This is a genomic window from Erwinia endophytica (genome assembly GCF_009295515.1).
Lineage (GTDB): Bacteria > Pseudomonadota > Gammaproteobacteria > Enterobacterales > Enterobacteriaceae > Erwinia > Erwinia endophytica.
In genome coordinates, this window is sequence record NZ_RQVV01000022.1 from 57672 (window position 1) to 115342 (window position 57671).

Here is a 57671-nt window from a genome sequence, read left to right on the forward strand (position 1 = left end):
CGGGTTTCTCCTGCGGCGGTTTCACTGATTTGCGGCTCAAGCATCGGGACCCGCAGCGATAATCAAACCGAGATCGACGCGGTACGTGAGGTCTTTACTCACCATGCCAGGACCATCCCCTTCGTTAACTACAATGCCTGGTTCGGTGCGGTTGAATCCTCGATGGGCATCCTGAACGCCATTGTCGTTTCTGAGATGATGCATCGCGGTGAAATCCTGCCGATTCCGCATACCAAATCATTCTGCGCCACAGACATTAACTTTGTGACTGAACGTCAGCCACTGGAGGTGGAACTCGCGCTGGTTCTGGGATCAACGGAAGGGGGCAACCACTACGCCATCTTGTTGAGGAAATGGGTATGACCATGGGCGGTCAGGCGGTGGCGCTGATCGGCCGCGGCGTGTTTAGCGCCTTTTCCCGTGATGTGCCGTCACTCATCGCGGGCCTCAGCGAAGGGCGCTATATTCCCTCCCGCCACTGGTTTGCCGGAGATCGCGAACGGGAAATGATGAACATGTTGATCAATCCCTTTTATGCCCCGCTGCCCAGTCAGTCATCACACCGTAGCCTGTCCCCCAAACAAGTGCGACAACTCCTGATTCAGGTTATTGATCAAGCACTACACGAAGCAGGCCGAAATGTCAGCTTTCTGTCCGGCGAGCGAGTACGAATGTACATCGGCGCGAACGGGCTGAGGACGGATATCGCGGAAGTCGTCGGCTATGTTGATCGTAACGATCCTGAGGATCTGCTGCTTTACCCTGAAATCAAGAAATTACACGCGCAATATTATGCTCAGGATGCGCTCAGTGAAAAACTGGCCGCTCACTACGGCCTGACCCATCCCCCCGCCACGCTTTACAGCGCCAGCGCTTCATCAATGTCTGTCGTCCATCTTGCCCAGGCCGCCATACGCAGTGGTCTGATCGATGTGGCGCTGGTCGTCAGTTGGGTGGACATTCTTTCCCAGGATATTCTGTTTCTGGCCGCACAAAATATGCTGGGCGAGTCGCCTGCCAGCCCGTTCAATGGCAGAGAGAGCAGCGTGCTGCTCAGTAATGGCGCCGCCGCCCTGTTGCTGTGTGGTGAAGACGTTGCCCGGCAGGAAGGGTTGTCGCCAACCCTGTTTCTCGACAGTTGCGTCAGCTATCAACATAGCGGAGCGCGGGATAATGCCGCGGGCGCTGATTCCCGTACCGTAACACATTCCATTACGCAGGCGCTGCAACAGGCCGGACTCACCACTGCAGACATTGGTTGTATCTTTCCTCATGGCAACGGTATTCCGGCCAGCGACAATACCGAGGCCATGGCCATTCGTAAGCTGTGGGGAGACGACAGCGTACCGGTGACGAGCTATAAAGGGCAGTTGGGTTACCTCTCTACCTGTAGCGCACTTGTTGATCTGATCCTGGCTTGTGACGCCCTGGAAACACAACGCATTCTCCCCTTCCACTCCCCGACCCCTGTCGCCCCTTCACAGCGCCTCAATCTGCCGGTGAATACTGCCGCCCCCTGTCCATTCAGGCAACCGCACGTGCTCAAAATCGCGCTGGGCATGGAAGGGTCGATTATCAGCGGCATACTGTCCCGCCGGGAGGGCGTCTGATGACCACGCCAACCCGCCACATGAACCTGATCTCATTGCAGATCCAGGAACCCGCGGGGCTGCCGTTACGTTTTCAGCCCGGTTGGCACAATGTCTGGGAGGCCTCGCTGCATAAGCAGTCACTGCGCCGGACCCGCGCCAGTGACTGGCTGTTTCGCCGTTTTGGCAGCGACACGCCGCTCGCGCCACGCAAAACCCATCTGCGGGATAACATGCAGGCCTTTAGCGACACCTGTCATCTGGCGCTTCAGCGCCCACTGGCCCGACAGTGTCTGCGCCAAAAAGGGAGCAAAAATGCCCTGATCTATTTCGATTCCTGGGGCGAAAGCAGCCTGTTTGAGGATATTGATAACTGGCGTGACTCTCTGTTCGCTGACATCCTGCCGAAAAAGATCGCTTACACCTATGCGCTACAAACTTTCAGCGGCAAGTTGCGGGGTGAACGGAATGGTTTTTTGCTGGCGCTGCAAATGGCCCAGGACTGCCTGCACAGCGGGGTAGCCGATAATGTGGTTATCTGTGGGCAACATCGCCATTTCCCGGTGCTGACCATGTCTGAAGCGCTCACCTGGTCACCCTCCCCGGCATTCACTCAGCGCAATAATGGCGCGCTGATCGCCGTAGAGCGCAACCTTTGTATGCTGGTCAGCAAACCGACCGATACGCTGCCAACGCTTTTTCTCCATCCAAGGATAACTCTGCCTGCGGGGAATAAAGCCAGCGTCGCCTTTATGGCCGAACGCTGGCGGCACGCCGCGGGGATGCCGATCTACAGCTCATCCCCCCCGATGTCCGCCCTGCAAACACGTCTACAGCGTGCGGCTGAAAGTTCACAGGCCGCACACGTTTCGCTGTTCGCCAGGTACGGCGACAGTGGAAGTCTTAATCCCGCTCTGGGCCTCAGCCATTGGTACAACAACGGCGCACCGCAGAGCGCGGGGCTGGTGAGTTGCCTGCACAGTGAAAAGCACTGGTGGTTACTTGAATGCCAGCCTGCCGGCGTCATGCCGCCACCGCACACTCAGGACGATATCAGCGTTAAGGAGAACATTGCCGCGCTATGAACACACAACCTCTTCAGACACTGCCGCTGGCCTTTATGCAGCGGGCCAGTAAAAGCTATGGCGATCCGGCTAATCCGGTTCACGCCCTACGGGAGATTACCACCGAGATCCATGATGGCGAGTTTATCGCGCTCTGTGGGCCTTCCGGCAGTGGTAAAAGCACCTTGTTGAACCTGTTAGCCGGCATTGATGAACCGGTCAGCGGGCAGGTTTTTTTGATGGGGAACGATCTCGCCAAACTGAACGACCGGCAGATGGCCCGATTGCGGGCTGACGCCATTGGCTTTGTCTTTCAGTTTTTTAACCTGTTGCCGGTACTGAGCGTCTTTGACAATGTTTACTACCCACTGATGCTCAACGGCTTCAGACGTCATGAAGCGCGTGAAAGCGTGATGCACATCATTGAGAAAGTGGGCCTGATCGACCACTACAAGCGACAACCGGGCGAACTTTCCGGTGGCCAGCAACAGCGTGTCGCCATTGCCCGGGCGCTGGTGAAAAATCCCCGTCTGGTGGTGGCGGATGAACCTACCGGCAACCTCGATACCCGTACGGGGGAAGAAATTATCGACCTGCTGCTGGCGATGAATCAGGAACTGAAAACCACCTTTATCATCTCCACGCACTCCCCGATATTACGTGATCGCGCAAAACGTGTGCTGCTCATTGAAGATGGAAGGATCAAGGATGATTTCATTAATGCCTAGGAGATGTTTGCCTGCCGTCGGGCTCCTGCTGGCAGGATCGCTGACATGGCCCGGCGTGGGCTGGGCTGGAGAAGCCGACCTGGAACGGGTACAACCACTGGCAGCGACCAGTGTCACCGCTCAGGCCCTGCTGTTGATGAAGGATACCCAGGACAGCAGCCAGGTGAAAAAAGCGGTGGAACTTTTGCAACAACAGTTGCACCACACGCCGGATGACCGCACGGCAAGGCTGTTTTATGGCTATGGACAACTTTTTCTGGCTGGCGATTTCATGCTGAAAAAGAACTATATGCGCGCCGCAGAACTCTCGAAACAGGGCTTTTATGCGCAGGATCAAGCGGCCGAGCAGGAACCCGCCAACTGGTCTCTGTTCTATCTGCGTGCGCGGATGGATGCCTTCGTCCCGGCAGAAAATGGTCGATGCGTGGTGGCAAACAAAGATCTTGATACGCTGGCAGAGGATCCTGCCGTTCCCGCGTCGCTCCAGCCGATGTTGACGCTGATGCGTGCCCGTGCAGAGCAAAGCTGCGCGCACCCGGCGCTGGCAGAAAAAGCCAGACAGTCACTGCGGCAGATGGGGAACCAGGGAACATCACTGCTCCCGTTGCTGAATGGCGCTGCGCCTTCCTGGCGCGCGGAAGAGATAAACGATGTCCTTCTGCCCCTGATGGAGGCCCGACCATGAGCCACTTCCTGTTTATCGTCTCGAATATTTTAATCGTCTATTCACTCTGCGTGGTGCTCTATACCCTGGTGAGCAAACCCACTGATATTCGTTACACCATCCTGAATTTATTCCGCCACCGCCGCCGTTCGGTGATAACCCTGCTGGCAATCACCCTGGGTGGCGTGGCGGTGTTCATTTTTGGCGGGTTTGTCGACTATTCATTTTACGCACTGCGTGAACAAACGATCCGTACCAACCTTGGCCATATCCAGATTTACCAGCAGGGCTACATGAGCAATGGCAACAGCCGTTCACTGCAATACACCATCAAAGATTATGACAAGGTAAAAGCGGTGTTGCTGGCCGACCCCACCATCGCCGCACAGACGAAAACGATCACCGGACAGCTGGAATTTTCAGGAATCATCTCGCAATACGACAAAGGGGTTTCGACCTTTTTTTCCGGTGTGGGGATCGAACCGGAAACATCGCTGCTGTTGGGTGCGCTGGACACCATTATTTCCGGTAGCGACCTGTCAGCGGTAAAACCCCTGGATATCACCCTGGGCAGCGGCGTCTCCAGCATGCTATCCGCAGGCTATGACAGTTGGACTGATCTGCTGGTGGTGAATCCGGAAGGCGGTCAAAACGCCATGTCCGCCAAAGTGCGCGGCGTCTTTCGCTCCGGGATAAAAGAGTATGACGATACGGCAGTAAAAATTCCGCTGACCACCGCGCAGCATCTGCTACAGACAGAAGATGTCAGCAAAATCATTCTGTTGCTGCAAGATACCAGCCAAACCCAGGCGGTCATGGCGCGTGTAAAAGAAATAGTGGCGCAACATCATCTGCCACTGGAGGTACATGCCTGGGACGAACTGGCGATCTTTTATCATCAGGTCGTCAATCTTTTCGAGGGGATCTTCTTCTTTATCAAAGCGATCGTCAGCATCATCGTGGTGTTCATGATCGGTAATACCCTGATGATGAATGTTATCGAGCGCACGAGAGAAATCGCCACCCTACGCGCGCTCGGCCTGAGTAAAAGTTATATCGGCCGCCTGTTTATTCTTGAGGGGATCATCATCGGGTTAATTGGCGCCTTACTCAGCGTCGGATTTGGGCTGCTCATCGCTGCCCTGATCAATATCAATGGTGTTCCGATGCCGCCCTCGCCTGGCTATACCAAAGGTTATTTGGCGTTTGTGATGTGGGATCAGGATATACATCTGTTCTGGTTCTCCTGCGCCCTGCCGCTGGTGACCGCGCTGATTGCCTCCATCATTCCTTCGCGTCGTGCCGCTAATCTGGTCATCGCCGAAGCTTTCCGTTTTGTTTAAGTCAGGATAAAAGCGTTTTTATTAAGGGAATAAGCAAATGATTAAGAAAGAAAAAACTGTTTTTATTACCGGCGCAGGTCGCGGTGTTGGCATGGCGATGGCGAAGCACTTTGCCTCACTTGGCTACGATTTAATTTTGAATTATCGCAAGGATCAGGGGAAAAGCGCCGCAGGATTGCAGCAGTTTCTCACCTCACCAGAAGCCAGCCAGGTTTCGGTCAGGCTGGCGAAAGCGGATATCAGCGAGCCGCGCGACATTGCCGACATGATGAAAAAGCTGAAACAAGATGGCGTCGATCGTATCGATCACTTGATCCTGAATGCCGCCAGCGCGCCTTTTAAGCCGTTCAGCGAAATGACCCGGAGCGACTGGAAACTCCTGCTGAACTGCAACCTGGTGGGGAATAACTGCTGCGTGAATGAAATCTCGCCGATGATGCCGCCGGGGGGATCGATCTGCATCCTCTCCAGCATGGGCAGTCGCCGTGTTTTACCCAATTATCCGTTAGGCGTTATCAAATCAGCGCTGGAATCGTTGGTCAGTTACCTGGAAGTGGAACTCCACCCGCAGGATATCCGGGTCAACGGGATCTGTGCCGGTATGGTCAATACCGATATGGCATCGTACCTGCAAAAAATGTGGACCGACCTTTACCAACGCTATGAAAACAGCCCACGTCGCTGGCTGATTGAGCCTGAAGAAGTGGCCAACATCGCCGCTTTTTTGATTTCGCCTCAGGCAAGCGCCCTGCGTGGTACCACGCTGGTTGCCGATCTCGGCGTTTCCCTGACCGCCTGAGGATCAACCATGCATCGACACCTCCTGCCGCTGTTGCTGAGCTGCGTCATTTTCCCTGCATGGGCGGCTGATAAGCCGCCCGAAATTACGCTGGATCGCCAACAACTGGAACAAATTACACAGGAAGATAGCCACGCCCGCGAGATTATCCGTCGCGCAGATCGGGTACGCGCGCCAGAACAACCTTTCCGCTATACGCTGACCCTCACCGAGCATAAAAACGGTCAGGACCAGCTAGATAAGCAGCAGGTACTGGATGTCTCGATGCGTTTTTATAAACCGGATGAGCAACGCGATAAAGGAGAAGCCAGAGCGCTGGTACGCTTTGTCTCACCGGTAAGGGACAAAGGCAAAGTGCTGCTCTCCGATCTCGACAAAATGTGGTACTACGCGCCTGAACTCCGTCGCCCTATCCCCATCTCCCGACAACAGCGCCTGCTGGGCCAGGTCTCCAATGGCGATGTCGTTGCCGCCGATTTTGACTACTCCTATGTTTCCACGCTGATAGGAACCGAAGCCTGCGGGGATAAGCAGTGCTATAAACTCTCGCTAACCCGCCGCTGGCCCTCGGTGCCTTATCCCGCGATCCTTTACTGGGTAGAGGTGGGAACCTGGCATCCGCAACGTATTGATTTCCTGTCGACCGAAGGCCGGCTGATCAAGCGTTCAAGATACAGTAATTACACCGAAGTGCTGGGGGTTCTGCGGCCAGCTACCATCGTCGTCGAAGACGCGCTGCGCAAAGATAACTGGACCACCATGACTTACAGCAATGTCGTCCTGGAGTCATTGCCAGAAAGCTATTTTCAGAAGGACTATCTGATCAGGAGAAGCCAGTAATGCAGCACAAACCTCTGCTATTGCTGGTGCTGCTGAGCTTCCCCGTCATCGTACTGGCTGACTCAGGCTGCGAACAGCCTCGCGGGTATCTGGGTGGCGAAGGTATTGGACTGAGCAGTGGCTCCTCCTCCTGGAATAACCACGATAGTGCGTTTCGTCAGAATACACTCCTCAACCTGTACACCTCGCTCTCCCTGAATTGTTGGATTGGCGAAACGCTGAAACTGAAAAGCGAAACGAACGGCGAATATTTACTGCAAAGCCATCAACCGGGCTCGTTACAGGATAGCCGGCACACGGGGAAGATGTTTTTTAATCAGCTCAGTCTGAGCTGGGCCGTCCGGGACAATGTTTTTATTGACGCCGGTAAGCTCCGTCCTCGCTATGGCTACCTGTATTCCGTATCACCACTGGACATGCTGCGCAATCCCCATGGCGCGTTCCGTAGCGTGCACGTTAACGCCACCGGGGATAACTGGGACTCATTTTATGATGAAGGATCCTGGGGCGTTTCCGCCACAACCTATACGTCCGCCGGCAGTTGGGATCTGGTCATACTGCCGCGCTTAGCCCTGAACGGTAGCGACATGAACACGAACCGCCACTGGTCATCGCTGGAGCGGACTAATTCACAGGATCGCTATTTGTTCAGCTATTCCACCACCGGATTGAGTGACGTGACAGCAACCGCATCATTACTGGCGGGCACACAGCAGCGGGTCGCCAGCGGGATAAGCTACACCCTCAACGACAACTGGATAATCAACCTGGAAGGTTCTCTGATGCAGGGAGAGAGCTGGCGTCATCTGCAGGCCGACGCCAGCAGCAAACTACACAACTATAGCATCACCACCAGCGACCATCCGTTTGCCCGGTCGAAGCATGGCATTAACGGCGATATCGGCGGTGGACTGCGCTACACCACCTCCGGACAGGTTGAAACCGGCATTGAATATTATGGCCAAAGCCAGGGCTATTCCCGTAGCGAATGGAAACGGCTGCTGCGCGATGTGGCTTTCACCAACGGCGGCTATGCGAATCCCTACATCCCGGTGACCTCCTCCAGTCAGGTCCGCGATGTCTTTCGCCTCTATGCGCACATTATGGCTGATGAGATAGATAAAACCGGGCGCCAGGGCGCGCTCCAGGGGAAACACTATCTGATGCTTTTTAACAGCCGTAACCGCAGTGAAAACCGGGTTATCAACTGGCGAGCCTCCGCCATTATCAATCTGATTGACGGGAGCACGCTCGCCAATCTTCAACTCAGTAGCCCGGTACGGGAAGATCTTGAAATTTATACGGGTACCAGTTTTACCTTTGGCGGGACTGGCAGCGAATTCAGTTTGTTTGGGGAAAAAGGAACTTACTATGCAGGACTACGATATTACTGGTAATACCCCGCCTCCATGTATGGTGCTTTTTGCCGGACAAGGCAGCGCCAGAGTCGGCATGGGCGCTAACGTTTTAGACCAGTCAGCGGCCACCCGGGAAGTCTGGCAATGTGCCAGCGATATGGCGGGTATTGATGTCCGTAAATTGTGCCTTAAAGGGCCAATGACGCGCCTGACACAAACACGTTTCCAGCAGATTGCGGTGACCACCGTCAATGTTGCCACCCTGACAGCCTTGAGGACGCAAACAGCCCTGACACCGGGAGGCAGCGCGGGCCATAGCGCTGGAGAGTATGCCGCGCTGTGGCTTGCCGGGGTGTTCACTCTGGAAACGCTGTTTCAAGCGGTCGTCACACGGGCTGCTATCATGCAACGCCTGGCGGAAAAGAACCGGGGAGCGATGTTCCATCTTCAGGGACTCACCCATGCGGAACTTGCCGTACGTCTCACCGACAGTGAACACCATCACCACTTGAGCATTGCTTGCGATAACGCTCAGGATCAACTGGTCTTTGCGGGTGAGATTCAGGCGGCAAAATCGTTTGTTCAGACCCTGCTGGCTGCCGGCTATTCTCCTACCAAACTGGCGGTCAACGGTGCCTGGCACTGCGCGCAAATGGCGGAAGGTGTGGCTGAAATGCAGCAATTGCTGAAGACATTGCCGCTACGCTCCCCCACCCTCCCCGTCTATATGAACCGGACTGCCCGCCCTGAAACCAACGTGGAGAAGATAACGGAAAACCTCGCTTTCCACCTGACAGAGCCCGTCCGCTGGCGGGAAAGCATGTTTAACAGCCTGCAAGATGGATTCCGCCACTATGTTGAGATCAGTCCGAAAAAATATTTGCTTTCACTGATTGATGAAAACAGCACGATGGTGACCCGACGCCACTGCCACGAATTGCTGTCAGTCGCAGATAATCAATGAGATCCGATAAATGATACCGTCCTACACCCACTTTTCCCGCCGCCATACCCTAATTTTTGCCGCAGGATGCTTTATTACGACCGCCATTCTGACTTCATCGTTATTGCGAAATACACTGGTTATTACCCCACTGCGGCTGTTTATCGGACTGGCGGCCATTGGCGGATCGATTGCCTGGAATACGGCCAGAGAGGGGCGGGGGTATTGGATATACACGATTGCCACCCTGCGTATGTATGAAAATGAAGTAACACTAAACGAAAAATCCGCTCTTCCGGAAAATAAATTTAATCGCTACCTGAGCATGCCATGGTGCAGTTTGCTGGTTACCCTGGCGCTGGCCCTGTTACTCAGTATCACTGGCGCATGGCTTCCCCCGCTGGCGCTACGCTACTGGGCGTTTCTCTGTGGCGTACTGATTCTTCCGTTCTCCCTGTGCTATATATATAATCACGCCTCTCAAGCGACGATCCGACAAACAATATTACACATTAGCGGCATCAAACGGATCAAAGTAAAACAGCGAAGCCTGGCCCACTATCTGGCAGAAGATCTTTTCATTATGTTACTGGTGAATCTTGCCCTGGTGCTACCGATTGCGAAAAAAGCCGCATTCAGTCTCGCACATGGCAGTCATACACCAACGTTCATTATTGCGATGATCATACTAATGGAGATTGTCATGGGCTTTATTTTGCTGATTGCATTCCGCACCCGACGTTTTATTTTCTGTGGTGAACTCATACTTGATGCCGTGAAAATACCGACCAGATTATCTGAGAGGAGGCTTAAATATCGTCTGTTTTTCCGGATAATCGGTTGGTTGCTGGTCACCCTTTTCTGGACAGTTTTCATCTGCCTGTTTTTTTCCAGTCACGCGCCACATTTCACCCTGGTGTATTTAAGTGCGTTATCCGTCCCTTTACTCATTTTTATTCTGGAACGGTACAATACCCTCACCGTACATTATCATCAGGCTAACCGAATTCTCTCCGAACTAAAAAAACTGGCACCAGAAGATAAAAAAACACCCTGGTAAAAGTAAATAATCTACCATAGCCCAGGAAGGGAAGAAGGGCTGACAAAGAATATAAAACCACATCTTTCGACGTGGTTTTATATTATAAATCAGGCAGAAGCAGTGTTATTGGCTTTTACCTGCTGACCAATTGAAATACCATTATCAACCAGGGCCTCAATTCCCTGACTCATAAAGACCATCGTCATGACCGGGGACAGGCCAATTAATGCGCCAATACCCGCGCCTAAAGACTCACCCGCACCAGCATAGTCAGTATCAAAGCCAAAATTGGCCAGGACTTCATCGACAAGTTGGCCTACAGCCCAGCCAATCGCCGCACCAATTGGCGCAATTAAAATGCCAAAAAGTCCGCCGCTGGTCTGCTGGATTTCATTATTTGTTAGCTCTCTCATTTCTTTCCTTAAAAATGGATGAATTATGATTACACATTGAAAAAGGTGACAAAATTCATCACCCAGCCATTTCTTACCAAAAAGCAAAAAAACCCACCACGTCGCAGAAAATCTGCGTCGCCAGAGTTAACGCTTTTGCACCTAACTTCACACCCAGGGTAATGGTATCAGGTATAATATTCAACAACGTATTGACCGGCCCATCAATGATACCTGAAGCGATATCACCCACAATTTCGACGACATCGCTGACATTCCCACCACTCACTGCATGAATTTCACGTTCGGTCAAATGACGCATACTGGCTCCCTGAACATTTAGAGAATACGTTAATTATAGGTCTACTGAATCACTCATCGATATAAAATGAGGTAACTAACGTATAGCATAGCGATAATTAAATCATCAATCAGATTATTTATTACATCGTAATTTTCAGACCAGGCTTACATGGCTTACATGTAGACATCAAAGATTAATCACTTAACACCTAAAAACTAACGCCCATATCACACAAAAAAAATAAAATTATTACTATATAAATAATTAGTTATAGTTGGCATCCTTCTGACTAAATCAAATTCAACCACAAAAAAAAATAGACAATAGTTTATTAATTAGCAAGCCCCATGAAAGACAAAGATAAAATCATTCCAGATTACAGAACAAAAACGCTAAAAACCGTTTTTTAATAACCGTCGGCATTGGTCCTTACGGGTAAGGTGGTCAGGCCGGATCAGGTGGAGATGGTGCAGCCAATACGCCTGCAATTTACAGTATGGCGGATATAGCAGGATAACCTATGTTAGAGAGAATAACAGATGAACCATTCACAAAAAAATAAAACAATTTTTTGTAAATATACAACGCTCATGAGCGCTTTACTGCTCATGGGATATAGCAATCACACACTGGCTACCGTCACTGCTGATATGACTCAAACGCAGTCCCCGGTGATATCCAGCACCAGCGATGGCCAACAAGTTATCAATATTAACACGCCATCTGAAAGCGGACTTTCCCATAATATCTACACCAGTTTCGACGTCAACAGCGAAGGGGTCGTACTGAATAACAGTCTGCAAACCACCCAAAGCGAGCTGGCAGGAGCGATACTGGCCAATCCCCAACTCACCGATAAAGCGGCCAGCATCATTCTCAATGAAGTGGTCAGCGGCAACGCCACAACATTGCAAGGCATGATTGAAGTTGCTGGTGAGAAAGCACAGGTGATTGTCGCCAACCCGGCAGGCATCACCTGTAGCGGCTGTGGTTTTATCAATACCGAACGTTCAACCCTAACCACCGGCACGCCTCAAATCACCGATGGCGTCCTCACCGGCTATAACGTTGAAGGGGGAAAAGTGAAGATATCGGGCGATGGTATGGATGATAGCGCAACCAGCTATTCCGATATTATTGCCAACATGGTTACCGTCAGCGCTGCGCTAAAAGCGAATAACCTGCGTATTGTTACCGGAAAAAACAGTGTCGATAACGATACGCTGGCGGCAACTAAAACCGGGCAGGATACCTCCTGGTTCAGTTCGAAAGTCGCCGTGGATGTTACCGCTCTGGGTGGCATAACCGCAGGAAACATCATGATCGTCGCCACCGAAGATGGATTTGGCGTTAATAATGCAGGCAGTATCAGATCATCAGTAGACAATATCAGCATCACTGGTGCGGGCTATCTTAAAAACTCCGGCGAGATCAGTACCACAAACGCGCTGATAGCCGACATGACAGGAACAGTGACTAATTCCGGCATCCTGACCAGCGGTACCGCGATGAACCTGAATAGCGAAGGCAACACCCTGAAGAACAGTGGCGAAATCAATGCGGGTACGACATTGACCATTAACAGCGGAAAACTGGCCAATAATGGCGGCATCTACAGCGCAGGCGATATGGTGCTGGATACCGGTGAAGCCGATCTCGAGAACGCGGTGAGTCTTTTCGCGTCTGAAATCGTTAGCCAGGGTGGCCTGAGTATTAACAGTGCCAATCTCTATAATATCAATGGGATGATAACCGCCCAGGGCGACATAGCCATCACCACCCAGAATATCAATAACCAAAATGGCAAGATCCTCAGTTTCGGCGGCAATATGAACATCGACGCTGATTATCTGGGCAATTATGCGGGGGGACTGATGGCCGACCAGGACATGGTGTTAAACATCGACAATATTGTCATGAACTCCAGCGGCATCACGGTCGGTAACGATTTAACGATCAATGCCAGTCAGTTAGACAACCGCATGGGCGGCATACAAGTGGGCGGCAAAGCGACTATCGTAGCCAGTGAAAGTTATAAAAACAGTTCAGGTGTGTTAGTGGCAAATGAAGCCGATATAACCACGAAACAATTGAATAACTATGCCGGTCTCATCGTTACCAGCGGAGATTTAACCATCAACGCTGATTCGATCGATAACCGATACCAGTCGCTGTTCAGCCCTACTTTTGGGATCTGGATTGATGAGATAGGTACTGACGGCGGTATTATCAGCGGCGGCAACACCACCATCACCGCCACGACACTCAACAACAAGCAAAGCCGGATAATCAGTACCGGCGACCTGACACTGATTACAGAAGATATCGATAATGCGAGCGGCTTAATCTCGTCTGAATCACAGACGGAAATAACCGCTAATGATCTCAATAATCGTTATGGCAACATTAAAACCGGCACCAATCTCATTCTGAATACTGCGGAGATCTCCGGAACCTCAGGCAATATGGAAGCAGGAGACGATCTTGAACTGAACGTCAGCAAGGCTTTCTCAAACTACCACACCATCACCGCAGGCAATAATATCACCCTGAATATCGATGGTAATTTTATCAATATGGCGAGCGTAAAAGCAGGCAATAACCTTGAGATAAACGCCAACAGTCTGGTGAATGGCCTCTTCGATACCCTCTCTGCCGGACAAACGCTGACCTTGAATACGCAGGGAATGATCGTGAACCTGGGAACACTGAGAGGAACGGAAATTATCAAGGATGACAGCCAAAGCTATTTCGGTTTTTAATCCGTTTTGTGAGTTTATAGCCAAAATACTTTGGGTTGCCGCGTGATTGACGCGGCCCCCAAAGGGGGCGCGAGTTCAGCCAACGCCCCTGAAACTTGAAGTATGCAGGGTATAACAATGTAAAGATTAAACACCATTGCCGTACCCTCGCTTCATTTTTCACGGCTATTCCCCTATCCTGTGCTCTTATCTTTGGGTACAGGACAATCAATAATGAAACGGACTAAAAAAATCAATTATGCCTCCTTTCGTAAAAACTGGAGCGCACGCCATTTAACACCGGTTGCCTTCGCGGTTACTGCGGTATTTATCCTTTCCGGTTGTGAAAAATCGGATGAAACCGTCTCGTTGTATCAGAACGCGGACGACTGCTCAAAAGCCAATCCAGGCAAAAGCGAGCAGTGTACGGCCGCGTATAACAATGCCAAAAAAGAAGCTGAAAAAACGGCGCCGAAATATGCCACCCGTGAAGACTGTGTGGCGGAATTCGGTGATGGGCAGTGCCAGCAGGCTCCGGCGCAGGCTGGCGTCGGCAGCACGAATGCGGAATCCCAACAGAGCGGCAGTATCTGGATGCCATTGATGGCCGGCTATATGATGGGACGTATGATGGGCGGCGGCGCAGGCTTTGCTCAGCAGCCGCTGTTCACCTCACGCGCTCCTGGCAGCCCGGCGAATGGCAAATTTGTCGATGCCAGCGGCAAGAGTTTTGGCACAGCCACCCCAGGCCGGACCATCACTGTACCGAAAACGTCGCTGGCACCTAAAGCTGCCACTACCTCTACCGTCACCCGCGGCGGCTTTGGTGAGAGCGTGGCAAAGCAATCCACTATGCAGCGTAGCAGCAGTGCTTCCAGCTCCCAGCGTTCTTTCGGAGGGTAACCGCGCATGAAGCGTCTTACTATCGCTGAACGTCCCGACTGGCGTGAGAAAGCCCGCGAGTTTGGTTTCCGTTTTCACACCATGCACGGTGAACCTTACTGGTGTGAGGATGCTTACTACCAGTTCACCCTACAGCAAGTTGAAAAGCTGGAGGATGTAACCAGCGAGCTACACCAAATGTGCCTGCAGGTGGTGGATAAAGTGGTGAACAGCGAAGCGCTGCTCGCCAAATTCCGTATTCCGAAGCACACCTGGGATTTTGTCCGTCGCGCATGGAAAACCAACCAGCCATCGCTCTATTCCCGACTGGATTTGGCGTGGGACGGGCAGACCGATGCCAAACTGCTGGAGAATAATGCGGATACGCCAACCTCGCTGTATGAAGCGGCATTTTTCCAGTGGCTGTGGCTGGAAGATCAACTGAATGCCGGTAACCTGCCTGCTGGCAGCGATCAGTTCAACAGCCTGCAAGAGAAGCTGATCGATCGCTTCGCGACGCTACATCAACAACACGGTTTCAACTGGCTGCATTTCGCCTGCTGCCGCGATACCGATGAAGACCGCGGTACTGTGCAGTACCTACAGGATTGCGCCAGCGAGGCTGGACTGCCGAGTGAGTTTCTTTATATCGATGAAATTGGCCTCGGTGAAAAAGGGCAATTCACCGACCTGAACGATCAGGTCATCAGCAACCTGTTTAAGCTCTATCCGTGGGAGTTTATGCTCCGGGAGATGTTTTCCACCAAACTGGAAGATGCTGGCGTACGTTGGCTGGAGCCCGCATGGAAAAGCATTATCTCCAACAAAGCGCTACTGCCGATGCTGTGGCAGATGTTCCCTAACCACCCCAATCTGCTGCCCGCGTATTTTGCGGAAGATAACGTCCCGGCGATGAATAAATATGTGGTTAAGCCGTTGTTTTCTCGCGAAGGCGCTAATATCCGCATTATTGAAAACGGTCAGGAAATTGCCCATGTCGACGGCCCTTATGGTGAAGAAGGCATGATCGTGCAACAATTCCATCCGCTGCCCAAATTTGGTGACAGCTATACGTTGATCGGCAGTTGGCTGATAGACGATCAACCCGCTGGGATCGGCCTGCGCGAAGATCATGCGCTGATAACGCAGGATCTCTCGCGCTTTTATCCCCATTCATTTATCGAATGACCGGAATAAAAACGAGAAACTGCCACAGTCGCCTTCGCGGCGACCTCAACGGGATAGCGGTTGTTGTTGCCTACCCCACCTGTACTGACAGCATGCTCAGCGAGGCCATGACCAGGCCATCTACCGGGATGGACACAGCCTCACCTGGCTGACGTGCGCCCAAAACATAAAGCAACGGCAGATAGTGCTCCGGCGTTGGGCAGCTCAGTTCAGCCCCTTCATGCTGCATAAAATTCACCAACGGATGCTGCTCCACGGGGCCTTCCCAGGCGAGATTATTACGCACACAGTGATTGAACGACGACGCCCATGGATAAGGCTCAGGCTCGCCCTGCCACTGGACCATCCGCAGGTTATGCACCACGTTGCCGCTGGCAACAATCATGATGCCCTGCTTGCGCAATACCGCGAGTTTACGCCCAAGTTCAAAGTGATAGGCTGGCGGTTTCGTGCCATCAATACTTAACTGGACGACGGGAATATCGGCCTGTGGATACATTTTGATAAGCACCCCCCAGGAACCATGATCCAGTCCCCACTGTTGATCCAACTGCACGCTAACTGGCGCCAGTGCGTCAGCCACTTCACGAGCCAGAGAGGGCGAACCCGGTGCGGGATAGTGTGTATCAAACAGCGCCTGCGGAAAGCCGCCAAAATCATGGATCGTGCGCGGTTTTTCCATGGCGGTGACAGCCGTCCCTCGGGTATACCAGTGTGCGGATACCGCTACAATCGCGCGGGGTCGCGGCAGGTTGTCACCCAGTTCACGCCAGGTGGCGGTATAAACATTTTCTTCCAGCACATTCATCGGGCTACCGTGGCCGAGAAAAAGTACCGGCATATGTGTCTGACTCATGACAACTCTCCAGAATATATCAGCTTGATGGCGGCTACATTACGCTGATGTCTCTACCGATGAACCCGGATAAGCATGATGAAGATCTTCAGGAAATTTGAACGTCGCGATGATTCGCTGGCGATGTGATGACGACAGCAAAAGAGAGCCAGTTTTATCAGCACGATACTGACTACCTGGCTCTTATGCCGTGATTTTCAGCGAAATATTGCTCTAACTGGCCTGGCGCGTTTCGCGGCTACGACGATAAGTCACCAGGTCCGCAATGGTCACAACCGGCATCGCATGCTGCTTCGCAAACGCGATAACTTCCGGCGCACGAGCCATTGAGCCATCATCATTCGTCAACTCACACAATACGCCAAAAGGTTTAAAACCGGCCAGCGTCACCAAATCAATGGTGGCTTCAGTGTGGCCACCACGAGCCAACACGCCGCCATCACGCGCACGCAATGGAAACACATGGCCAGGACGATTTAAATCACTGGGTTTGGCGTTATCAGCAATAGCGGCGCGAATAGTGGTCACACGGTCTTGTGCCGATACGCCCGTCGTCACACCTTCTGCCGCTTCGATAGTCACAGTAAAACCCGTACCATAAGCACTGGTGTTGTTGTCAACCATCATGGGCAGTTCAAGCTGCTGACGACGCTCTTCGGTCAGGCACAAGCAAACAATCCCGCTGCCATGGCGGATGGTCAGCGCCATCTGCGCAACAGTGATGGTCTCTGCGGCGAAGATCATATCACCTTCGTTTTCACGATCTTCATCGTCCAGCACCATCACGCCCCGCCCCTCACGCAAAGCGGCGAGGGCCTGTTCCACACGTTGTTCCGGCGAGCCAAATTCAGAAAGTAGCGACTGATTCATGGTAAATAGACCTTATTAAATAGATGGGTTACCAGAATCAGGGCGATCTTAGGAGTGTCATGCAGTGACCAAGAAATAACGGCAAGGCGGACAGAAGCCCGACAAGAAACGTTACCCTCTCCCATCCGGACTTTAACCGTCGGCCCCGGAATCACACCGGATCTGCTGACCTTCAAACCGGGAGGTCTGAAGCGCTCGCGGGCTTTCAGCTATCGCTGATTTACCGCCGGTGGGGAATTTCGCCCCGCCCTGAGAATAAGCCTGCTTACTATAGCGCCGAAAAAATAACAGAGCAACGAACAAAATACGCAAATAGATCTCCATTTTTCATCTTTAGCGTTTTCGGGTTTATCCTTTCCACTTATGGCATTACACTTAGATAAACTTTGCCGTTACCAGGAAGCCGCCATGATTGATCCGAAAAAAATTGAACAAATTGCTCGTCAGGTTCATGACGCTATGCCAAAAGGGATCCGCGAGTTTGGCGATGACGTTGAAAAGAAAATTCGCCAGACTCTACAGTCACAACTGACGCGCCTGGATTTGGTAAGTCGCGAAGAGTTTGACGTGCAGACTCAGGTATTGCTGCGCACCCGTGAGAAGCTGAGCGCACTTGAGCAGCGAATTGCCGAACTGGAGAGCCGTGGCGTGGATAGCGCGCCCAAAGAAGTCCTCAAGACCGAAGACCCGCAGTGACCTGATGGTGGCGCTATGACAAGGGGCGATATTGCATCGCCCTTTTTATGATACCGCCCACGCGATCAGCTTTTCGACTGAATAGCCTTGATGATATTGCTGGTAGAGATGCCGTCTTCAAAATTCAATACCCGCACTTCTCCGCCATTGGCCCAGACCTCTTTACTGCCAGCGATGTCTTGTGGTTGGTAATCGCCGCCTTTAACCAACAAATCCGGCAGAATCTCGGCGATCAAGCGCTGTGGCGTATCCTCTTCGAACGGCACCACCCAGTCCACCGCTTCCAGCGCCCCCAGCACAATCATCCGGTTGACCAGTGGATTGATCGGGCGACTGTCTCCTTTCAGACGCTGAGTGGAAGCATCGCTGTTAACCGCAACAATCAGGCGGTCCCCCAGCTTACGCGCATTCGCGAGGTAGGAAACGTGGCCAGCATGCAGAATATCGAAGCAACCGTTGGTCATCACCACCTTCTCGCCGCGACGGCGGGCCTGCGCTACCGCTTCCTTCAATTGTGTTTCATTCATTACGCCGAAACCAGATTCCGGACGGGCGCGAATGGCATTTTCCAGCTCAACAGGCGAAACCGTGGAGGTGCCCAGTTTGCCCACCACCACACCCGCGGCGGCATTCGCCAGGAAACAGCATTCTTCCAACGTATTGCCCGCGGCCAGCGCAGCGGCCAGAACGCCAATCACCGTGTCACCCGCCCCCGTCACATCGTAAACTTCCTGCGCCTGAGTCGGCAGATGGAAAGGCGCTTTATCCGGCTGCAACAACGTCATACCGTTTTCAGAACGGGTCACCAGCAGCGCCGACAATTCAAACTGCTGCATCAACGCCATCCCACGCGCCACGATCTCCGCTTCGTCCTTACATTTCCCGACCACCGCTTCGAACTCGGAAAGATTTGGCGTCAACAGGGTCGCACCACGATAGCGTTCAAAATCGCTCCCCTTCGGATCAACCAGTACCGGCACCCTGGCCTCGCGGGCGATGCGGATCATGGTGTCCACACTGGTCAGCGCGCCTTTGGCATAATCGGACAAGACCAGCGCGCCGACCTGCGGTAAGGCCTGACGGATGCGCTGATGCAGGGGTTCAACGTCTTCCCCCTCAAATCCTTCCTCAAAATCCAGACGGATCAACTGTTGATTACGCGACAGTACGCGCAGTTTAGTAATGGTGGGATGAGTGGCAACTGAAACGAAATCACACTGCACATTAACGCCGCTGAGCGTCTCGTTCAGCACACGGGCCGCATCATCCATCCCGGTCAGCCCGACCAGCCGCGATGCCGCGCCCAATGCAGCAATGTTCATCGCCACGTTAGCCGCACCGCCGGGACGCTCTTCAACGTTATCAACCTTCACCACCGGCACCGGGGCTTCAGGAGAAATACGGCTGGTAGGGCCGTACCAGTAGCGATCCAGCATCACGTCGCCAACGACGAGAACCCCCGCGTGGTTAAAATTGGGCAGCGTAATTTTCATTCCAGAGACTCCTGGCCAGTGTCAAAAAATAATGCGCGCGATGATAACATAAGCAGGCTAACTCGCACATTTCCCCATCATTATGCAGCCGTAATGCGGGAGCCCGGAACGAGAACCCCCGGCTTTTCAGCCAACAAACCAGTGCTGCCAGCTGGTGTTCACGATCGATTTTTCACGACTGAACGCCCCGGCAGAGGCCTGTCCCGCCAACTCTTGCAGCGCCAGATGATGCAACGCATCACGCAGGGTGATATAAGCCTGAGTCAGTGCCTGAGCCTCCGCTTCCACCATCCTGCCATTTTCGGCCATCAGCTCAAGAATACGCACGTTATCAGACCAGCGTGTCAGTGTTGGATCCTCGTGCGCGTAGCGTAAAACCAGATATTGAGTGATGAATTCAATATCAGTAATACCACCGCGATCCGCTTTGATATCCCAGCTCCCCTTCTGCTTGCTGCCAAGATGCGCATACATTTTTTCACGCATCTCGCGCACCGCGGTTTTCAGCGTTTCCGCTTCACGCGGCAGGCACAGGATACCACGACGAATTTCATCAAATCGCTGCCTCAGCGCCGCCTCGCCAAAGACGATACGCGCCCGCACCAGCGCCTGATGTTCCCAGGTCCAGGCATCAACACGCTGATATTCCTCAAAGGCCTCAAACGTGCTGACCAGCATACCGGCCGCGCCAGAAGGACGCAGACGGGCATCCACCTCGTACAGGATGCCGGAGGACGTGCGGGTGCTGAACAGATGCATCACGCGCTGAGCCAACCGCAGATAGAATTGTCGACCATCAATGCTACGTTCACCGTCCGTGATAGCCTCCGCCGGGCAATCGTGCAGGAACACCAGATCGAGATCAGAACTGTATCCCAGTTCCCAACCGCCCAGCTTGCCGTAGCCAATCACCGCAAAGCCTCGCTGCTGATCATCTTTAAGATGTGAAGGACGACCATAACGCTGCACCATCATCTGCCACGCCTGTTGCACCACCTGCTCGATTATCGCTTCGGCCAACCAGGTGAGGTGATCGCTCACTTTCATCACCGGCAGTGTTTCTGCGATATCCGCCGCCGCAATGCGCAGAAGCTGCGCCTGCTTAAACTGACGCAATGCCTCCAGTTGCTGCTCTTCATCCTCTTCTGGAATACGTAGCAAGTACTGTCGCAACTCGTCGCGATAAGCATCGGTCGCGGTCGGCTGGTACAAGGTGGCGGGGTCGAGTAACTCATCCAGCAGCAGCGGATAACGCGCCAGTTGGCTGGCGACCATGGGGGAAGCCGAACACAAGCGGATCAGATGCTTCAGCGCACCGTGATATTCGGTCAGCAACTCCAGATAAGTGGTACGGGTGACAATCCCCAGCAGTAACGGTGTCAGGCGATTCAGGGTAGCCTCTGCATCTTCACGCGGGCACACCTCAGACAACAGGCGCGGCATCAGTTGATCCAGCGCCTGACGGCCTCGTGGCCCAATGGTGCGTTTATCGACATCCTGATGAAAGGCGGTAATCACCTGCAACAGACGTTGCCGCACCTCAGCACTCAGGTGCGGCACCAGCGGAGTCAGCTCAGTCTCTTCCAGCCGCTCCTGCCATAACACGCCATACTCCGACTCGTTGTTTTCACCCATCTCCGGGGCGTCATCGCCGATCAACTCATCAAAAATGGCACGAACAGCGGTCATATGCTGTTGTAACTGCTGATACAACTCAGCCCATGACGATCGGCCCATCGCCCAGGACAATCGCTCACGATTCAGGTCGTCAGTAGGCAACGTCTGGGTCTGTTCATCATTAAGGCTTTGCAACAGATTTTCCAGACGACGCAGAAAAAGATAAGCCTGTTTCAGCTCGGCTACTTGTTCCGCAGGCAGTTGGTTAAGTTCACCAAGCGCCTGTAACGTGGCCAGCCAGGAACGAAGTTGCAGCGACCGTTCACGTCCGCCGCGGATCAGTTGAAAAACCTGCACAATGAATTCCATTTCACGGATACCGCCCGCACCTAACTTAATATTGTCGGTCAGGCCACGCCGTCGCACTTCCCGCGCGATCATGTTTTTCATGTTACGCAATGACTGGATAACACTGAAGTCAATGTAGCGACGATAGATGAACGGGCGCAGCAGTTGTTGCAGTTCCTGGCTCCAGCGATCCTCCGCACCGCCCATTAGCCGCGCTTTAACCATCGCATAACGCTCCCAGTCCCGTCCCTGTTCCTGGTAGTAATCTTCCAACGCGGCAAAACTCAGCACTAACGGACCGCTGTCGCCAAAAGGACGCAGACGCATATCGACGCGATAAACGAATCCCTCCACTGTCGGCTGAGAGAGGACTTTAATCAACCGCTGCCCCAGACGGGTAAAGAACTGGGCGTTATCCAGCTCACGACGACCACCAGTAGTGGCGCCATTTTCCGGCCAGGTAAAAATCAGATCGATATCGGACGAAAAATTCAGTTCACCGCCGCCCAGCTTGCCCATGCCGAGGATCAGTAAAGGCTGAGCTTCTCCCTTGGCATTCACCGGCGTACCGAATTCACGGCAGCAAGCCTGCCACAACCAGTCACGCGCGGCGACAATCAGCGTCTCCGCCAAGACACTGAGTTGCTGTAGCGAGGTCTCAGTACGGCTGAGAGCCAGCGTCTGCATCCAGACAATGCGGGTCAACATGTGGCAACGAAACAGCCGCAGTTCGCGCATCAGACTGTTTTCATCCGTGACTACGGCCAGTTTTTCCTGCAGCCAGGGCGCGTAATGCTGCCATTCCTCCGGCTCTGGCGGCCTTTGCCGCAATTGAGCAAACCATTCAGGGTGGCGGGACAGGTTGTCACGAAAAAACTCACTGAAGGCCAGTACCGCCTGCTCAGCAGCATTCAGCGGCCCCCATTCATCAGCAAAACGCTGCACCTGTTCCACCATGAGCGGGGGTAGCGATAATGAGGGTGATGGCAACATAAAAACTCCCCGGGTACTTTATTTCAATGAGCCGCAGGCACCGACGAATTCACACGCTGCCGTTTTTCCAAAAGGCCGGATATTTCAGCGCACAGCGGCAGTCGTTATCCAGCAAGGCTTCCTGCCGGGTCTCAATAGCATGGGCCAGTCGCTGCCACTCTTCCAGCCAGGCGGCAACGACCATTGGATCATAGGCGCCCGCCAGGAGATGCACGGCGAGCAGCTGACGATGCAGCCGGGTCAATTTGTCCTGGTACTCATTCAAGTGACGCACTAATCTAAACGTCTCTTTCAGATCAGCAGAGATACGCCCCAACATAATGTCGCAGAAACGCTTAAAGGAGCCCTGCAATTTGGCCTCTGTTTTGGCATCGACAAATTCACGCCAGCGCTCGGTGACAATCCAGTTAGTGAGTGCTAACTGGGTCTGCAAATAAAGTGGACTAAAACACAACGCTTCAGCCTGCAGATCATCCTCAAGTAACGCCTCTTCCAGCAAAGTCAGAGACTGACGCAGCCCACTGCTGGCCTTACGTGGAACCAGCGGCCCAAACAGGGAAAATGCCTGACGCAGTATCTCCAGCGCCTGATGGATTTCGTGCAGCGCCCCGCTGTCGCCGCGCAGCCACAGCTCTTCGTGGTACTGCCACTGGCTCAACGCCAGCATAAAGGCTGCCCGCATCCCTTCTTCAACCGGCGCTTTCGGCCGTACTTTCAATACGGGCACCGGTCGCAGATCACGAGGAGGATTGCCCTGCGCCAACGCATAGCCACGGGCAGCCTTGCTCAGGCTCCCCAGGCGTAATCCCCCCATCTTCGCCAGTTCGTCGGCAAAAGCCAGCAAGTCATTACGCTCACCGCTTTTCAGTTCCAGTTCAATTTCATTCAGCGGTTCGCTCAATTCGCCAGACGTGACTTCGCCCTGGTCAAACGCGACTTCAATCTCGCTATTCTGGTAAGTCAGTACCCACTTTTCACGGACAAAATGGGTGCTGAACAGCGGCTGAAGCTGTTGTTGCAGCGTCGCCACATCACACCCCTCAGGCCAGATTTCGCCAGGCAACTTGCTGATATCCAACACCGGTTCAGTCAGGGGAACATTATATTCCGGCCGCTGATGAAGACCGCCAACCGTCTGCCCTGCAGTTTTCAGCGTCATTTCGAAATGATCGCCAAAACCGCGAATACGCAACCCCATATCCCAACGGCGTAGCTGGCTATCCGCCGTTTCAAAATAAATATTAGTCAGCTTCTGTCCTGCGGTGTGCTGCGGCTTCCAGCCAGCCAACTGCACAGGCAGTTTTTTAGCCCCTTCAGGGGTGGCAATGAACTTTAATTCGATTTCGATGGTCATATTCTCTTAATCAGTTGATTACCGGCACGGTAAATGACGTTCTTGCGTGAAGAGTAATGCAGAATCGCCGTGGCTGTCTCGGCTTTCTTACCGCTTTACGTGGTGTTTCGCACCAGACCGAGACCAGGAGTGTTCTCATTTAGCTTTGTGCGAGCTGGTTCCAGACTGTGCCATCACTTTTTTCCTGGACTCATGTAAAAAAGATATCGAATGAAAAAAACTCAGCTTATTGCCTTTACTTTACTGACTTTTAGCGTAGCGTCCTTCGTTCATGCCGAAGAAACACGCTATATTTCCGATGAACTTTCCACCTGGGTACGCAGTGGTCCCGGCGACAATTATCGTCTGGTTGGCACCCTGAATGCCGGTGAAGAAGTGACCTTACTGCAAACTGACGCCAGTACACATTACGCTCAAATTCGCGATTCGAATGGCCGTACAATATGGATCCCACAAGCGCAATTGAGTGAACAGCCAAGTCTGCGTACACGAGTTCCTCAACTGGAACAACAAGTTAAAGATCTGAGTGATAAACTGACCAACATCGACAGCAGTTGGAACCAACGTACGGCGGAAATGCAGAAAAAAGTGGCGAACAGCGATGGCGCGATTAACAGCCTGAAGGAAGAAAATCAAAAGCTGAAAAATGAGCTGATCGTCGCGCAGAAAAAAGTCAATGCCGCCAACGTTCAATTGGATGACAAGCAGCGCACCATCATTATGCAATGGTTTATGTATGGTGGCGGCGTGGCGGGTGTTGGCCTGCTGCTGGGCTTGTTACTGCCCCATATGATCCCCAGTCGCAAAAAGAAAGATCGCTGGATGAACTGACTCACTATGGTGTGGGCCACTGTGGCTAACACAGCCCCACGCGTTGAATTGTGTCGCTGTCTGAGGGCATCCATTGATGTCCCTTTTCCTGTATCTGCGGAAAATGCCCTTCTTCCCGCAACGGTATGACCGCTTCCACACTTCACGTATGATGACCGTAATGAATCAAGGAGCACAATTTAGTGAAGACTTACCTTGTCGGTGGCGCAGTACGCGATGCGCTGTTAAACCTGCCGGTCAAAGACAAAGATTGGGTGGTGGTGGGTGCCTCACCTGAAGAATTGCTTAATTTGGGTTATGAACAAGTGGGACGGGACTTCCCGGTGTTCCTGCACCCCGAATCGCATGAAGAATACGCGCTGGCACGTATTGAGAGAAAACATGGCCGCGGCTATACCGGCTTCACATGTTATTCCGCGCCGGACGTTACCCTCGAACAGGATTTACAGCGCCGGGATCTGACTATCAACGCCATCGCACAAGATAAAGACGGTAACTATTACGATCCCTATGGCGGTCGCGCCGATATTGCACAACGCCTGCTGCGTCATGTTTCTCCCGCTTTTAATGAAGATCCACTGCGTGTGCTACGTGTGGCCCGTTTTGCTGCGCGTTTTGCCCACCTGGATTTCACCGTGGCAGATGAGACCCTGTCGCTGATACGCCTGATGGTCAAAAATGGAGAGCTGGAGACGTTAACGCCGGAACGCGTATGGAAAGAGACGGAAAAAGCCCTGGAAACCCGTAATCCTCAAGTCTATTTTCAGATATTGCGGGACTGTGGCGCACTGGCGATACTGTTCCCGGAGCTTGATAATCTTTACGGCGTTCCCGCTCCTGCCAGGTGGCACCCTGAAATCGACACCGGCGTACACACACTGATGACGCTGGCGATCGCCGCCCAGCTCAGTGATCAGTTAGCCGTCCGCTTTGCCACGTTGTTTCATGATGTGGGCAAAGCCCTGACGCCGCCAGAAATGTGGCCCAGCCACCACGGGCACGGCCCGGCTGGCGTACCGTTGGTTGAGAACATATGCCAACGCCTGCGCGTACCGAACGCACTGCGCGATCTGGCAGTACTGGTGACTGAATTCCACGATCTGGTGCATATCATTGAACGTCAGAGCGCCGCAATGCTGGTTGCGCTCTTTGATCGTCTTGATGCCTGGCGGAAACCCCAGCGAATTGAGCAACTCGCGCTGAGCAGCGAAGCGGATGCCCGTGGGCGAGCTGGTTTTGAACACAACGCCTATCCGCAGGGAAAATATCTGCTGGCCGCTTTTGAGATTGCGCGTAGCGTGCCGACAACAGAGGTCATTGCGGCTGGCTTTAAGGGAAGCGAGGTGCGAGAAGAGTTAACCAGACGACGTATCACCGCGCTGGAAGACTGGAAGAAAACACACGATTCAGAAGAAGAATAAAACCGGACGTTATACCGCCCGGCTTTATTTAACAGACTAGGCAAAGAGCATGTAGACTGCGATTGCCACAATAAAGCGATAAATAGCAAATGGGATAAAGGAGATGTTCTGAATCAACCTCAGGAACACTTTAATCGCGATCAACGCCACCACGAAGGCGGTCAGGAAACCCACAGCAAACATCGGCAAGTCTGACATTGACAGGAAGGGCAGGCTCTTATACAAATCCAGCACTGTCGCGCCCATCATCATTGGCACTGCCAGAATGAATGAGAATTCTGAAGCGGCATAGCGACTCACGCCCATCAGCATACCGCCAGAGATGGTCGCGCCTGAACGGGAGAACCCCGGCCACAGCGCCAGACACTGAAAGCAACCAATCACCAGAGCCTGGCGATAGGTCATATCATCAATGCCCATAGCCTTTGGATTCTTCGGCTTCAGATACTCAGCGGCCAGCAGCAGCACCCCGCCCACCACCAACGCATACATCACGTTGATCGGGTTGAATAACTCTTTGATTTTATCATGTAAAATCAGCCCAATCACCACTGCCGGCACCATCCCCAGCAAGACATGGATCAAGGTCAGATGACCTTTACCCGTTCCTTCATGCGGGACATTACCGAAGTGGATCCCTATCAAACCAAACAGACGGCGCCAGAACATCACGACGACAGCCAAAATAGAACCAAGCTGAATGACGACTTCAAAGGTGTCTGCCTTGTCCCCTTCAAATCCCAACAAATGACCTACAATAATCATGTGTCCGGTGGAAGAGACAGGCAGAAACTCTGTTAATCCTTCAACAATGCCAAGTATCATTGCCACCCATAGCTGATGTATATCTGCCATCAAATCTACCCCTATCCGTTCAAAAAACATTAAAAAGGCGGTCGCTATACGCTACCGCCAAAATTGTGTCAGCCCTGGGTTAGGTCAACCTTAAGACAAACCATAATGTCGTTGGGTTTCACTGTGATGGCAATCACTCTCACGCTATTTCGGATTAGTCCCGCGTTCTATTAACACCCCCACCTGAGCCGCCTGGGCCACCGCGCCGGGTTTACTGAGCTTAATTCTCACCCACGGCGAGTTAAAACGAGTCAGCAACAAAGTGGCAACTTCTTCAGCGACGCGCTCCACCAGCGCGAATTTACCGCCCGCTACGTGGTTAATAATGGCGGCTGATACCTCGGCATAACTCAGACAGTCACGCACATCGTCACTGGCCGCCGCCTTGCGGTTGTCCCAGGCCATTTCGACATCGAACACCAGTTTCTGTTGGATGGTTTGTTCCCAGTCCCAGGCACCAATAGTGGTGATAACGGACAGTTGTTCTATAAATACAATATCCATGATGACAATCTCTGTTTTGTGGTTGCCGGATACCACTTCCGGCGGTTTATGCGTATTATCCACGGATGATGAGAACAAAACGACCCTTACAAGACGGAACGATGTTATGAGTGTATTCGCGCTTGGTATGATTGTTTTCGCGTATCTGTGCGGCTCTATTTCCAGCGCGATTCTGGTATGCCGACTACTCAGATTACCCGATCCCCGACAGAATGGTTCTGGCAATCCCGGAGCCACTAATGTGTTGCGTATCGGGGGGAAAATCCCGGCTTTTGCCGTGCTAATTTTTGATATTCTCAAAGGTATGTTGCCAGTATGGCTGGCTTATCATTATGGCCTCAGCCCGCTTTATCTTGGACTAACCGCTATTGCGGCCTGTCTGGGGCACATTTATCCGGTATTTTTCCACTTTAAAGGCGGCAAAGGCGTGGCGACGGCATTTGGCGCTATCGCCCCCATAGGCTGGGATTTGGCCGGGGTGATGAGCGGCACCTGGCTGCTGACCGTACTGCTGAGTGGTTACTCGTCTTTAGGTGCCATTATCAGTGCGCTGATTGCGCCGTTTTACGTGTGGTGGTTCAAGCCCCAGTTCACTTTTCCGGTCGCTATGCTGTCATGCCTGGTCCTGCTGCGTCATCACGACAATATTCTGCGCCTGTGGCGCGGGCATGAATCTAAGATCTGGAAAAAGAAAAAACCGCCGCAATAGAACAAAAGAAACTATTTCCGTCTGCGACTATTCAAAAAAAAACATTAGAATATAAAGAATTTCTTGATATTCTATCTGTGCCATACATGGCATACAATTTTCAAAAATATTATTATGTTATTACTAAATAAGGAGATTAAGTGATGAAAGTATTATCGCAGCAAGAAATACAGCAGGTAAGCGGAGCCGGTGTTATTGAGGATACCTTAAGTGACATCGGTACCTCACTCGGTTCGCTCATTGGTAGCAGCATTGAAAGTGTGATTGCCAATATCCCGCTGGTCGGTAGTTGGTTAAATAGCATGTTAGGTAACTAACTATCACGTTTAACGCCATTATGTACCATCATTAATATATGCATAATGGCGTGTGGGTCTTAGTCACTTTGCAAGGGTGACAACTCAGACAGTGGCCAGCGAGGCCGCACCGTTACGCTCAGATCTCCACGAGTTCCCGCCTTCAAACGCACCATCCCGGCATAAGCAATCATCGCGCCATTGTCAGTGCAAAATTCAGGACGGGCATAGAAAACGTCTCCCCCTCGCGTCTTCATTATATCCGCCATCTTAGCGCGTAGCGTGCGGTTAGCACTGACGCCGCCGGCAATCACCAGACGTTTAAAACCAGTTTGTTCCAGCGCCCGCTTACATTTGATAGCCAGGGTATCCACCACCGCGTCCTCAAATGCCCGGGCGATATCCGCGCGGGTTTGCTCGTCATCATTATTTTCACGAATGGTATTGGCCGCGAAAGTCTTCAGCCCGGAGAAACTGAAGTCCAGTCCTGGACGGTCGGTCATGGGGCGTGGAAAAACAAAACGTCCTTCCTCCCCCCGCTGGGCCATTTTCGACAACATCGGACCGCCGGGATAATCCAGGCCAAGCAGCTTGGCCGTTTTATCAAAAGCCTCACCCGCCGCATCGTCAACCGATTCGCCGAGCAGAATATATTCGCCAATACCGGTCACACTAATCAGTTGAGTATGACCACCAGAGACCAACAGCGCGACAAACGGAAACGCGGGCGGATTATCTTCCAGCATCGGTGCCAGCAGATGCCCCTCCATGTGATGAACCGGGATCGCCGGGACATCCCAGGCGAAAGCCAGTGAACGGCCAATGGTGGCGCCGACCAGCAACGCCCCTACCAGGCCCGGTCCCGCCGTCCAGGCTACAGCGTCAATGTCCTGTGCCTTCAGGCCCGCTTCTTGCAACGCCGCCTGGATTAACGGCACCGTTTTACGCACGTGATCACGTGAAGCCAGTTCCGGCACCACACCGCCATAATCGGCATGCAGTTTGACCTGACTGTAAAGTTGGTTGGCCAGTAAGCCAGCCGCATCGTCGTAAATCGCGATACCGGTTTCATCACAGGACGTTTCTATTCCGAGCACTCGCATGATATTTCCACCTCATTTTTACGGCGCGCAGTGTAACATGAAGGCCACCTCTCGGCGGTACTTTTCCGCCAGTCCGCTGGACTCACTGAAGGATAAAGGAAAAATATATTTTCGCAGGGCGGAGCCCGTTGATGTATAATCCTCCGCCTGAAAAAACCGGCAGCGGCACAGGCGCATCTGTTGGTGACATTATGCTATGGTGCTTTACAACGCGGCCTGTGTTGGAGTAAAATCTCGCACCATTTTGAAATAAGCTGACCTGATGTCAGCAACAAAACCGAATTTATCGAGGTGAGAGTTACATGCCGGTAATTAAAGTACGTGAAAACGAGCCATTTGACGTAGCACTGCGTCGCTTCAAGCGTTCTTGCGAGAAAGCAGGTGTTCTGGCTGAAGTTCGTCGTCGTGAGTTTTATGAAAAACCGACGACTGAGCGTAAGCGCGCTAAAGCGTCAGCAGTGAAACGCCACGCGAAGAAATTGGCTCGCGAAAACGCACGCCGCACTCGTCTGTACTAATCTTAAGGGGGACCGCCCTCTCGCTTCACAGACAAGTAAGTAGTTAAGAAGGCCGTGCTTTCCGAAAGGAATGCGCGGCTTGTTCTCGTTTATGAACTGATAAACCGGGGCCTATGGCTGGACGAATTCCACGCGTATTTATCAATGACTTGCTGGCGCGCACGGACATCGTGGATCTTATCGATGCTCGCGTAAAGCTAAAAAAACAAGGCAAGAACTATCACGCGTGCTGTCCATTCCATAACGAAAAAACCCCTTCTTTCACCGTCAACGGTGAAAAACAGTTTTACCACTGCTTTGGCTGTGGCGCACATGGTAATGCCATTGATTTTCTGATGAATTATGATCGTCTGGAATTCGTGGAAAGCATAGAGGAACTGGCCACATTATATGGACTGGAAGTGCCGTATGAGAGCGGTACCGGCCCCAGCCAGTTTGAGCGTCACCAGCGACAGAGCCTGTATCAACTGATGAGCGGCCTGAGTGATTTTTATCAACAGGCGCTTTCCGAGACCCAGGCATCGGCCGCGCGCGACTATCTCAACAAGCGTGGCCTGAGCGATGATGTTATCCGGCATTTTTCCATTGGCTTCGCGCCAGCAGGCTGGGACCATGCCCTGAAGCGATTTGGTCGCAACCCGGATGATCGAAAGGCGCTTGCCGATGCCGGAATGCTGGTCACCAATGAGCAGGGCCGGAGTTATGACCGTTTTCGCGAACGGATAATGTTTCCGATCCACGATAAGCGAGGACGGGTGATTGGTTTTGGTGGACGCGTATTGGGTGACGCTCTCCCCAAATACCTTAACTCGCCGGAAACCGATATTTTCCATAAAGGCCGCCAGTTGTACGGCCTGTATGAAGCACAAAAGAAGCAACCTGAACCCGCGAAACTGCTGGTCGTTGAAGGTTATATGGACGTGGTGGCGCTGGCGCAATTTGGCATTGATTACGCGGTGGCTTCGCTCGGGACGTCCACCACGGCTGAACATATTCAGTTGCTGTTCCGGACTACCGCAAATGTTATTTGTTGCTACGACGGGGATCGGGCGGGACGCGAAGCCGCCTGGCGGGCACTGGAAACAGCATTACCTTACATGAATGACGGTCGTCAGCTACGCTTTATGTTTCTGCCTGACGGCGAAGATCCGGATACACTGGTGCGTAAAGAAGGGAAAGAGGCGTTTGAAGCCCGGATCGAGCAAGCTATGCCGCTCTCCGCTTTCCTGTTTGATACACTAATGCCGCAGGTGGATTTGCGCTCCCCCGATGGCCGCGCGCAGCTGAGTACGCTGGCAATACCGTTAATTAGCCAGGTCCCCGGCGAGACGTTGCGAATTTATTTACGTCAGGAATTGGGCAACAAATTGGGGATCCTGGACGATAGCCAGTTAGAAAAGCTGCTGCCCAAACAGGGAGAGAGTGTGAAATCACCCCCCCAGCCGCAGCTAAAACGTACAACCATGCGTATACTGATTGGGTTACTGATTCAGAACCCGGCGCTGGCGGCGCTGGTACCGTCACTGGATGGTCTGGAGCATTCAGATATGGCTGGCTTTCCACTGTTTGTCGAGTTAGTGGGCACCTGCCTTGCCCAGCCCGGCCTGACCACCGGACAGCTACTGGAATTATATCGCGGAACAAAATTTAGCCAGAGCCTTGAAACTCTGGCCACATGGAACCACATGATTGTAGAAGATGAAATGGAAACCATGTTTAAAGACGCGCTGGCCAGCATGTACGACGCGGCACTGGAGCGCCGGCTTGAAGAGTTGATTGCGCGCGCACGGACGCAGGGACTGACACCAGAAGAACGAAAAGAAGTCAGTTCACTCAACCAGGTATTAGAGAAAAACAGAAACGCAAAATAAGCTCATTTTACTGAACAGCATACCGAAACCAGAGGCGTTATTGGCGTCGTCAGTTTTTATGCGCACTGCGCAGATAAAAAATGGCAAGCAAGATAGCCTCGGTCAGAATACCAAGCGGCTTAAGTGCCGATTATCCGCCAGATTGAGTCTGGCAGCCGCCATGATGGGCAGCGGCAATAAACCAACGCCCTCACTGTTATTGTTGGCTGCTTAGGCTTAGCCGACCGACACTAATCTAATTTAACAGAAGTGTGGATACCGTCTTATGGAGCAAAACCCGCAGTCACAGCTGAAGCTACTTGTCACCCGTGGTAAGGAGCAAGGCTATCTGACCTATGCCGAGGTCAATGACCATCTGCCGGAAGATATCGTCGACTCCGATCAGATCGAAGACATCATCCAGATGATCAACGACATGGGTATACAGGTAGTGGAAGAAGCACCTGATGCCGATGATCTGATGTTGAACGAGAACACGAGCGACACCGATGAGGATGCTGCCGAAGCCGCCGCTCAAGTGTTATCCAGCGTTGAATCGGAAATCGGACGTACCACTGACCCGGTGCGCATGTATATGCGCGAAATGGGGACCGTTGAACTATTGACGCGTGAAGGCGAAATCGACATCGCTAAGCGGATCGAAGACGGTATCAACCAGGTCCAGTGTTCCGTTGCTGAATACCCTGAAGCCATCACCTATTTATTGGAACAATACGATCGCGTTGAAGCGGGTGAAGTCCGCCTGTCCGACATGATCGCTGGTTTTGTCGATCCGAACGCGGAAGAAGATATTGCCCCGACCGCCACGCACGTCGGCTCTGAACTCACTGAAGAGGAACGTGACGACGACGACGATGAAGAGTCTGATGACAGCAGCGCTGAAGATGACAATAGCATCGATCCGGAACTGGCCCGGGAGAAGTTTAACGACCTGCGGATACAGTACGAAAAAACCCGTACGGTTATCAAAGCTAAAGGACGCAGTCACGCCGACGCCATTAGCGAGATCCAGAATCTGTCCGATGTCTTCAAACAGTTCCGCCTGGTACCGAAGCAGTTCGACTACCTGGTGAACAGCATGCGTACCATGATGGACCGCGTCCGTACCCAGGAACGCACCATCATGAAGTTGTGTGTTGAAACCTGTAAGATGCCGAAAAAGAACTTCATCACCTTGTTCACCGGTAACGAGACTAACGAAACCTGGTTCAAAACCGCTCAGGCAATGAACAAACCCTGGTCTGAAAAGCTGAAAGACGTCGCTGAAGATGTGCAACGCAGCCTGATGAAACTGTCGCAGATTGAGGAAGAAACCGGTCTGACCATTGAGCAGGTTAAAGACATCAACCGCCGCATGTCTATCGGTGAGGCGAAAGCGCGCCGGGCGAAGAAAGAGATGGTTGAAGCTAACTTACGTCTGGTTATTTCTATCGCCAAGAAATATACCAACCGTGGTCTGCAGTTCCTCGACCTGATTCAGGAAGGCAACATCGGTCTGATGAAAGCCGTGGATAAGTTTGAATATCGCCGCGGTTATAAATTCTCTACTTATGCTACATGGTGGATCCGTCAGGCGATTACCCGCTCCATCGCTGATCAGGCGCGTACCATCCGTATTCCGGTGCATATGATTGAGACAATCAACAAACTCAACCGTATCTCGCGCCAGATGCTGCAAGAAATGGGCCGCGAACCAACGCCGGAAGAGTTGGCCGAACGGATGTTAATGCCAGAAGATAAAATCCGCAAGGTGCTGAAAATCGCCAAAGAACCGATCTCTATGGAGACGCCGATTGGTGATGATGAAGATTCACATTTGGGCGATTTCATCGAAGATACCACTCTGGAGCTACCGTTGGACTCAGCGACTTCCGAGAGTCTGCGTTCAGCTACCCATGACGTACTGGCCGGTCTGACCGCCCGTGAAGCGAAAGTACTGCGGATGCGTTTCGGTATTGATATGAACACTGACCATACGCTGGAAGAAGTCGGCAAACAGTTTGACGTTACCCGTGAGCGTATTCGTCAGATTGAAGCGAAGGCGCTGCGTAAACTGCGTCATCCAAGCCGTTCTGAAGTACTGCGTAGCTTCCTGGACGATTAATCCGTTCGCGTAACAAGTAAAGTCACAAGCCCTTGCATGCAAGGGCTTTTTTTATGGCCTGCGGCATCAATGAATCTCACGCCCGCTCGCCATTGCACGTAGCCTGGCCCCGCCCCTACACCGCAACAAAATAATGTAATACTTCGCAACCACGCCCTACCAGGCGATTACAAAACTTGCTGAATACCCCACATCGCCAGTGCATGATCTTCATGAGAAGGCAGTCCGCTCACGGTGACCGCACCGATGATACCGCCGGAGACCAACAACAGCGGGAAACTGCCGCCGTGATCGGTATAGCGTTGTTGATCGATAAAATTCATCGCTGCCATGCGTATTCCGGCAGCCTCATTACTCTCGCCAGTATAGAGCGAAGCGTGGCCGTTTCTCAGCACAGTATTACGCTTGCGGGCGATCCATTCCAGGTTCTCAGCGCTGGAACCGGGTAACGTAGATGTAAACAGGACCTGGCCAAAGGCATACACCTCAATAGCAATCGGGGCATTTTCCTGTATTGCGCGCTGACGAATGGCGACACCAATCGTCCAGGCATCGGTAAAACTGAACCCGCTCAGGCGGACAAGTTTTTCTTGCTGCAACAGGGTTTCTGGGGTGGGAATAAGGGACATGCTGCTCTCCAAATGGGAATCATGGTGGAGCACTCAGCATAGTTAATTATTTTTTTCAAAAATGTAAATATGAAATTAAAATTTCATATTGAGAACGCGATCACCTTCTTAACCTTCTGCAAGGCCCGTCGCTGACAAAACGTGGGACCTGCACGCACTGACAGGGCAACGCGAACCGTCTCCCCGGAGGAAAAATGCATGACGCAACGATGAATCCAGTTTGCAACGAGGGAAAAGGAGAATAAATAATACGTCCCCCGCATCTGGCGGGGGACATAAAACATTAGAAATCGTAGCGCAGGCGTACCAGGTTCATATCACCCAGGTTGTCAGTGCTGGAGGTGAAGACGTGCTCATAATCAACACGGAAGCCATAATCCAGTTTGAAAGACACCCCGACGCCGTTATCGATACGCTGGTAGTTGCGATCGTTAACATACTGCAGACGGTCGCCCATAAAGTAAGGCATCACGCTCTTAACCGCATACTGACCAACCGGGATAGTGTAACCGGCAAAATATTCGATACCCCATGCATTACCCGCGAAGTAGTTATGCACATCAACTTTTTTGGTCGTCAGGAAGTTCTGGTAGTAGCCGCCACCAAAAGACAAGGTCCACTGGCCTGGCGTCCAGCTCAGAGCCGTACCGTAGATATTCTGGTTCCAGTTTTTGGAATCTTCTGTGCCAGGGTTACGCATATCCGCACGCGTGTAGTTCCATGCCGTACCCCAGGTCAGATCGTTCGTCAGGTGATAATCCACCCCCAGCGAGCCACCGCCCTTACGCTTGTAGCGCAGGCCATTCCCCGGCAGGTATTCATTATCATCAAACAGGTAAGAGGCGTAGATATCCGCATCGCCGAAGGTGTTTTTGTATTTCAGCATTTTACGAGAGCGATAGGATCCATCGTAGTCGCCGTTAATACCGTTGCCCGGTGCCTGAGCCACCATATCGTAATCCCAGGCGTCGGTTTTGACGCCAACGACATCGTAGTAAACACTGTTCTGCTGACCAAAGGTCATTTTACCCCAGGTCTTGCTCTGGAAACCGGTATACAACATACGGCGGCTGGTGTTGTTTGCGCCTTGAGCATAGTGGTCATCCCAGTTAAACAGCGCCGGAATATTCACACCCAGTTCGTAGTAACCGACCCAGCTAATGTCATCAAACAGGTAATAATCAGCCGAGAAACGGAAACGGGTCCCCCCGTCGTAACCATTGCGTTTGTAAGAACCTTTATCACCATCCCCTGACATATCATTGAACTGTGGACGAATACTCCCCCCCACGGTGAAATTCAGGCGACTGAGTGGGTCACCCGGCTGAGGATCCGCCTTAAGTAACGTTATTTCAGCATGTGCAGCAAAAGACGCACTGCCCACAGCCAGCCCCAGGCCAATGGCCTGAGATAAAACACGCATTTTTGTTAACATTTTTGTATCCCTAGTGAAAAATTGCAACATAGTACCCTGCAAGATAATATCCCGGGAGTTATGACAAAACGCGCATTTAAATGACCATTTAGTGCGACATTCCTAACGAAATGTTTAAGGAAATATTTCAAATGTAATTTTTAAACATGGTTATGAGCATTTAGTGCCTAATTTACGTGATGTCATACACAGAGTTATCTATCGCTTAACTCACCACCCTCGTTTAAATCTTATTTTTTTAACAAAAAAAATAAATGCAGTAGATTTCATGACATAGTCTGACAAAAGGTCTGCAAAGATTAGACACAAAAGAAGAACCTGCCGAGGTGAACACCATCCGAACAAATCCAGTTTTTCATGGTCTCCGTTGAAACAGCGGCCCTCATCCGATGGCGATCGCACCTTTGCGGTCAAGCAGCGTTAACATAAAACTCAACCGAACATAAACAGAATGCAATAAACCGGCCTGCCCACTCTCCCCGCCACTATCGCTGGATTGCCAGCGGTCATGCACTACGTTAAATTAATCCGCTTGCATCACGACTGTAAACATCGCCAGCACCGGCCAGGGATTGTGCCACTTGAGGGTAAAAAAAAACCAATGAGTTCAGAATTGCTTTCACTAATTCTTTTTATCGCCTCGATAACGCTGTACACATGGAAGGCAGGCAAAAACAGACTGTGGTTTTCAGCCATATTACTGCTCCTCGTCGTTTATATTCTTTTGAATGCTTCAATGCTGGCGAGCAATTATTTCACTGGCGACGGCATCAATGACGCGGTGATTTACACCATTACCAACAGCCTGAGCGGCGCGGGTGTCGGGAAATATATTCTGCCGGGTATCGGCCTTATTCTGGGGTTGGTTTTGCTGTTTGCTTTCCTCGCCTGGCTCCTGCGTCTGCGCAAAAACCATCATTACAGTATCCTGTACAGCATTCTGGCCCTGCTACTGGCTGTCTCCTCGATCAAAACCACCCCGGCTTATCGCCAGGTGACCAGCCTGATTAAATCGCAGACCGGGAAAGGCAATTCCGATTTTTACAGCTATTATAAAACGCCGACCAAACAGATCAGCGGCAACAAACCGAATCTGGTTTACATCTATGCCGAGAGTCTGGAACGTACCTATTTCGATGAAAAAGCCTTCCCTGACCTCGCGCCTGAACTGAGTAAAATTAAAAACAACTCGCTGGACTTCAGCAATACTGAGCAATTGCCAGGCACCGAATATACCATCGCCGGAATGGTCGCCTCGCAATGTGGTATTCCTCTGTTTGCACCGTTTGACGGCAATGCTTCCAGCTCACTCTCGACGTTCTACCCGCAGGCTGTCTGCCTGGGGGACATCCTGAAATCATCCGGCTACCAGAACTATTTCTATCAAGGGGCCAACCTGAGCTTTGCCGGTAAGGATCTGTTCCTCTCCTCGCACGGTTTCGACCATTTGTATGGCTTTAATGAGCTGAAAAGTGTGGTGAAAGACCCGAACTACCGCAATGACTGGGGTTGGTATGACGACACGCTGTTGGACCTGGTGTTTGATCAGTATCTGGAACTGGCTAAGCAAAACCGCCCTTTTGCACTGTTTGCACTAACGGTGGATACGCATCATCCTGACGGTTTTATTTCCCGTAGTTGTGATCGCAAAACGTACCCTTATGACGGTAAACCAAATAAGTCATTTGCAGCGGTGGCTTGTAGCCAGCAGCATATCGCCCGGCTTATCCAACGCATTCAGGCCACGCCTTACTTCAAAAACACCATTATTGTGGTCAGTTCCGATCATCTGGCCATGAACAATACCGCCTGGAAATACCTTAACCAGCATAATCGCCACGATCTGTTCTTCATGCTGCGTGGTGATGACGTCGCCAGCAAAGTGATCCCGGTGAAGCGCAGTACGCTGGACAACGGCGCCACGGTACTGGATGCGATGGGCGGTGATAACTTTATCGGTCTGGGCCGCAGCAGTCTTTCCTCCACTTCGCTATCGACTACCTATATGAATATAAAAAAGAAAGTGAATGAGTGGAAACCGGATATCATCAAGCTATGGAACTTCCCGAAAGCCATTTCTGACTACCAAATCGACACAGCGAAAAATACCTTCAGTTTCTCTGGCGTACATTTCAAGCTTCCGATGTTGTTGTCGGTCATGCCAAATAAAATTGAGCCCAAGTTTGATGTCTACCTGGCCTCACCGCTGAAGCAGCAGTTATCACACTTTGCCGCAGATGAAAAATTTGTCTGGATTGATCGCTGTTTCAAAATGGGTCATGTCTGGGACCCGAAGCTGGAACTGAATACTCATCTTTGCGTCGCCGACGGCACGCTCAACTCGCCGCCGACCATTGAACAAGTCAATCCCGGCGTCACACGGGGCCGTATCGCCTTTAAGAACACGGATCAACACAGTGACGCACAATATCAACGCACTGTCGCCCAGCTACGAATTGCCGATGATGACCTGAAATACACTTCAGACAGCATTCTGTTCGCTCTGCCAGGACTGCCGCAACAGGTGGCGAAAGTGACAGGGCTATCGTTTATTGAACCATGGGGTGGACGCTGGTCGGATGCCAATCTACAGCCAGAAGTCAGCCTTGAATATCAGCAGCCGCTCCCCGCTGAGTTTGAACTGGAGCTGACAGCCCGGGCCTTCGGCGCTAATAGCCAGCATCCGTTTACGATAAAAGTCGGCAACGTGACGCAGCAATTCAACCTGGACAAGACCGACAGCACGGTCAGGCTGCAATTCAGCAATCCGGAACAGGCGAGAACAATAGAGATCCGTCCTCCCACCCCGGAAGAAACATCTGAAGGAGCGATCGATGGCTTTGCGGCCCGCAAACTGGGGATCGGCCTTATCAGCCTGAAAGTATCCGCTAAATAATTCTGGGCGGGACAACAGCGCCGGCGCATTGTCGAACCATGCTGGCGCCTGTTGCATTCCATGCTTTCACGCTAAAAAAGTCAGAAGACGTCTTTTTACTCCTGTTAAAAACAGATTACTATGCGAGTACCTTTCTGCTCAATCTTGATGGATACCCATACGTTGAAATCCCTTGTTCACCGTCTGCTGACCCTGTTTGTTGTCGTCCTTCCGTTCTGTGAGATGAAGGCACAATCCGCCCCCGATCCACTGCTGGCCTCTCAAATTGTTGACCGCTACGCTCAGAGCATTTACGCCGATACCAAAGCCACGGGTATGGCAATGGTCGTCATTGACACCAACCAGCGCGTGTTTGCCAGCCAGGGATCGGTGAGTCCGGGCAGTCCCGTTCGTCCACATAAAGACTCGGTTATTCGTATTGCTTCCCTGACTAAACTAATGACCAGCGAATTGCTGGTCAAACTGGCGGAAAAAGGGGTGGTGCGTTTGGATGACCCATTGAGCAAATATGCGCCTCGTGGCTACAGCGTACCGAGCTATGCCGGGCAGACCATCCGCCTGATCAACCTGGCAACCCATACCAGCGGCCTGCCGCGCGAGCAGCCTGGCGGCAAAGCACACCGCCCGGTGTTTGTCTGGCCGACCCATAACCAACGCTGGAACTGGCTTAATAGTGCACATCTGAAAATTGAGCCCGGAACCGAGGCGTCCTATTCGAACCTTGGATTCGATCTGCTGGGTGATGCGCTGTCGCATGCTGCTGGCGTACCTTACCCAGCCCTGTTGCAACGCGAGATAACCCGTCCGCTGGGGATGAAGGACACCACTTTTACGCCTTCGCCCGAACAGTGTTCCCGGTTGATGGTGGCAGAAAAAGGCGCCAGCCCCTGTATCAACACGCTGGCGGCAATTGGTAGCGGCGGGCTCTACTCCACACCGGATGATATGGGCCGTTGGATGCAGCAGTTCCTCTCTTCGGATGTCCATGCCCGCTCATCGCAGGCAGACCGTATCCAGACCATGATTTATCAACGTAACCAACTGACTAAGATCAGCGGCATGGATGTGCCAGGTAAAGCTTCGGCACTGGGCATGGGCTGGGTCTATCTGGCTCCGCAAGACGGGCGGCCCGGCATTATCCAGAAAACCGGCGGCGGTGGCGGTTTTATCACCTATATCGCGATGGTTCCACAATACAGCGTGGGGGCATTTATCGTGGTGACGCGTTCCTCCCAGACCCATTTCAAAGCGATGAGCGATGGGATTAACAATCTGCTCACCGAGCTGATTGGTAATACGCCGGGCAGTGCGCACCTGGCCGCCAGTATTATGTCAAATTAATGCCCTTCCCCGGTGATAAGCGTCAATGATTACCGGGTATATACCAATATGTAAATTTTGATTGTCTTGATGCGGTAATGGATCATTAAGGTGCATTCCGCACTGTAGACGAACACATCATCATGTCTTGCGGTCCTTTTTCCAGCATAATGCACTATTCCCCAGCATTATCCTCTCTGCTCCACCACACTATTTTTGACAAAAAATTTCCATACGTTTCGTTATTCACTCCAAATAATTCCAGTCAAGAAAAGGCAGCAATAAAGAACCTTCTCAGCAACAAGAATAAACACAATGAAGCAGGGAAATGGGGGCAGCCAACACACTGACAACCTGACGTATGTCGGCCCGTTTATTCTGGCACAAAATATGCTTTATCCCCTGTCTGCGCAACACAATATAAGAATGGTTTGTCCAATAAATCAGCCACGTTATCACAACATGAGGTTCTTATGGCTAAGGGTGCATTTAAACAAAAATTAGGACTGGTTGATCTCAGTTTGCTGGGTATCGGATCCATGATCGGGTCCGGCTGGCTGTACGCGGCGCTGACCAGTTCAGGCTATGCCGGAGCGAAAACCGGCTGGGCATGGATCCTGGGGGCGATTATTGTGCTGCTGATAGGCCTGGTCTTTGCCGAACTGTCAGCCGCCATTCCCCGTGCTGGCGGTTTTGTTCGCTACCCTAACTTCTCACATGGCAATGTCGTCGGGTTTGTGATTGGCGTCAGCTCGCTGCTGGCTTATACCAGTACCGCAGGTGTGGAAGTGGAAGCGGTACGCCAGTATGCCCAGTTCTGGTGGCCCGCGGTCAGCAATGCTGACGGGAGCCCATCCACCCTCGGTTTTGCCGTACAAATCCTGTTATTAGTGCTCTTCTTCCTGTTGAATTACTGGAGCGTCAGTTTCTTCGGTCGGGTGAACACTATCGTTACCACCTTTAAATTCATCGTTCCGCTGCTGACCATTATCACGCTGTTCTGTTACTTCAATGGCGCGAATCTGGATGTCCCCCCTCCTCCACCCGGCGGCGCGCACGGCGTCTTCACTTCACTGACCGGCGCAGGTATCGTCTTTGCCTATCTGGGTTTCCGTCAGGCGGTCGACTTTGCCAGCGAGGCGAAAAACCCACAACGCAACGTACCACTGGCCATTTTAATCGCTATCGCCGTCAGTTTTGTTATCTACATCGCGCTGCAATATGCCTTTATGGGCGCCGTACCGTCGCAGATACTGTCCGCCAACGGTTGGGATGGTCTGAAGAAAGTCTTCCAGTCACCCTATGCCGACCTGGCGCGTAGCCTGGGGATCACCTGGTTGATCAACCTGATTCTGGTGGATGCGGTTATCTCACCGGCCGGGACGGGCAACATCTATCTGGCCGGGGCCAGCCGTGTACTGTTCGCATGGGCGCGTAACGGTCACCTGTTCAAGATATTCGGTGAAGTCGATGCCAAATCCGGTGTGCCGCGCGGTGCGCTGTGGCTGTCACTGGTGTTGTCAATTGCCTGGACGTTGCCTTCTGAATTCCAGGTCTGGGGCGGTCTGATTGGCGCCGTGACCTCGGCGACCGTCTTCACCTATATGCCGGGCCCCGTCAGTCTGGGCGCTTTCCGTCGCCATCTGCCTGGCATGGCGCGTCCTTTCCGTCTTCCGGTGGCCGCGATCCTCAGTCCCCTGGCATTTGTCGCCAGTACCTTGCTGATTTACTGGAGCGGCTGGTCGGTGAATATTATTCTGATCCCCATTCTGATCCTGGCATGGGTCGGCTATGCCTTATTTGGCAAGAAAAACGAAAACTCCAGCCGCGACCTGCAATGTGCCTGGTGGTTGCTGGCCTATTACGTGTTGGTGTTGATTATCTCTTATCTGGGGACATTTGGCGGTATCAACGCCATCAGTTCACCAACCGATATGGTGCTGGTCGTCATCGCTTCGCTGGTCTGCTACTACTGGGGGATAATCACCAGTCTGTCAGTGCCGGAGATTACCGATGAGGATGAACTGGCCTCCGGGCAAAATGACCCGGCAACCGGTAAATACGCACACAATTAAGCGTTAAATCGATATCACGACGGCCCGCAGCATGCGGGCCGCTCATCAGGCCGCCAAACACCGTCCGGACTGCGGACATCATGCTTTATTTTACCCGCAGATATTTTCCCTCAGCCAACACCTTATAGCCAAATACACACTCTCCCGGCACCGCGGTTATCAGGCGGTCCGCCGTAAAATCCACACTGACTTTATACTGCTTCCCCACTGGGGTGACGTCATCACGGTTCTACCTTCCCTATCCGGCATATCGCCACTGTTCTCCCGCAGGGGAAGAAGCCGTGGCAAAGCGACGCAGGGCAAATCCTTTTCTGGCCAGGTAGAAGAAATCAGGCGCTATCATAGCGCGAAATGATCTTAATCAATACCAGCTGAGTCATTCATCCGCATATTTCCTTAAGAAAATAAAACGCTATTTCACTTTCAGTAAAATGGACACGCTAGCGGAGAACATAATGCAACACAGAATGATACTCAATGAAACAGCCTGGTTTGGACCCGGATCCATCGCCCAGATTGTCAATGAAGTCGCCCAACGTAATTTAAAAAAAGCGCTACTGGTCACTGATAAGACCTTAATCAAGGCCGGCGTTATTGAAAAAGTCACCGCGCTGCTGGATAAACATCAACTGCCCTATGTTATTTATGATGAAGTGGTGCCAAACCCAACCATCGCCGTAGTGAAAAATGGCGTGGAGATATTTAAAACGTCTCAGGCGGATTATCTGATAGCCATTGGCGGAGGCTCGCCGCAGGACACGGCAAAAGCGATTGGCATTATTATCAATAACCCGGAATTCTCAGACGTACGTAGCCTGGAAGGCGTCGCTAACACCCGTTACCCAAGCGTACCGATTATCGCTATCCCGACCACCGCCGGCACCGCGGCTGAAGTCACTATCAACTATGTGATAACCGACGAGGAAAACCGTCGCAAGTTCGTGTGTGTCGACCCACACGACATCCCCATTGTGGCAATTATCGATGCCGAAATGATGGCCAGTATGCCGCCATCGCTCAAGGCCGCTACCGGAATTGATGCGCTGACCCATGCCATCGAAGGTTACATCACTAAAGCCGCATGGGAACTCACCGATGCGCTGCACCTGAAAGCCATCCAGATTATCAGTCGTTCGCTACGTGCTTCCGTGGCGGGAGATAAAAAAGGCGTGGAGGATATGGCGCTGGGTCAGTACGTCGCTGGCATGGGCTTCTCCAATGTGGGCCTCGGCCTAGTTCACGGTATGGCACACCCGCTGGGGGCGTTTTATAACGTGCCGCATGGCGTAGCCAATGCGATCATTCTGCCGCATGTCATGGCCTGGAACACGGATTATACCGGTGAAAAATACCGCGATATTGCCCGCGCGATGGGGGTTTCCGGAATATGCGGCAAAACGTTAAGCGAAGCGCGGATCGCCGCCGTTGAGGCAGTGAAAAAACTCTCTGACGATGTCGGCATTCCCACCAGATTACGTGATGTCGGGATGAAAGAGGAAGATATTCCGGCGCTGGCCCAGGCCGCTCTGGATGATGTCTGCACCGGTGGCAATCCACGCGACGCGACACTGGCCGATATTACCGCACTCTATCGCCAGATTTATTAATCCTCAGCTTGCAGGCAGACTCTTTGTCTGCCTGCAAAGACTTCCCCCGGATAGCGTGGAGTCTCCCTGATGGTTAACGCTATTCCGCGCAGGTTGACGGCACCGCGGCAACCGATCCCCGGCGAATAAAATGGGTAGTGAAGTCGGGCTGGTCGCCTGCGCTATCGCCTCTGATCTGCGCGATCACACGGCGGGCCGCTTCCCGTCCCATTTCATATACCGGTTGTTCAATCACCGACAGCGGTGGCGAAACGATTTCGGTCCACGGAAAATTGTCGTACATCACGAAGGAAAGATCCTGCGGGATCCGCAAACCACGCAGGATAAATTCCCGCAGCAGCGCCTGGGCTATCAGACTGTCGGAGGCTATCACCGCGGTTGGCGGCAAACGCCCACTAAACAGATCGCTCACAATCCGCTTGATCGCGGTCGGATCACTGGCGCCCGTCTTGATCAGTTCAGGCTGAAAAGCAATACCCGCGTGTTGAAAAGCCCGTTCCATCCCAGCGACCCGCTGGACAACCGGCGTTAATCCCAGATCCGCAGGTCGACGATACCCTTCCCTACAGTGCAAACTGGTCACATAAGCGATACGGCGATGGCCCAACTTCAGCAATTCCAGCGTCGTTTCCTGCGCCGTGGCGGTAAAATCCACACTGATAACCTCTGCCGCCAGAGAGTCTACCGCCCGATCAAACAGGGTTAGCGCGCGGCCATCAGCCAGAACTTGCAACAAATGCTGATTATCTGCGGCAGCAGAGCTGCAAGGCGCGACGATAATGCCGTCGACACGCTTATCCAGCATCACCCGTACCGCTTCCTGTTCAATCGCCACCTGCTCATCACTGTTGCTGAGGATCACGTGATAGCCCGCCTGGCGAGCCACGTCGGAGATGCCGCGCAGAGCAAGGCCAAAGTGCGGGTTCTCGATATCGCCGACAATCACCCCAAGGGTGTTGGAACGTCCGGTGTTCATGCTACGCGCCAGCTCGTTCGGGCGATAACCCAGCTTAGCCGCAGCATGACTGACCCGGGTGGCAACTTCTTCGCTCACTGCGCCATAACCGCCTAAAGCCCGCGCGGCTTGCGCTTTCGAGACATGTGCCTCACGGGCCACATCAGCAACGGTGGGTGCCTTACCCCGGGGAAGGATCGTGGTCATAATAAATTCGAATCACCGATTGAGTTGTCGAAGATTGACGGGTTCTGGCGACTGTGCCTACTATCACTATAGCTGATTTGAGACCGGTCTCACAACCACCCTGTCACTTCTCAGCCACCTGCTTTGAGAACGGTCTCATACTAATAATCACACCGTTCTCAATAGTCGTTGATGTTACTGACAACAAAAACGGACTCATTATGAAATCGCAAACACTCCCGCACGCACTGGCCGCATTGCTCTTCGCCGCAGTCACCCTGTTTTCCGGCGCAGCCCCCGCCGCCAGCCATGATAATCCCTACGGTTTAATCGAACCCGGCCACCTGCGAGTCGCCAGTGTCGGTGATGCCAAACCCTATACTTTTACCGATGCCAACGGCAAGTTCACCGGCTTCGACATCGAATTTTTCACTGATGTCGCACACCGGATGGGTATTCAGCAAGTGGACTTTATCGGCCTGGATTTTGCCGGGATATTACCGGCTGTCGCGAACGGCCAGTACGACGTGGGCGTGTCGGCGATAGGCATTACCCCTGAGCGAGAAAAAACCGTTGATTTCTCCTCTGGCTACCTGGCCGGTTACCTCACCGTGCTGACCCGTAGCGACAGCGGGGTAAAAAATGTCGACAGCCTGGCGAAACACCGCCTGGCGGTAGTCCAGGGAACACTGCAAGATAACTATGCCGTGGCGCATTTCAAACAGACGGATATTGTACGCTTCCCGGATAACAACACGGCAATCGCGGCGCTGAACAACGACACCGTCGATGCGGTGTTCCTCGACTATGAATCAGCCAAAAGTTATGCCGACCGTTACAAACTGGTACATGCCGCGGATATCCCTTCTTTTGACGCCCCTGCCGGTTTTGCCATCGCCAAAGACAAACCCGCGTTCAAAGCCGCGCTGAATAAAGCCATCAAAGCGGCGATGGAAGACGGTACCTGGAAGCGTCTTTACATAAAATGGTTCCCCGGTTCCCCCATGCCGAAACAATATCTGCCAGCGGCTGCACAGACCAGCCAGTCCTGATCCTGTCAATCCGGCGGTACGCCCTGCCGTGCCGCCTGCAACAAGTGAGTGACCGCCATGGATATTGTTTCAATCCTGACCCGGACCTTCTTCGACCTGCCATCGATGATACAAATATTGCCGGAGATGCTGGGGACCGGGCTGGTGAATACCCTGATTATCTCTGTTGCCGCTACCGTATTGGGCACCACTATCGGGCTGTTGCTGGCGCTGATGGGGATTTCGCCCTCACGCTGGCTACGTGTACCTGCGCGAGTGTATACCGATCTGTTTCGCGGATTACCTTCTATTCTGACCATCCTGTTGATCGGCCAGGGGCTGGCGCGCTTCAGTTATCACCTCTTCGGCCCCAGCCCTTATCCATTGGGCATCTTCGCGCTCAGCCTGATCGCCAGCGCTTATATGGGTGAGATTTTCCGCTCTGGTATTCAAAGCGTGGAGAAAGGCCAGTTGGAAGCCTGCCGGGCGCTGGGGATGAGCTATGCCCGCGCAATGCGCCTGATCATCATCCCACAAGGGATCCGCCGCGTACTGCCCGCAGTGGTTAATCAGTTTATCGCCATCATTAAAGATTCGTCGCTGGTCTATCTGCTGGGACTGATGGTCAATGAGCGCGAGTTATTTCGTGTTGGCCAGGATGCAGCGGTACTGAGCGGTAATCTGTCGCCGTTAATGCTGGCGGGATTGTTCTACCTGATGATAACCGTGCCGATGACCCATCTGGTGAACTACGCTGATGTGCGTTTCCGTACCGGTCGCCGTAAACCGCCGGTCGCGCAGAGCGGGCTGAAAGAAGTGGATGAAGTCCAGCAACATCGTACGCTGGCCAGCCGCCACGCCTCTCCCCTGACGCCGGAAAGAGGACAATGATATGGTAAATCAAACCATCACCGCCCACCCACAGCAAGAAAAAGCCTTCCACGGCGCCAGTCTGGAACTGAAAAATCTGACCCTGGCCTACGGCGTACTGGAGGTCATCCGCAACGTGTCGCTGAAGATCGCACCCGGCACCACCACCTGCATTATCGGTCCGTCAGGCTCAGGAAAATCCACCCTGCTGCGCGGCATAAATCGCCTGCATGAACCTAAATCCGGCGATGTGCTGCTGGGGGGACGCTCTGTACTGAAAGACCACCCCGATGCCCTGCGTCTGCGGATTGGGATGGTGTTCCAACACTTTAATCTGTTCCCCGACCACACCGCGTTGCAGAACGTCGCACTGGCCCCATGGAAGATTAAAGGGTTAGCCAGACAGCAGGCGTTCAGACTGGCGGCCGAACGACTGGATGAAGTGGGCCTGACGCAACGGGCCGATCACCGTCCACGGGATCTCTCCGGCGGTCAGCAGCAGCGAGTCGCGATTGCCCGGGCGCTGGCGATGGATCCTGAAGTGATGCTGTTCGATGAAGCCACCTCGGCTCTCGATCCGGAACTGGTCAAAGGCGTGCTCAACCTGATGGCCGACCTGTGTCAGCGCGGCATGACCATGGTGGTGGTCACCCACGAAATGGGCTTCGCCCGCAAAGTGGCCGATCAGGTGGTGTTTATGGACGAGGGCGAAATCGTCGAGAGCGGCTGCCCTGAACAAATGTTTGATCATCCGCAGTCTGCCCGCCTGCGCCGATTCCTCTCTGAGGTGTTGTGAAACGTGTGGACTCACTGCGGATAACTTTTCCCCTAACTGACAAGGAACTTTCCCCATGTCTGCAACCGCTTCAAGCAAGAAAATCGCCGTGATCGGCGCTGGCGTGATGGGTGTTTCCATCGCCACCCACCTACAGCGCCAGGGCGCGGAAGTGCGACTGATTACCGAGACCGAGCCTGCATCCGGCGCATCCAGCCATTCACTGGCGTGGCTTAACTCAGCCGGTGAGCGCTCACTGGCCTATCATGCCCTGCGGATGGCCGGTATCGATCGTTACCGGACCCTGTTCGCCCGCCATCCCGAGTGTGAATGGCTGCGTTTTGATGGCGGCCTGTACTGGGGTAAAGATGATGCGTCAGGTACCCTGGCTCGCCATACTTATGAAACCTCGCTCGGTTATGATTCCCACCTGACCCACGCGGCGACGGTCGACAACTTCACCCCCAATATTGCTCACCAGGCGATCGCCGATAGCGCCATTTTTAATCCTGGCGAAGGCTGGGTGAGCCTGCCGCATCTGATTCGTTTTCTGTTGCAAGAATTTACCTCTGGTGGCGGCAAACTGGTGACCCAGGCAGGTAAAGCGCAGGTCATTACCGACGCGGCAGGTATCGCAACCGGGGTCTCAACCGCCAAAGCCGGCAATTTTAGCGCCGACAGCGTGGTGGTGGCCTGTGGCCCTTACACGCCGGAGGTAGTGGAGCCACTGGGCGTTACCCTGCCAAATGGTTCACCCGTGGCGATGCTGGTCACCACCGAACCGGTGGAACATGGCCTGAAAGCGGTGTTGAATACGCCACGGGCTGCGGTCCGGCCCAATCCAGGCAACAGTCTGGTGATGGATCACGACTGGTACGAATCGCAGTTCACTCAGGATGCGCAGGGCAATTACCAGATCCCACCCGCCGTGATCAGCGAGTTGCTGGCAGAGTCAGCCAAACTACTGGCCGGTCAGCCCACGCTGAAAGCCGCAGGTTACCGGGCAGGGCTGAAGCCAATCCCTGGCGATGGCGATCCGGTACTGGGCGAACTGGCAAAAGTGCCAGGTTGCTTTGTCGCCTTCACGCATTCCGGCGCGACGCTGGCACTGATCGTTGGTGAACTGCTGGCCGGTGAAATCCTCAGCGGTGAAAAACACCCGATGCTTGCGGCGTTCCGCGCGGAGCGCTTTTAAACCATCACAGGCCACCGGGATGTGGCCTGTGAACAGTAAAAATTGCGCGCTGGCGCGCCGTTACCCCCGCAACACCCTGTCAGTCCGTTGGATCCGTCGACTGGCTTCGCACCTGAACATTACATGAATGTAATGTTCAGGTGCGATAACTGCCATGACCTCCTCCTTATAATTGAAACCCATACGTTTTCTTACTATGAGTCGCCTGGCTCAGAAGCCAGGGCAAAGCCACATTTTGCAGACGTCAGCGCTCGTGGTGGCATCTGGTAGTGGACTGGAGACATTTTCGTCATGCCCAATGGGTTACAACCACGCAATATTTTATTTTCTGTTCCCGGTAAAAGATGCGGCAACCTGCTGATCGCCTGCCTGTTGTTAAGCGGTTGTTCGCTGGTTCCCACCTGGCATCGCCCGACAGTGTCGATGGCCTCGCAGTGGTCCTCGTCACTGCCCAACGGGGAGAAAACGGTGCCCGCTGGGGGCGCATGGTGGCAAAATTTCGGCAGTGATGAGCTTGATGAGATCATGGCTCGCGGACTGAGCAAAAACTTCAATTTACAGGCGGCGATGAGCCGGGTTGAAGAGGCCCAGGGCGTGGCGGAAGTCAACGGCGCGGCGCGCTATCCTGCGCTTTCTCTGACCGGCCTTTATACCCGACAGAATAACTACTCCACGACAGCGAAAGCAGGCGTTTACGGCCAGGCCAGCTACGAGGTGGATTTCTGGGGTAAAAACCAGGCCCGCTTCCATTCCGCCGACGCGCTGGCCAAAGCGTCGTTTTTCGACGCGCAAACCGTGCGCATGACCCTGACGGCCACCATTGCCGATACCTATTTTCAGGTACTCTCGCTGAATGAGCGCATCGCCCTGGCACAAAGGATAGCCGCTGACGAACAGCGGATTTTAGGTCTGATCCAAACCCAGGCACGGCTCGGTGTCGCATCCAGTCTGGAAGTGGAACAACAGCTTAATGTCATGCAAACCTATCTGGCTACGGTAAAGACCCTGCAACAGCAAAGCGACCAGGCCCGTTTCATGCTGGCGGTGCTGGCGGGGGAAAATCCGGAATCGTTGCATATCCAGACCAACGATCTGACCCATATCACCGCACCGATACCCCAGACGAGTTTCCCGGCAGCTTTACTGCGCCGCCGTCCTGATATCCAGGCGGCGGAAGCGCGCCTGATCTCAGCCAACGATGATATCGGCGCGGCCCGTGCGGCTTTTCTTCCCGATATCACCATCACCCCTCAGGCGGGGATCGATACCCTCACTGGCGGTACGTTGTGGAGCCTGATCAGCAACCTGACCCAACCTGTTTTCGCTGGCGGGGCGCTGCGCGGCCAGTTGAAAGTGGATAACGCCCATGCCAGGGAACTGGCGGCCAGTTATAAAGAAACCTTGCTGGAAGCCTTTCAGGATGTAGAGACCCAACTCAGTGCGGTGAATCAATTTAGCCAGGCGGATGCATTCAATGCCGCCGCCGTGGCATCAGCCCGCGAGGCCGATCGCCTGGCACAAATCCGCTTCAAATTAGGCAGTATCGATTATCAAACCTTGCTGACGGTTGAGCGTACGCTTTATCAGAGCGAGGACCAGCGTTTACAAATGAAACTCCTGCGTTTGCAAGCCACCGTAGGGCTTTTCCGGGCGCTGGGCGGCGATTTTAGCACCACCGCTCAGCAGCCAGCCTCTGGCAAAACTGCACATATTTCAGGTGGGATAACCCGTGACCAATCGTAATACATCACCTTCACGCGCCCGACGCCCAATGGTTGCCGGGATAGTCTGCCTGGCGATCGCGATTCCAGCTTACCGTTACCTCGGCGCCGCACCGAAAAAAAACGTGGCGGCACCTGCGATACCGGTGGTAGTACAAACCGCTGAACGGCGCGACTTGCCGGTGACTCTGGATGCTATCGGTAACGTTCAGGCGCAAAACGCGGTCAATGTAAAAGTCCGGGTCGACGGCCAGTTGCAACAAGTCTATTTCCGGGAGGGGCAGTTGGTCCATGCCGGTGACCTGCTGGGGCTGGTAGACCCGCGCACCTACCAGGCACAGGCGTTACAGGCCAAAGCGACGCTGGATAAAGACCAGGCCCAGTTGACCAGCAGCCTGGTAGACTATACCCGGGCGCAAAAACTGGCGGCAGCGGGTGCAGGACCGACCCAGACCGTCGATACGTTGCGCGCCCAGGTCGCCGCGTTGCGGGCCGCCATCGAAGGCGATCAGGCTAATCTGGATATTGCAAAATTACAGCTGAGCTTTACCCGTATTACCTCGCCAATAACCGGGCGGACTGGCCAACGGTTGATTGATGCCGGTGCCATTGTGCACGGTGCGGATACCAGTGGCCTGGTGACCATCACGCAACTGGACCCGATTTCCATCCAGTTCTCCGTTTCACAAGATGAATTGCCCGCCATCATGGCGGCGAACAGTAAAGCGCCGTTAACTGTAGTGGCCCTGACGCGGGACAATAACCAGCAACTTGCCAGCGGTAAGTTGGCTTTTATTGACAGCCAGGTAAACAGCGGCAGCGGGCAAATTCAACTCAAGGCCGATTTTGCCAATGCTAACGGCATGTTATGGCCGGGAGAACTGGTGAGCGTGCGTTTGTTGGAAGGCACAATTAACGGCGCGACTGTCGTGCCGGCGACAGCGGTACAACAAGGACAACAGGGCAGTTTTATTTATCTCGTTAATGCCAATAACACCGCCTCACCTCGTCAGGTCCGGGTCGGTGAAGTCGTCGATGGTATGCAGCAAATCATCAGCGGTATCGAGCCGGGACAAAACGTCGTGACGGCAGGCCAGTTCCGCCTGACGGACGGAACGAAAGTTTCTCCCGTACAGCCAGCCCCTGCTGCTGCCACACTGACAGGAGACGGACAATGAGCCTGTTCGAACCCTTTATCCGCCGCCATATCGGCACCAGTCTGGTTGCCCTCGGCGTGATGCTGATCGGCGCCGTGGCCTATTTTTTGTTACCGGTGGCACCATTACCTCAGGTGGATTTCCCCACGATTCAGATTTCCGCCAGCCTGCCGGGGGCCAGCGCCGAGACCATGGCGACCTCGGTGGCGACTCCGTTAGAAAAAGCGTTATCCGCCGTGCCGGAGGTCACCTCGATGACCTCTGCCAGTTCCCTTGGCGTCACCAGCATCGCGATGCAGTTCGATTTATCACGTGATATCAACGCAGCTGCACAGGACGTGCAAACCGCACTGACCTCGGCCAACGGCCAGTTGCCGAAAGAAATGCCCAACCCGCCGACGTTCCACAAGGTCAATCCGGCCGAGGCGACCATTATTTCCCTGGCGCTGACCTCTAAAACGCGTCCATTGCCTGAGCTGGATGAATATGCCGAACACTATCTGGGACAACAGCTTTCCCAAATGCCAGGCGTCGGACTGGTGGATTTCCACGGACAGCAGCATCCTGCGGTGCGGATCCAGATTGACCCCGACGCGCTGGCGACACGTGGGCTCACCCTTGAGGACCTGCGTAGTGTGGTAGGTCTCAGTACGCTGGATGCGCCCAAAGGCAATCTCAGCAACACCGAGCGTACTGTCACCCTCAACAGCACCGATCAATTGCTCCATGCCGGACAATTTGAAAAGCTGGTGGTGGCGTATAAAAACGGCACCCCCATTCATCTGGGTGACCTGGGGAAAGTGATTGATGCGGCAGAAGATAATAAAGAGACCGCCCGTTTACAGGGGCAACAAACGGTGATCGCCGATGTCCATAAACAGGCTGGTTTTAACGTTATTGATACCGTTAACGCCATCAAGGCCCGCCTGCCCCAGCTTCGCGCGTCGCTGCCGGCAGATGTACAGGTGACCATCGTAGGGGATCGAACCCAGACTATCGAAGCCTCAATCCATGATGTCCAGTTTACCTTGCTGCTGTCAGTCGCTCTGGTGGTGGCGGTGATATTTGTCTTCCTGCGCAACTTTTCAGCAACGCTGATCCCCACGGTGACCATTCCCCTGTCGCTGCTGGCCACCTTCGGCGTGATGTATTTGTTGGGATACAGCCTCGACAACCTGTCGGTCATGGCGCTGTCGATTGCGGTGGGGTTTGTCGTGGATGATGCCGTGGTGGTGATGGAGAATATCGTACGCCATACGGAGATGGGCAAAAATGTGCGACAGGCAGCCCTGGATGGGGTCTCCGAAGTGGGGTCCACCATCGTATCCATGACCTTGTCGTTGATCACCGTGTTTGTCCCCATCCTGCTGATGGGCGGCATTATTGGCCGTTTATTTCGTGAGTTTGCCGTCACCATCAGTATAGCGGTGCTGATGTCCGGTATTGTGGCGCTGACGGTGACGCCGATGCTGAGTGCGCGAATTCTTAAAAGCCACAGCACCGAAAAACATGGCCGTCTGTATCTGTTTATTGAAAATCTGTTCGAACAGATGCTGGCGGGTTATCGTCGCAGTCTCGATTGGGTGCTCAGTCACCAACGTCTGACATTAAGCGTCACGGTACTGACTCTGGTACTGACGGTATTGCTTTACATCTGGATCCCGAAAGGTTTTTTCCCGGCCCAGGACACTGGGCAAATAACCGGAGTGGTGGAAGCGTCCCCCGATATCAGTTTTGATAACATGCGCGGCCAGGTGGCGCAAATATCACGGATTGTCCAGGCGGATCCGGCGGTAGACACCGTGCGCTATTGGATTGGCGCCAACCCCACCATCAGCCAGGCGCATATGATTATCAGTCTGAAGCCGTTCTCTCAGCGACGGGACAGCGCGACAACGGTGATCGCGCGATTGCGTCAGCAAACACACAATATCCCCGGCGTGGCACTGTATATGCAGGCGCAACAGGATATCCAGATTGGCGCCCGCGCCAGCAAAACCCAATATCAATATACACTTGAGGCAGCGGACAGTACCGCACTGAGCCACTGGTCCGGGGTCTTACTGGCACAACTCAAAAAACTGCCGCAACTTACCGATGTCACCTCAGATCAGCAAGCGCTGGCCACCCAGATGACGCTGGTTATCGACCGGGAGGTGGCATCCCGACTCGGCGTCTCCGTGTCGGATATCGACAATGTGCTGTATGATGCCTTCGGTCAGCGCCAGGTGGCGACCCTGTATACTCAGCTCGATCAAAACCACGTTATTCTGGAATTGAATCCGCACTGGCAGATGAACAGCGATAACCTGCAACATCTCTACGTACGCTCCAGTATCAACAACAACCTGGTGCCGCTGAGCATACTGGGACATTTACGTCCAGGTCTGGCGCCCGTAACGGTCAACCACCAGGGGCCGTTCCCGGCAGTAACATTGTCATTTAACCTGGCCGCCGGTCAGTCGCTGGGAAACGCCGTGACCGCCATCCAACATGCCGCGTTGCAAGCCGGATTGCCGGACAGCATTTCCGCCACCTTCCAGGGTACTGCGCAATCCTTCCAAAGTTCGCTGAAATCTCAACCCTGGCTTATCCTGTCAGCCATCATTGCGGTATATATTCTGCTGGGGGTGTTGTATGAAAGCGCTATTCATCCGTTGACCATCATTTCTACCTTACCTTCCGCCGGTATCGGCGCGCTGGCGGCCCTGATCCTGTGTGGGCAGGATTTATCAATTATGGGCATGATTGGTATTCTATTATTAGTGGGGATCGTTAAGAAGAATGCCATCATGATGGTGGATTTCGCCCTTTCTGCCGAGCGTAATGAAGGGCTCAATCCACATCAGGCCATACGCCAGGGGTGCCTGTTGCGTTTCCGGCCAATTATGATGACCACCATGGCGGCGTTGCTCGGTGCGATACCGCTGGCGCTGGGGGTTGGTGCGGGTTCGGAATTACGCCAGCCGCTGGGTATCGCTATCATCGGAGGATTATTGCTTTCCCAGGCCTTGACGCTCTATACCACGCCAGTGGTCTATCTTTGGTTCAGCCGTTGGACAAATAAACCCGCACGGGCGCAAAAGACCGTCGATCCGGCGCCAGCAAAGGAATATTCATGAGATTGTTGTTGGTAGAAGATCAAAAAATGGCCGCTGAATATATCGCTAAGGGGCTGACGGAAAATGATTTCGTCGTTGACGTAGCCGGTAACGGTATTGATGGACTGCATTTTTTGCTGAGCAATGATTATGATCTGGCCATTCTGGATGTCATGTTGCCCGGTATTGACGGCTGGAAGATCATTGAAATGGCACGCCAGGCGGGTAAACAGACACCAATTATGTTCCTGACCGCCCGGGATGATGTTGAGGACCGGGTACACGGACTGGAGTTGGGCGCGGAAGATTACCTGATAAAACCCTTTTCTTTCAGCGAATTACTCGCCAGAACCCGGGTCATTTTACGTCGTCAGACGGCCCAGTCCCCCGCGGCTGAAGAGCACCTGTTGCAAGTCAGCGACCTGACTCTCGACTTGCGTAAACATAAAGTCTTTCGTTCAGGCGAGCGTATCGAACTGACGCAAAAAGAGTTCCTGTTGCTCAGCCTGTTAATGCGCCGCTCCGGTGAAGTCCTGTCACGCACCGTATTAGCGGAACAGGTTTGGGATATGAATTTTGATCCTGAAACCAATGTTATCGATGTCGCCATCCGCCGCCTGCGCAGTAAAATCGATGACAACTTTGAAGACAAACTGCTGCATACGCTGCGGGGCGCCGGTTATGTCCTGGAATTACGTAAATCATGAAATCATTGCGTAACCTGTCGATAACCGTTCGCCTGACCTTATATTTCTCCATCACCATGGCGATTGTATTATACAGTGTCTCTGGTTTGCTGTACGCCAACATGCGGGTCAAGCTTAATAAGAAAGATGAGCAAGAATTATATCATTCAATGCGTTTTCAACAGGAAATGGTCACCGCCATCAGTGAAAAACCCAGTATGACTGAGCAGTGGCAGAAAGATGTGTTTGAATTTATCGCCCAGCAGGAAAGATTATCTCTACGCATTATCAACCCGGATGGAAAAGTTTATATCCAGTCAGAAAACATGCGCGTTCCACCGGCTGATTTCCTACCCGCGACAGCAACATTCCGTTATCAACCATGGCATTATCACGCTGGAAAATATAAAGAAAAATATTTAATCAGCGCCACCGTTTTCACCTTAAAAAATAACCAACACTGGGTGGTTCAGGCCGCATTGAATGTATCAAAAAATGATGAAATCATTGAAAACTATTATCAGAAAATGCTGTTAATCGCCGCGCTGGCGATTATCCTTTTTTCTGCTTTAGGTTTCTGGCTGGCCCGTCGCGGTTTATCGCCTCTGCGGACTATTAGTGCTGAAATGGAAAAAATTCATGCCGATGATCTGCATACCCGCCTTTCCCCCCAAAGCTGGCCGACAGAACTCAACGCCCTGGCGGCTTCATTCGACCAAATGATGATGCGCCTGGAAGCCTCCTTTAAAAAATTGAATCGATTTTCCTCTGACATCTCCCACGAACTCCGCGCGCCGATCAATAACCTGATTTCAGCCGCCAGCGTGACCCAGTCAAAAGACCGCAGCCACGAAGAATACCAGGAAACACTGGCCGCCATTGTCGAAGAAGGCGAACGTTTATCCCGCATGGTCTCGTCAATGCTGTTCCTGGCCAGGGCCGATAACAGTCGCGAACCGCTGACGAAAGAGTGGTTGAACAGCCGCCATGAATTTGAAAAATTAATTGATTTTTACGATGTGCTGGCGGAGGAGAAAAATATAACGCTGCTGAGCCAGGGAGATGTCGCATTATTGGCTGATCCACAGTTATTACAACGGGCATTATCAAACTTACTGTCCAATGCCATCCGCCATACGGATAAAAACGGGGAGATTATTCTCAACGCCGCCAGTAATGAGACCCTGACCTGGATCAGTATCGAAGACAATGGGGAAGGGATTGCCGCTGAGCATTTACCGCTGATTTTTGACCGTTTTTATCGTATTGAAGCGGCCCGCAGCATGACTGAAAACACCGGTTTAGGTTTGGCTATCGTTAAAACCATTGCCGAAATCCACGGCGGGAAGATAGTCGTAGAAAGCGAACCCGGCAAAGGCAGCAAATTTATCCTGATATTGCCTAAACCCCAACGTGCCATGCCATAGTGGCGGAACGTTAGCCAGCCAGCGGGTAACACCATCCCTGTCCGCCGGCTGGTTGATATACTATCAGTCCGGTCGTTATTTAGCCTCCATCGCATCATTGACCGTATTCAGCACCTGACGCAATGAGCTGGCATCGATCTGGCCTGGCGCGGACGCCTCGCCGCTCATGCCAAAGGTCAGATCAGAACCAAACACCTGACCAGACAAGCGCGTGACCGCACCCAATCCCCCCATCGACATGGTTAACAACGGTTTTCGGGAATAGTGATCGCGCACCTGTGCGGTGGCA

The 57671-nt window shown here is 53.0% G+C and carries 49 protein-coding genes and 1 riboswitch (2 of these 50 cut by a window edge); of the genes, 35 read left to right on the forward strand and 14 right to left on the reverse strand.

What is annotated here, in order from left to right; genetic code table 11:
* The 11 genes in view from EH228_RS06860 to EH228_RS06910 are tightly spaced (at most 37 nt apart) and all read left to right on the forward strand, a layout consistent with a single transcriptional unit that may run on beyond the window.
* Window positions 1–363, forward strand: the end of a protein-coding gene (locus tag EH228_RS06860) for a beta-ketoacyl-[acyl-carrier-protein] synthase family protein (RefSeq protein WP_152320928.1). It extends 2199 nt beyond the left edge of the window; 363 of the gene's 2562 nt are visible here — the last part of the coding sequence; its start codon lies beyond the left edge, outside the window; it ends in the stop codon at window positions 361–363.
* The gene (locus tag EH228_RS06865) at window positions 360–1610 is read left to right on the forward strand and encodes a beta-ketoacyl synthase N-terminal-like domain-containing protein (protein WP_193323290.1); all 1251 of its coding nucleotides are present in this window, start codon (window positions 360–362) and stop codon (window positions 1608–1610) included. Before EH228_RS06860 ends, EH228_RS06865 begins: the two co-directional genes overlap by 4 nt.
* Window positions 1610–2674 carry a hypothetical protein gene (locus EH228_RS06870; RefSeq protein ID WP_152320930.1) on the forward strand — a complete coding sequence of 355 codons (1065 nt, stop codon included), beginning with the start codon at window positions 1610–1612 and terminating at the stop codon, window positions 2672–2674. The genes EH228_RS06865 and EH228_RS06870 overlap by 1 nt, the downstream gene beginning before the upstream one ends.
* Window positions 2671–3381: an ABC transporter ATP-binding protein gene (locus EH228_RS06875; RefSeq protein ID WP_420841451.1), complete on the forward strand. Its 711-nt coding sequence runs from the start codon at window positions 2671–2673 to the stop codon at window positions 3379–3381. The genes EH228_RS06870 and EH228_RS06875 overlap by 4 nt, the downstream gene beginning before the upstream one ends.
* On the forward strand, window positions 3374–4066 hold the full coding sequence (locus tag EH228_RS06880; RefSeq protein ID WP_152320931.1) for a hypothetical protein: 693 nt from the start codon (window positions 3374–3376) through the stop codon (window positions 4064–4066). The genes EH228_RS06875 and EH228_RS06880 overlap by 8 nt, the downstream gene beginning before the upstream one ends.
* Complete coding sequence (locus EH228_RS06885; RefSeq protein ID WP_152320932.1) at window positions 4063–5388, forward strand: ABC transporter permease; 1326 nt, start codon at window positions 4063–4065, stop codon at window positions 5386–5388. The genes EH228_RS06880 and EH228_RS06885 overlap by 4 nt, the downstream gene beginning before the upstream one ends.
* A gap of 37 nt (window positions 5389–5425) precedes the next feature.
* Window positions 5426–6187, forward strand: coding sequence for an SDR family oxidoreductase (locus EH228_RS06890; RefSeq protein ID WP_240116247.1), 762 nt, complete (start codon window positions 5426–5428; stop codon window positions 6185–6187).
* A gap of 9 nt (window positions 6188–6196) precedes the next feature.
* Complete coding sequence (locus tag EH228_RS06895) at window positions 6197–7027, forward strand: outer membrane lipoprotein-sorting protein (protein ID WP_152320933.1); 831 nt, start codon at window positions 6197–6199, stop codon at window positions 7025–7027.
* Entirely contained in the window at window positions 7027–8424 is a 1398-nt protein-coding gene (locus EH228_RS06900) for a hypothetical protein (protein ID WP_152320934.1), read from the forward strand. The genes EH228_RS06895 and EH228_RS06900 overlap by 1 nt, the downstream gene beginning before the upstream one ends.
* Window positions 8399–9349 (forward strand): ACP S-malonyltransferase, encoded by a 951-nt coding sequence (locus EH228_RS06905; RefSeq protein WP_152320935.1) that lies wholly within the window; start codon window positions 8399–8401, stop codon window positions 9347–9349. The genes EH228_RS06900 and EH228_RS06905 overlap by 26 nt, the downstream gene beginning before the upstream one ends.
* A gap of 10 nt (window positions 9350–9359) precedes the next feature.
* A complete protein-coding gene (locus tag EH228_RS06910; RefSeq protein ID WP_152320936.1) occupies window positions 9360–10388 on the forward strand; it encodes a hypothetical protein in 1029 nt (342 codons plus the stop codon).
* An 89-nt stretch (window positions 10389–10477) separates the two neighbouring features.
* On the opposite strand, the gene EH228_RS06915 is transcribed toward EH228_RS06910, so the two are convergent.
* Window positions 10478–10870 (reverse strand): hypothetical protein, encoded by a 393-nt coding sequence (locus tag EH228_RS06915; protein WP_152320937.1) that lies wholly within the window; start codon window positions 10868–10870, stop codon window positions 10478–10480.
* The gene (locus EH228_RS06920) at window positions 10857–11084 is read right to left on the reverse strand and encodes a hypothetical protein (RefSeq protein WP_152320938.1); all 228 of its coding nucleotides are present in this window, start codon (window positions 11082–11084) and stop codon (window positions 10857–10859) included. Before EH228_RS06920 ends, EH228_RS06915 begins: the two co-directional genes overlap by 14 nt.
* A 590-nt stretch (window positions 11085–11674) precedes the next feature.
* On the opposite strand from EH228_RS06920, the gene EH228_RS06925 reads away from it, so the two are divergent.
* From EH228_RS06925 to EH228_RS06935, 3 genes are all read left to right on the forward strand, one after another.
* A complete protein-coding gene (locus EH228_RS06925; RefSeq protein ID WP_193323291.1) occupies window positions 11675–13828 on the forward strand; it encodes a two-partner secretion domain-containing protein in 2154 nt (717 codons plus the stop codon).
* A gap of 213 nt (window positions 13829–14041) precedes the next feature.
* A complete protein-coding gene (locus tag EH228_RS06930) occupies window positions 14042–14710 on the forward strand; it encodes a DUF1190 family protein (RefSeq protein ID WP_152320940.1) in 669 nt (222 codons plus the stop codon).
* A 6-nt stretch (window positions 14711–14716) separates the two neighbouring features.
* Window positions 14717–15877 (forward strand): glutathionylspermidine synthase family protein, encoded by a 1161-nt coding sequence (locus tag EH228_RS06935; RefSeq protein WP_152320941.1) that lies wholly within the window; start codon window positions 14717–14719, stop codon window positions 15875–15877.
* 70 nt (window positions 15878–15947) lie between these two features.
* Here EH228_RS06935 and ygiD read toward each other — a convergent pair whose 3' ends face one another.
* Window positions 15948–16733, reverse strand: a complete 786-nt coding sequence (gene ygiD, locus EH228_RS06940) for a 4,5-DOPA-extradiol-dioxygenase (protein WP_152320942.1) — start codon at window positions 16731–16733, stop codon at window positions 15948–15950.
* Window positions 16734–16946: 213 nt separating this feature from the next.
* Window positions 16947–17603: a 3,4-dihydroxy-2-butanone-4-phosphate synthase gene (ribB, locus tag EH228_RS06945; RefSeq protein WP_152320943.1), complete on the reverse strand. Its 657-nt coding sequence runs from the start codon at window positions 17601–17603 to the stop codon at window positions 16947–16949.
* A gap of 109 nt (window positions 17604–17712) precedes the next feature.
* Window positions 17713–17864: riboswitch (FMN riboswitch) on the reverse strand.
* A 147-nt stretch (window positions 17865–18011) separates the two neighbouring features.
* On the opposite strand from ribB, the gene ubiK reads away from it, so the two are divergent.
* Window positions 18012–18299, forward strand: coding sequence for a ubiquinone biosynthesis accessory factor UbiK (gene ubiK, locus EH228_RS06950; RefSeq protein ID WP_152320944.1), 288 nt, complete (start codon window positions 18012–18014; stop codon window positions 18297–18299).
* A 65-nt stretch (window positions 18300–18364) separates the two neighbouring features.
* On the opposite strand, the gene hldE is transcribed toward ubiK, so the two are convergent.
* The 3 genes from hldE to EH228_RS06965 all read right to left on the reverse strand — a co-directional run bounded on the left by hldE (window position 18365) and on the right by EH228_RS06965 (window position 24104).
* The gene (gene hldE / locus EH228_RS06955) at window positions 18365–19792 is read right to left on the reverse strand and encodes a bifunctional D-glycero-beta-D-manno-heptose-7-phosphate kinase/D-glycero-beta-D-manno-heptose 1-phosphate adenylyltransferase HldE (RefSeq protein ID WP_152320945.1); all 1428 of its coding nucleotides are present in this window, start codon (window positions 19790–19792) and stop codon (window positions 18365–18367) included.
* Window positions 19793–19918: 126 nt separating this feature from the next.
* On the reverse strand, window positions 19919–22750 hold the full coding sequence (glnE, locus tag EH228_RS06960) for a bifunctional [glutamate--ammonia ligase]-adenylyl-L-tyrosine phosphorylase/[glutamate--ammonia-ligase] adenylyltransferase (RefSeq protein WP_152320946.1): 2832 nt from the start codon (window positions 22748–22750) through the stop codon (window positions 19919–19921).
* 49 nt (window positions 22751–22799) lie between these two features.
* Complete coding sequence (locus tag EH228_RS06965; protein ID WP_152320947.1) at window positions 22800–24104, reverse strand: CYTH domain-containing protein; 1305 nt, start codon at window positions 24102–24104, stop codon at window positions 22800–22802.
* Between the two features lie 210 nt (window positions 24105–24314).
* Here EH228_RS06965 and EH228_RS06970 point away from each other — a divergent pair, with 210 nt between their 5' ends.
* Entirely contained in the window at window positions 24315–24935 is a 621-nt protein-coding gene (locus EH228_RS06970) for a TIGR04211 family SH3 domain-containing protein (RefSeq protein WP_152320948.1), read from the forward strand.
* Between the two features lie 182 nt (window positions 24936–25117).
* Window positions 25118–26356: a multifunctional CCA addition/repair protein gene (locus EH228_RS06975; protein WP_152320949.1), complete on the forward strand. Its 1239-nt coding sequence runs from the start codon at window positions 25118–25120 to the stop codon at window positions 26354–26356.
* 36 nt (window positions 26357–26392) lie between these two features.
* On the opposite strand, the gene bacA is transcribed toward EH228_RS06975, so the two are convergent.
* Both bacA and folB read right to left on the reverse strand, forming a co-directional pair.
* Window positions 26393–27211, reverse strand: a complete 819-nt coding sequence (bacA, locus tag EH228_RS06980; RefSeq protein WP_152320950.1) for an undecaprenyl-diphosphate phosphatase — start codon at window positions 27209–27211, stop codon at window positions 26393–26395.
* 144 nt (window positions 27212–27355) lie between these two features.
* The gene (folB, locus tag EH228_RS06985) at window positions 27356–27715 is read right to left on the reverse strand and encodes a bifunctional dihydroneopterin aldolase/7,8-dihydroneopterin epimerase (RefSeq protein WP_152320994.1); all 360 of its coding nucleotides are present in this window, start codon (window positions 27713–27715) and stop codon (window positions 27356–27358) included.
* Window positions 27716–27821: 106 nt separating this feature from the next.
* Between folB and plsY the strand changes: the two genes are divergently transcribed.
* Both plsY and EH228_RS20165 read left to right on the forward strand, forming a co-directional pair.
* On the forward strand, window positions 27822–28424 hold the full coding sequence (plsY, locus tag EH228_RS06990) for a glycerol-3-phosphate 1-O-acyltransferase PlsY (protein ID WP_152320951.1): 603 nt from the start codon (window positions 27822–27824) through the stop codon (window positions 28422–28424).
* Between the two features lie 143 nt (window positions 28425–28567).
* Window positions 28568–28741 carry a hypothetical protein gene (locus EH228_RS20165; protein WP_193323292.1) on the forward strand — a complete coding sequence of 58 codons (174 nt, stop codon included), beginning with the start codon at window positions 28568–28570 and terminating at the stop codon, window positions 28739–28741.
* Window positions 28742–28800: 59 nt separating this feature from the next.
* On the opposite strand, the gene tsaD is transcribed toward EH228_RS20165, so the two are convergent.
* Complete coding sequence (tsaD, locus tag EH228_RS06995) at window positions 28801–29823, reverse strand: tRNA (adenosine(37)-N6)-threonylcarbamoyltransferase complex transferase subunit TsaD (RefSeq protein ID WP_152320952.1); 1023 nt, start codon at window positions 29821–29823, stop codon at window positions 28801–28803.
* A 302-nt stretch (window positions 29824–30125) separates the two neighbouring features.
* Between tsaD and rpsU the strand changes: the two genes are divergently transcribed.
* The 3 genes from rpsU to rpoD all read left to right on the forward strand — a co-directional run bounded on the left by rpsU (window position 30126) and on the right by rpoD (window position 34316).
* Window positions 30126–30341 carry a 30S ribosomal protein S21 gene (gene rpsU, locus EH228_RS07000; RefSeq protein WP_001144069.1) on the forward strand — a complete coding sequence of 72 codons (216 nt, stop codon included), beginning with the start codon at window positions 30126–30128 and terminating at the stop codon, window positions 30339–30341.
* Between the two features lie 113 nt (window positions 30342–30454).
* A complete protein-coding gene (gene dnaG / locus EH228_RS07005) occupies window positions 30455–32212 on the forward strand; it encodes a DNA primase (protein ID WP_152320953.1) in 1758 nt (585 codons plus the stop codon).
* Between the two features lie 265 nt (window positions 32213–32477).
* The gene (gene rpoD / locus EH228_RS07010; RefSeq protein ID WP_152320954.1) at window positions 32478–34316 is read left to right on the forward strand and encodes an RNA polymerase sigma factor RpoD; all 1839 of its coding nucleotides are present in this window, start codon (window positions 32478–32480) and stop codon (window positions 34314–34316) included.
* 167 nt (window positions 34317–34483) lie between these two features.
* Here rpoD and EH228_RS07015 read toward each other — a convergent pair whose 3' ends face one another.
* A complete protein-coding gene (locus EH228_RS07015; RefSeq protein ID WP_152320955.1) occupies window positions 34484–34945 on the reverse strand; it encodes a heme-degrading domain-containing protein in 462 nt (153 codons plus the stop codon).
* 283 nt (window positions 34946–35228) lie between these two features.
* Window positions 35229–36368 carry a porin gene (locus tag EH228_RS07020; RefSeq protein ID WP_420841452.1) on the reverse strand — a complete coding sequence of 380 codons (1140 nt, stop codon included), beginning with the start codon at window positions 36366–36368 and terminating at the stop codon, window positions 35229–35231.
* Window positions 36369–36981: 613 nt separating this feature from the next.
* Between EH228_RS07020 and opgB the strand changes: the two genes are divergently transcribed.
* From opgB to fucO, 4 genes are all read left to right on the forward strand, one after another.
* Complete coding sequence (gene opgB, locus EH228_RS07025; protein WP_152320957.1) at window positions 36982–39276, forward strand: phosphatidylglycerol--membrane-oligosaccharide glycerophosphotransferase; 2295 nt, start codon at window positions 36982–36984, stop codon at window positions 39274–39276.
* Window positions 39277–39423: 147 nt separating this feature from the next.
* Window positions 39424–40617 (forward strand): D-alanyl-D-alanine-carboxypeptidase/endopeptidase AmpH, encoded by a 1194-nt coding sequence (gene ampH / locus EH228_RS07030; protein WP_152320995.1) that lies wholly within the window; start codon window positions 39424–39426, stop codon window positions 40615–40617.
* A gap of 452 nt (window positions 40618–41069) precedes the next feature.
* Window positions 41070–42671, forward strand: coding sequence for an APC family permease (locus EH228_RS07035; RefSeq protein WP_152320958.1), 1602 nt, complete (start codon window positions 41070–41072; stop codon window positions 42669–42671).
* 455 nt (window positions 42672–43126) lie between these two features.
* Window positions 43127–44278, forward strand: coding sequence for a lactaldehyde reductase (gene fucO / locus EH228_RS07040; protein ID WP_152320959.1), 1152 nt, complete (start codon window positions 43127–43129; stop codon window positions 44276–44278).
* 79 nt (window positions 44279–44357) lie between these two features.
* On the opposite strand, the gene EH228_RS07045 is transcribed toward fucO, so the two are convergent.
* Window positions 44358–45440: a LacI family DNA-binding transcriptional regulator gene (locus EH228_RS07045; protein WP_152320960.1), complete on the reverse strand. Its 1083-nt coding sequence runs from the start codon at window positions 45438–45440 to the stop codon at window positions 44358–44360.
* Window positions 45441–45640: 200 nt separating this feature from the next.
* Between EH228_RS07045 and EH228_RS07050 the strand changes: the two genes are divergently transcribed.
* The 9 genes from EH228_RS07050 (at window position 45641) to EH228_RS07090 (ending at window position 57382) form a co-directional block, all read left to right on the forward strand.
* Window positions 45641–46471 (forward strand): ABC transporter substrate-binding protein, encoded by an 831-nt coding sequence (locus tag EH228_RS07050; protein WP_152320961.1) that lies wholly within the window; start codon window positions 45641–45643, stop codon window positions 46469–46471.
* A 57-nt stretch (window positions 46472–46528) separates the two neighbouring features.
* Window positions 46529–47341 (forward strand): amino acid ABC transporter permease, encoded by an 813-nt coding sequence (locus tag EH228_RS07055; protein ID WP_152320962.1) that lies wholly within the window; start codon window positions 46529–46531, stop codon window positions 47339–47341.
* 1 nt (window position 47342) lies between these two features.
* A complete protein-coding gene (locus tag EH228_RS07060) occupies window positions 47343–48116 on the forward strand; it encodes an amino acid ABC transporter ATP-binding protein (protein ID WP_152320963.1) in 774 nt (257 codons plus the stop codon).
* A 55-nt stretch (window positions 48117–48171) separates the two neighbouring features.
* A complete protein-coding gene (locus EH228_RS07065; protein WP_152320964.1) occupies window positions 48172–49290 on the forward strand; it encodes an NAD(P)/FAD-dependent oxidoreductase in 1119 nt (372 codons plus the stop codon).
* A gap of 291 nt (window positions 49291–49581) precedes the next feature.
* On the forward strand, window positions 49582–51033 hold the full coding sequence (locus EH228_RS07070; protein ID WP_152320965.1) for an efflux transporter outer membrane subunit: 1452 nt from the start codon (window positions 49582–49584) through the stop codon (window positions 51031–51033).
* Window positions 51020–52189, forward strand: coding sequence for an efflux RND transporter periplasmic adaptor subunit (locus EH228_RS07075; RefSeq protein ID WP_240116248.1), 1170 nt, complete (start codon window positions 51020–51022; stop codon window positions 52187–52189). The genes EH228_RS07070 and EH228_RS07075 overlap by 14 nt, the downstream gene beginning before the upstream one ends.
* The gene (locus EH228_RS07080) at window positions 52186–55290 is read left to right on the forward strand and encodes an efflux RND transporter permease subunit (protein WP_152320966.1); all 3105 of its coding nucleotides are present in this window, start codon (window positions 52186–52188) and stop codon (window positions 55288–55290) included. Before EH228_RS07075 ends, EH228_RS07080 begins: the two co-directional genes overlap by 4 nt.
* Window positions 55287–55976, forward strand: a complete 690-nt coding sequence (locus EH228_RS07085; RefSeq protein ID WP_152320967.1) for a heavy metal response regulator transcription factor — start codon at window positions 55287–55289, stop codon at window positions 55974–55976. The genes EH228_RS07080 and EH228_RS07085 overlap by 4 nt, the downstream gene beginning before the upstream one ends.
* Complete coding sequence (locus tag EH228_RS07090) at window positions 55973–57382, forward strand: heavy metal sensor histidine kinase (protein ID WP_152320968.1); 1410 nt, start codon at window positions 55973–55975, stop codon at window positions 57380–57382. The genes EH228_RS07085 and EH228_RS07090 overlap by 4 nt, the downstream gene beginning before the upstream one ends.
* Window positions 57383–57457: 75 nt before the next feature.
* Here the strand turns inward: EH228_RS07090 and aroD are convergent, their stop codons facing one another.
* Window positions 57458–57671: the 3' portion of a type I 3-dehydroquinate dehydratase gene (gene aroD / locus EH228_RS07095; RefSeq protein ID WP_152320969.1), read on the reverse strand. 683 nt of this gene lie beyond the right edge of the window; only the last 214 of its 897 coding nucleotides appear in the window; its start codon lies beyond the right edge, outside the window; the stop codon is at window positions 57458–57460.

What these genes read in the sequence shown, in the direction of transcription:
- fucO (WP_152320959.1), top strand. Translation starts at nt 43,127, where the DNA reads ATGCAACACAGAATGATACTCAATGAAACAGCCTGGTTTGGACCCGGA.
- EH228_RS07020 (WP_420841452.1), bottom strand. Translation starts at nt 36,368, where the DNA reads ATGCGTGTTTTATCTCAGGCCATTGGCCTGGGGCTGGCTGTGGGCAGT.
- bacA (WP_152320950.1), bottom strand. Translation starts at nt 27,211, where the DNA reads ATGGCAGATATACATCAGCTATGGGTGGCAATGATACTTGGCATTGTT.
- EH228_RS07015 (WP_152320955.1), bottom strand. Translation starts at nt 34,945, where the DNA reads ATGTCCCTTATTCCCACCCCAGAAACCCTGTTGCAGCAAGAAAAACTT.
- EH228_RS07055 (WP_152320962.1), top strand. Translation starts at nt 46,529, where the DNA reads ATGGATATTGTTTCAATCCTGACCCGGACCTTCTTCGACCTGCCATCG.
- EH228_RS07060 (WP_152320963.1), top strand. Translation starts at nt 47,343, where the DNA reads ATGGTAAATCAAACCATCACCGCCCACCCACAGCAAGAAAAAGCCTTC.
- EH228_RS07065 (WP_152320964.1), top strand. Translation starts at nt 48,172, where the DNA reads ATGTCTGCAACCGCTTCAAGCAAGAAAATCGCCGTGATCGGCGCTGGC.
- ribB (WP_152320943.1), bottom strand. Translation starts at nt 17,603, where the DNA reads ATGAATCAGTCGCTACTTTCTGAATTTGGCTCGCCGGAACAACGTGTG.
- EH228_RS07045 (WP_152320960.1), bottom strand. Translation starts at nt 45,440, where the DNA reads ATGACCACGATCCTTCCCCGGGGTAAGGCACCCACCGTTGCTGATGTG.
- glnE (WP_152320946.1), bottom strand. Translation starts at nt 22,750, where the DNA reads ATGTTGCCATCACCCTCATTATCGCTACCCCCGCTCATGGTGGAACAG.
- EH228_RS06970 (WP_152320948.1), top strand. Translation starts at nt 24,315, where the DNA reads ATGAAAAAAACTCAGCTTATTGCCTTTACTTTACTGACTTTTAGCGTA.
- EH228_RS07050 (WP_152320961.1), top strand. Translation starts at nt 45,641, where the DNA reads ATGAAATCGCAAACACTCCCGCACGCACTGGCCGCATTGCTCTTCGCC.
- EH228_RS06910 (WP_152320936.1), top strand. Translation starts at nt 9,360, where the DNA reads ATGATACCGTCCTACACCCACTTTTCCCGCCGCCATACCCTAATTTTT.
- EH228_RS06965 (WP_152320947.1), bottom strand. Translation starts at nt 24,104, where the DNA reads ATGACCATCGAAATCGAATTAAAGTTCATTGCCACCCCTGAAGGGGCT.
- dnaG (WP_152320953.1), top strand. Translation starts at nt 30,455, where the DNA reads ATGGCTGGACGAATTCCACGCGTATTTATCAATGACTTGCTGGCGCGC.
- folB (WP_152320994.1), bottom strand. Translation starts at nt 27,715, where the DNA reads ATGGATATTGTATTTATAGAACAACTGTCCGTTATCACCACTATTGGT.
- EH228_RS06890 (WP_240116247.1), top strand. Translation starts at nt 5,426, where the DNA reads ATGATTAAGAAAGAAAAAACTGTTTTTATTACCGGCGCAGGTCGCGGT.
- opgB (WP_152320957.1), top strand. Translation starts at nt 36,982, where the DNA reads ATGAGTTCAGAATTGCTTTCACTAATTCTTTTTATCGCCTCGATAACG.
- EH228_RS07090 (WP_152320968.1), top strand. Translation starts at nt 55,973, where the DNA reads ATGAAATCATTGCGTAACCTGTCGATAACCGTTCGCCTGACCTTATAT.
- ygiD (WP_152320942.1), bottom strand. Translation starts at nt 16,733, where the DNA reads ATGAGTCAGACACATATGCCGGTACTTTTTCTCGGCCACGGTAGCCCG.
- EH228_RS07035 (WP_152320958.1), top strand. Translation starts at nt 41,070, where the DNA reads ATGGCTAAGGGTGCATTTAAACAAAAATTAGGACTGGTTGATCTCAGT.
- EH228_RS07070 (WP_152320965.1), top strand. Translation starts at nt 49,582, where the DNA reads ATGCCCAATGGGTTACAACCACGCAATATTTTATTTTCTGTTCCCGGT.
- EH228_RS06930 (WP_152320940.1), top strand. Translation starts at nt 14,042, where the DNA reads ATGAAACGGACTAAAAAAATCAATTATGCCTCCTTTCGTAAAAACTGG.
- plsY (WP_152320951.1), top strand. Translation starts at nt 27,822, where the DNA reads ATGAGTGTATTCGCGCTTGGTATGATTGTTTTCGCGTATCTGTGCGGC.
- ampH (WP_152320995.1), top strand. Translation starts at nt 39,424, where the DNA reads ATGGATACCCATACGTTGAAATCCCTTGTTCACCGTCTGCTGACCCTG.
- EH228_RS20165 (WP_193323292.1), top strand. Translation starts at nt 28,568, where the DNA reads ATGAAAGTATTATCGCAGCAAGAAATACAGCAGGTAAGCGGAGCCGGT.
- ubiK (WP_152320944.1), top strand. Translation starts at nt 18,012, where the DNA reads ATGATTGATCCGAAAAAAATTGAACAAATTGCTCGTCAGGTTCATGAC.
- EH228_RS06905 (WP_152320935.1), top strand. Translation starts at nt 8,399, where the DNA reads ATGCAGGACTACGATATTACTGGTAATACCCCGCCTCCATGTATGGTG.
- hldE (WP_152320945.1), bottom strand. Translation starts at nt 19,792, where the DNA reads ATGAAAATTACGCTGCCCAATTTTAACCACGCGGGGGTTCTCGTCGTT.
- EH228_RS07085 (WP_152320967.1), top strand. Translation starts at nt 55,287, where the DNA reads ATGAGATTGTTGTTGGTAGAAGATCAAAAAATGGCCGCTGAATATATC.
- EH228_RS07080 (WP_152320966.1), top strand. Translation starts at nt 52,186, where the DNA reads ATGAGCCTGTTCGAACCCTTTATCCGCCGCCATATCGGCACCAGTCTG.
- EH228_RS06920 (WP_152320938.1), bottom strand. Translation starts at nt 11,084, where the DNA reads ATGCGTCATTTGACCGAACGTGAAATTCATGCAGTGAGTGGTGGGAAT.
- EH228_RS06935 (WP_152320941.1), top strand. Translation starts at nt 14,717, where the DNA reads ATGAAGCGTCTTACTATCGCTGAACGTCCCGACTGGCGTGAGAAAGCC.
- EH228_RS06925 (WP_193323291.1), top strand. Translation starts at nt 11,675, where the DNA reads ATGGGATATAGCAATCACACACTGGCTACCGTCACTGCTGATATGACT.
- tsaD (WP_152320952.1), bottom strand. Translation starts at nt 29,823, where the DNA reads ATGCGAGTGCTCGGAATAGAAACGTCCTGTGATGAAACCGGTATCGCG.
- rpoD (WP_152320954.1), top strand. Translation starts at nt 32,478, where the DNA reads ATGGAGCAAAACCCGCAGTCACAGCTGAAGCTACTTGTCACCCGTGGT.
- EH228_RS06885 (WP_152320932.1), top strand. Translation starts at nt 4,063, where the DNA reads ATGAGCCACTTCCTGTTTATCGTCTCGAATATTTTAATCGTCTATTCA.
- rpsU (WP_001144069.1), top strand. Translation starts at nt 30,126, where the DNA reads ATGCCGGTAATTAAAGTACGTGAAAACGAGCCATTTGACGTAGCACTG.
- EH228_RS06865 (WP_193323290.1), top strand. Translation starts at nt 360, where the DNA reads ATGACCATGGGCGGTCAGGCGGTGGCGCTGATCGGCCGCGGCGTGTTT.
- EH228_RS06900 (WP_152320934.1), top strand. Translation starts at nt 7,027, where the DNA reads ATGCAGCACAAACCTCTGCTATTGCTGGTGCTGCTGAGCTTCCCCGTC.
- EH228_RS06870 (WP_152320930.1), top strand. Translation starts at nt 1,610, where the DNA reads ATGACCACGCCAACCCGCCACATGAACCTGATCTCATTGCAGATCCAG.
- EH228_RS06880 (WP_152320931.1), top strand. Translation starts at nt 3,374, where the DNA reads ATGCCTAGGAGATGTTTGCCTGCCGTCGGGCTCCTGCTGGCAGGATCG.
- EH228_RS06875 (WP_420841451.1), top strand. Translation starts at nt 2,671, where the DNA reads ATGAACACACAACCTCTTCAGACACTGCCGCTGGCCTTTATGCAGCGG.
- EH228_RS06895 (WP_152320933.1), top strand. Translation starts at nt 6,197, where the DNA reads ATGCATCGACACCTCCTGCCGCTGTTGCTGAGCTGCGTCATTTTCCCT.